Origin of the sequence: Streptomyces sp. Y20 (assembly GCF_043195475.1) — a bacterium.
In the GTDB taxonomy this organism is placed as follows: Bacteria; Actinomycetota; Actinomycetes; order Streptomycetales; family Streptomycetaceae; genus Streptomyces.
This window is the reverse complement of record NZ_JBIDDP010000008.1, coordinates 343,369-384,080: the sequence shown is the minus strand read 5'-3', so window position 1 is coordinate 384,080 and position 40,712 is coordinate 343,369. Positions and strand designations below refer to the sequence as shown.

39 protein-coding genes and 1 riboswitch (1 of these 40 running past the window's edge) are annotated in these 40,712 nt (G+C 73.3%); of the genes, 18 read left to right on the top strand and 21 right to left on the bottom strand.

Going from position 1 to position 40,712, the window contains the following annotated elements; all coding sequences use genetic code 11:
* Nucleotides 1-179: 179 nt before the first annotated feature.
* Nucleotides 180-755, bottom strand: a complete 576-nt coding sequence (locus ACGFT1_RS22675) for a TerD family protein (RefSeq protein WP_373910744.1) — start codon at nucleotides 753-755, stop codon at nucleotides 180-182.
* Nucleotides 756-920: 165 nt separating this feature from the next.
* Here ACGFT1_RS22675 and arfB point away from each other — a divergent pair, with 165 nt between their 5' ends.
* Nucleotides 921-1,358 carry an alternative ribosome rescue aminoacyl-tRNA hydrolase ArfB gene (gene arfB, locus ACGFT1_RS22670; protein WP_373910743.1) on the top strand — a complete coding sequence of 146 codons (438 nt, stop codon included), beginning with the start codon at nucleotides 921-923 and terminating at the stop codon, nucleotides 1,356-1,358.
* A 42-nt stretch (nucleotides 1,359-1,400) separates the two neighbouring features.
* On the opposite strand, the gene ACGFT1_RS22665 is transcribed toward arfB, so the two are convergent.
* Nucleotides 1,401-1,859, bottom strand: a complete 459-nt coding sequence (locus ACGFT1_RS22665) for a GNAT family N-acetyltransferase (RefSeq protein ID WP_373910742.1) — start codon at nucleotides 1,857-1,859, stop codon at nucleotides 1,401-1,403.
* 65 nt (nucleotides 1,860-1,924) lie between these two features.
* Complete coding sequence (locus ACGFT1_RS22660) at nucleotides 1,925-2,416, bottom strand: flavin reductase family protein (protein ID WP_373910768.1); 492 nt, start codon at nucleotides 2,414-2,416, stop codon at nucleotides 1,925-1,927.
* A 476-nt stretch (nucleotides 2,417-2,892) separates the two neighbouring features.
* On the opposite strand from ACGFT1_RS22660, the gene cdgB reads away from it, so the two are divergent.
* Complete coding sequence (gene cdgB / locus ACGFT1_RS22655) at nucleotides 2,893-4,548, top strand: diguanylate cyclase CdgB (protein ID WP_373910741.1); 1,656 nt, start codon at nucleotides 2,893-2,895, stop codon at nucleotides 4,546-4,548.
* A gap of 119 nt (nucleotides 4,549-4,667) precedes the next feature.
* Entirely contained in the window at nucleotides 4,668-5,618 is a 951-nt protein-coding gene (locus ACGFT1_RS22650; RefSeq protein ID WP_373910740.1) for a carbohydrate-binding protein, read from the top strand.
* A gap of 31 nt (nucleotides 5,619-5,649) precedes the next feature.
* On the opposite strand, the gene ACGFT1_RS22645 is transcribed toward ACGFT1_RS22650, so the two are convergent.
* From ACGFT1_RS22645 to ACGFT1_RS22635, 3 genes are all read right to left on the bottom strand, one after another.
* On the bottom strand, nucleotides 5,650-6,579 hold the full coding sequence (locus ACGFT1_RS22645) for a 1-phosphofructokinase family hexose kinase (protein ID WP_373910739.1): 930 nt from the start codon (nucleotides 6,577-6,579) through the stop codon (nucleotides 5,650-5,652).
* Between the two features lie 122 nt (nucleotides 6,580-6,701).
* Nucleotides 6,702-7,829: an N-acetylglucosamine-6-phosphate deacetylase gene (gene nagA, locus ACGFT1_RS22640; protein WP_373910767.1), complete on the bottom strand. Its 1,128-nt coding sequence runs from the start codon at nucleotides 7,827-7,829 to the stop codon at nucleotides 6,702-6,704.
* A gap of 110 nt (nucleotides 7,830-7,939) precedes the next feature.
* A complete protein-coding gene (locus ACGFT1_RS22635; protein WP_373910766.1) occupies nucleotides 7,940-8,887 on the bottom strand; it encodes an ROK family protein in 948 nt (315 codons plus the stop codon).
* 142 nt (nucleotides 8,888-9,029) lie between these two features.
* Between ACGFT1_RS22635 and ACGFT1_RS22630 the strand changes: the two genes are divergently transcribed.
* From ACGFT1_RS22630 to otsB, 3 genes are read left to right on the top strand one after another with little or no spacing between them, the layout of a single operon-like run.
* Nucleotides 9,030-10,274 carry an extracellular solute-binding protein gene (locus ACGFT1_RS22630; RefSeq protein WP_373910738.1) on the top strand — a complete coding sequence of 415 codons (1,245 nt, stop codon included), beginning with the start codon at nucleotides 9,030-9,032 and terminating at the stop codon, nucleotides 10,272-10,274.
* 35 nt (nucleotides 10,275-10,309) lie between these two features.
* Nucleotides 10,310-10,534, top strand: a complete 225-nt coding sequence (locus ACGFT1_RS22625) for a DUF3263 domain-containing protein (RefSeq protein WP_373910737.1) — start codon at nucleotides 10,310-10,312, stop codon at nucleotides 10,532-10,534.
* 35 nt (nucleotides 10,535-10,569) lie between these two features.
* Nucleotides 10,570-11,427, top strand: coding sequence for a trehalose-phosphatase (gene otsB / locus ACGFT1_RS22620; RefSeq protein ID WP_373910736.1), 858 nt, complete (start codon nucleotides 10,570-10,572; stop codon nucleotides 11,425-11,427).
* 480 nt (nucleotides 11,428-11,907) lie between these two features.
* Here otsB and ACGFT1_RS22615 read toward each other — a convergent pair whose 3' ends face one another.
* Nucleotides 11,908-13,353: a trehalose-6-phosphate synthase gene (locus tag ACGFT1_RS22615; RefSeq protein ID WP_373910734.1), complete on the bottom strand. Its 1,446-nt coding sequence runs from the start codon at nucleotides 13,351-13,353 to the stop codon at nucleotides 11,908-11,910.
* A 74-nt stretch (nucleotides 13,354-13,427) separates the two neighbouring features.
* A complete protein-coding gene (locus tag ACGFT1_RS22610) occupies nucleotides 13,428-14,372 on the bottom strand; it encodes a glucosyl-3-phosphoglycerate synthase (RefSeq protein WP_373910733.1) in 945 nt (314 codons plus the stop codon).
* Between the two features lie 156 nt (nucleotides 14,373-14,528).
* Nucleotides 14,529-14,685, top strand: a riboswitch (SAM riboswitch).
* 17 nt (nucleotides 14,686-14,702) lie between these two features.
* On the opposite strand from ACGFT1_RS22610, the gene thrC reads away from it, so the two are divergent.
* From thrC to ACGFT1_RS22585, 5 genes are all read left to right on the top strand, one after another.
* Nucleotides 14,703-15,986, top strand: coding sequence for a threonine synthase (thrC, locus tag ACGFT1_RS22605; RefSeq protein ID WP_373910732.1), 1,284 nt, complete (start codon nucleotides 14,703-14,705; stop codon nucleotides 15,984-15,986).
* A complete protein-coding gene (locus ACGFT1_RS22600) occupies nucleotides 15,983-16,258 on the top strand; it encodes a MoaD/ThiS family protein (RefSeq protein ID WP_356817924.1) in 276 nt (91 codons plus the stop codon). Before thrC ends, ACGFT1_RS22600 begins: the two co-directional genes overlap by 4 nt.
* A 440-nt stretch (nucleotides 16,259-16,698) precedes the next feature.
* Nucleotides 16,699-16,902 (top strand): cold-shock protein, encoded by a 204-nt coding sequence (locus ACGFT1_RS22595; RefSeq protein ID WP_121788175.1) that lies wholly within the window; start codon nucleotides 16,699-16,701, stop codon nucleotides 16,900-16,902.
* 366 nt (nucleotides 16,903-17,268) lie between these two features.
* Entirely contained in the window at nucleotides 17,269-18,891 is a 1,623-nt protein-coding gene (gene groL, locus ACGFT1_RS22590; RefSeq protein WP_121788176.1) for a chaperonin GroEL, read from the top strand.
* Nucleotides 18,892-19,126: 235 nt separating this feature from the next.
* Nucleotides 19,127-20,248 carry an NADH:flavin oxidoreductase gene (locus ACGFT1_RS22585; protein ID WP_373910731.1) on the top strand — a complete coding sequence of 374 codons (1,122 nt, stop codon included), beginning with the start codon at nucleotides 19,127-19,129 and terminating at the stop codon, nucleotides 20,246-20,248.
* Nucleotides 20,249-20,277: 29 nt separating this feature from the next.
* Here ACGFT1_RS22585 and ACGFT1_RS22580 read toward each other — a convergent pair whose 3' ends face one another.
* The 4 genes from ACGFT1_RS22580 to ACGFT1_RS22565 form a co-directional block, all read right to left on the bottom strand.
* Nucleotides 20,278-20,847, bottom strand: a complete 570-nt coding sequence (locus ACGFT1_RS22580; protein WP_373910730.1) for a hypothetical protein — start codon at nucleotides 20,845-20,847, stop codon at nucleotides 20,278-20,280.
* Nucleotides 20,848-21,388: 541 nt separating this feature from the next.
* Entirely contained in the window at nucleotides 21,389-22,915 is a 1,527-nt protein-coding gene (locus ACGFT1_RS22575; protein ID WP_373910729.1) for a PTS transporter subunit EIIC, read from the bottom strand.
* Nucleotides 22,916-22,930: 15 nt separating this feature from the next.
* A complete protein-coding gene (gene murQ / locus ACGFT1_RS22570) occupies nucleotides 22,931-23,854 on the bottom strand; it encodes an N-acetylmuramic acid 6-phosphate etherase (RefSeq protein WP_373910728.1) in 924 nt (307 codons plus the stop codon).
* 121 nt (nucleotides 23,855-23,975) lie between these two features.
* Nucleotides 23,976-24,881: a MurR/RpiR family transcriptional regulator gene (locus ACGFT1_RS22565; RefSeq protein ID WP_373910727.1), complete on the bottom strand. Its 906-nt coding sequence runs from the start codon at nucleotides 24,879-24,881 to the stop codon at nucleotides 23,976-23,978.
* Nucleotides 24,882-24,937: 56 nt separating this feature from the next.
* Here ACGFT1_RS22565 and ACGFT1_RS22560 point away from each other — a divergent pair, with 56 nt between their 5' ends.
* The gene (locus ACGFT1_RS22560; RefSeq protein ID WP_373910726.1) at nucleotides 24,938-25,321 is read left to right on the top strand and encodes a hypothetical protein; all 384 of its coding nucleotides are present in this window, start codon (nucleotides 24,938-24,940) and stop codon (nucleotides 25,319-25,321) included.
* A 7-nt stretch (nucleotides 25,322-25,328) separates the two neighbouring features.
* Nucleotides 25,329-25,604: a DUF4031 domain-containing protein gene (locus tag ACGFT1_RS22555; RefSeq protein WP_356945899.1), complete on the top strand. Its 276-nt coding sequence runs from the start codon at nucleotides 25,329-25,331 to the stop codon at nucleotides 25,602-25,604.
* Here ACGFT1_RS22555 and ACGFT1_RS22550 read toward each other — a convergent pair.
* Nucleotides 25,586-26,677, bottom strand: coding sequence for a GNAT family N-acetyltransferase (locus tag ACGFT1_RS22550; RefSeq protein WP_373910765.1), 1,092 nt, complete (start codon nucleotides 26,675-26,677; stop codon nucleotides 25,586-25,588). The genes ACGFT1_RS22555 and ACGFT1_RS22550 overlap by 19 nt on opposite strands.
* Nucleotides 26,678-26,712: 35 nt before the next feature.
* Nucleotides 26,713-27,357: a hypothetical protein gene (locus ACGFT1_RS22545; RefSeq protein WP_373910725.1), complete on the bottom strand. Its 645-nt coding sequence runs from the start codon at nucleotides 27,355-27,357 to the stop codon at nucleotides 26,713-26,715.
* Nucleotides 27,358-27,481: 124 nt separating this feature from the next.
* On the opposite strand from ACGFT1_RS22545, the gene ACGFT1_RS22540 reads away from it, so the two are divergent.
* Nucleotides 27,482-28,180, top strand: a complete 699-nt coding sequence (locus tag ACGFT1_RS22540; protein ID WP_373910724.1) for a copper homeostasis protein CutC — start codon at nucleotides 27,482-27,484, stop codon at nucleotides 28,178-28,180.
* Between the two features lie 12 nt (nucleotides 28,181-28,192).
* On the opposite strand, the gene ACGFT1_RS22535 is transcribed toward ACGFT1_RS22540, so the two are convergent.
* The gene (locus ACGFT1_RS22535) at nucleotides 28,193-30,226 is read right to left on the bottom strand and encodes a UvrD-helicase domain-containing protein (protein WP_373910723.1); all 2,034 of its coding nucleotides are present in this window, start codon (nucleotides 30,224-30,226) and stop codon (nucleotides 28,193-28,195) included.
* A gap of 221 nt (nucleotides 30,227-30,447) precedes the next feature.
* Between ACGFT1_RS22535 and ACGFT1_RS22530 the strand changes: the two genes are divergently transcribed.
* Nucleotides 30,448-31,647, top strand: coding sequence for a glycosyltransferase 87 family protein (locus ACGFT1_RS22530; protein ID WP_373910722.1), 1,200 nt, complete (start codon nucleotides 30,448-30,450; stop codon nucleotides 31,645-31,647).
* Here the strand turns inward: ACGFT1_RS22530 and ACGFT1_RS22525 are convergent.
* Both ACGFT1_RS22525 and ACGFT1_RS22520 read right to left on the bottom strand, forming a co-directional pair.
* Nucleotides 31,613-33,256, bottom strand: coding sequence for a DNA repair helicase XPB (locus ACGFT1_RS22525; protein ID WP_373910721.1), 1,644 nt, complete (start codon nucleotides 33,254-33,256; stop codon nucleotides 31,613-31,615). The two genes, ACGFT1_RS22530 and ACGFT1_RS22525, sit on opposite strands and share 35 nt — an antisense overlap.
* Before the next feature lie 99 nt (nucleotides 33,257-33,355).
* Entirely contained in the window at nucleotides 33,356-36,037 is a 2,682-nt protein-coding gene (locus ACGFT1_RS22520) for a helicase-associated domain-containing protein (protein ID WP_373910720.1), read from the bottom strand.
* Between the two features lie 98 nt (nucleotides 36,038-36,135).
* Between ACGFT1_RS22520 and ACGFT1_RS22515 the strand changes: the two genes are divergently transcribed.
* Both ACGFT1_RS22515 and ACGFT1_RS22510 read left to right on the top strand, forming a co-directional pair.
* Nucleotides 36,136-37,164 (top strand): hypothetical protein, encoded by a 1,029-nt coding sequence (locus tag ACGFT1_RS22515; RefSeq protein ID WP_373910719.1) that lies wholly within the window; start codon nucleotides 36,136-36,138, stop codon nucleotides 37,162-37,164.
* A gap of 107 nt (nucleotides 37,165-37,271) precedes the next feature.
* On the top strand, nucleotides 37,272-37,904 hold the full coding sequence (locus tag ACGFT1_RS22510; RefSeq protein WP_373910718.1) for an HAD family hydrolase: 633 nt from the start codon (nucleotides 37,272-37,274) through the stop codon (nucleotides 37,902-37,904).
* On the opposite strand, the gene ACGFT1_RS22505 is transcribed toward ACGFT1_RS22510, so the two are convergent.
* The gene (locus ACGFT1_RS22505) at nucleotides 37,880-38,131 is read right to left on the bottom strand and encodes a hypothetical protein (RefSeq protein WP_373910717.1); all 252 of its coding nucleotides are present in this window, start codon (nucleotides 38,129-38,131) and stop codon (nucleotides 37,880-37,882) included. The two genes, ACGFT1_RS22510 and ACGFT1_RS22505, sit on opposite strands and share 25 nt — an antisense overlap.
* A 163-nt stretch (nucleotides 38,132-38,294) precedes the next feature.
* Here ACGFT1_RS22505 and ACGFT1_RS22500 point away from each other — a divergent pair, with 163 nt between their 5' ends.
* Entirely contained in the window at nucleotides 38,295-38,678 is a 384-nt protein-coding gene (locus ACGFT1_RS22500; protein ID WP_356817891.1) for a cold-shock protein, read from the top strand.
* 13 nt (nucleotides 38,679-38,691) lie between these two features.
* On the opposite strand, the gene ACGFT1_RS22495 is transcribed toward ACGFT1_RS22500, so the two are convergent.
* The 3 genes from ACGFT1_RS22495 to ACGFT1_RS22485 form a co-directional block, all read right to left on the bottom strand.
* The gene (locus tag ACGFT1_RS22495) at nucleotides 38,692-39,519 is read right to left on the bottom strand and encodes a 1,4-dihydroxy-6-naphthoate synthase (protein ID WP_373910764.1); all 828 of its coding nucleotides are present in this window, start codon (nucleotides 39,517-39,519) and stop codon (nucleotides 38,692-38,694) included.
* A 70-nt stretch (nucleotides 39,520-39,589) separates the two neighbouring features.
* Entirely contained in the window at nucleotides 39,590-40,333 is a 744-nt protein-coding gene (locus ACGFT1_RS22490; protein WP_373910763.1) for a futalosine hydrolase, read from the bottom strand.
* Nucleotides 40,306-40,712: the 3' portion of a DUF2771 domain-containing protein gene (locus ACGFT1_RS22485; RefSeq protein WP_373910716.1), read on the bottom strand. Its footprint extends 67 nt past the window's final position; the window shows 407 of its 474 coding nt (coding positions 68-474); its start codon lies off the right edge, out of view; it ends in the stop codon at nucleotides 40,306-40,308. Before ACGFT1_RS22485 ends, ACGFT1_RS22490 begins: the two co-directional genes overlap by 28 nt.

Below are 40,712 nucleotides of genomic sequence, written 5' to 3'. Positions count from 1 at the left end.
CGAGCACCGCGGAGTTCACCGCGTACGTGGAGAAGAAGGCCCCGGACAAGGACTTCGGCGAGATCTGGAAGGACTGGCTGTACGGCGACGGCAAGCCGCGCCACCCCTGAGAGCACGGCACCGGCGGCGCCCGCCCGGCAAGGGCGGCGCCACCGGTCCCGGCGGACGCGCGGAGGGCGTCAGACGTTCACGCCGAAGTCCTGGGCGATGCCCACCAGGCCCGAGGCGTAACCCTGGCCCACCGCGCGGAACTTCCACTCCGCGCCGTTGCGGTACAGCTCGCCGAAGACCATGGCCGTCTCGGTGGCCGCGTCCTCCGAGAGGTCGTAGCGCGCGATCTCGGCGCCGCCGGCCTGGTTGACGATGCGGATGTAGGCGTTGCGGACCTGGCCGAAGTTCTGGCCGCGGTTCTCCGCGTCGTAGATGGAGACCGGGAAGACGATCTTGTCGATGTCGGCCGGGAGCGCGGCCAGGTTGACGTTGATCGCCTCGTCGTCGCCGGCGCCCTCGCCCGTGCGGTTGTCGCCCGTGTGGACGATGGAGCTGTCCGGGGTCTGCTTGTTGTTGAAGAAGACGAAGTGGGCGTCCGAGTAGACCTTGCCCTCTCCGTTGACCGCGATCGCGGAGGCGTCCAGGTCGAAGTCCGTGCCGGTGGTGGTGCGGACGTCCCAGCCGAGGCCCACGGTGACGGCCGTCAGGCCCGGAGCCTCCTTGGTGAGCGAGACGTTGCCACCCTTGGACAGGCTTACAGCCATGTTGGGAGTCCCTTCCCTAGTTACCCGTGCATACCTGCACATCTGTGCCGACGAAGCTACCGTCACCCGGAACAACGTCGAGGGGTGTCCCGGTGGTTCCGGATCGCTTTACCTTTTTTACCGAACCGGAAATCCAGGTGACGTGCACCCTGCGGGACCGGGAACATGGCATACATGTCCGGGCCCTACCTCATCCGCGGCTCGGTCTCGCTTCCCGAGGCCGAGCTGACGTGGCGTTTCTCCAGGTCCTCCGGGCCCGGCGGGCAGCACGTCAACACCACCGACTCGCAAGTGGAGCTGCGCTTCGACCTCGCCGGCACCGAGGCGCTGCCGGACGTGTGGAAGGAGCGGGCACTCGAGCGGCTCGCCGGCCGCCTCGTCGACGGGGTGCTGTCCGTACGGGCGTCCGAGCACCGCTCGCAGTGGCGCAACCGCGAGACCGCCGCCGTACGCCTGGCCGCCCTCCTCGCCGAGGCCACCGCGCCGCCGCCGAAGCCCCGCAGGGCGACGCGCATACCGCGCGGCATCAACGAACGCCGGCTGCGGGAGAAGAAGCAGCGCGCTCAGACCAAGCGCGGACGCACGGGCCGGGACTGGGGTTGACCGGGCGGGCCCCCTCCTGCCGTCCCGACGCCACCGCTGGCGTCACAGTGCCAGGACGCCCACCGTCTGGTCTCCGCTCGTCTCGCCGGTCTTCGCGAAACCCAGGCGGAGATAGAAGTCCTCGGGACCCGTCGGGCCGGGGTGCCAGGTGACGTGGAGTTCCCTGCCGCCGCGGCGGCGGATCTCCGCGGCCACCGCGTCGACGGCGAAACGGCCGTACCCGCGGCCCTGGGCGTCCGCCGCGATGTTCAGCCGCCACAGCCCGGAGCGGTGCACGCTGCCGTCGCCGTGCCAGTCGATGCCGAAGAAGGCCATCAGGAAGCCGACCGCGCGGTCGCCGTCGACGATCAGGCGGGGCCAGGCGACACCGGCGGGATGGACGTACGCCTCGGCGAGGGAGGTGACGACGGGGCGGACGGCGTGTTCCTGCCCGGGGTGGACGCGGATACCCACGGCGGTGTCGAAGTTCTCCGGTGTCACTTCCTCAAGACGCGGTGTCATCTCCGCATCCTAGGCATTCCCTTTTCCCCGGGGCCACGGAATTCGGCGGCGGCGGAATACCCGGCTCAATCCAGTTGCCGGTACCGGCCGCGGAAGTACAGCAGCGGGCCGCCCTCCGCGCTGGGCACCCGGGCGGTGAGGACCCGGCCGACGACCAGCGTGTGGTCCCCGGCGGCCACCCGCTGCTCGGTACGGCACTCCAGGGTGGCCAGCGCGCCCCCGGCCAGCGGGGCGCCGGTGACCTCGCCGCGGACGTACGGGATGTCCTCGAAGAGCAGCCGGTCGCTGATGCGGCCCTTCATGGCGAAGCGGCCCGCGATGTGCCGCTGGCTCTCGGTGAGGACCGACACCGCCCACAGCGGCTGCTCGGCGAGCAGGTCGTCCATGCGGGAGCCCTCGCGCAGGCTGACCAGGACCAGTGGCGGGTCGAGGGAGACCGACATGAAGGCGGTGGCGGTCATGCCGACGTCCTCCATGCCCGGCGCGTCGGGGTCGTCGGGGTCGAGCGGCGGTTCCTGCGCGGTGACCAGCACTACGCCTGCGGCCAGCCGGGACATCGCGGCCCGGAACTCGTCGTTGCTCACCCCCTCAGCATGCCCGGGAGGCAGGGGGGTGATGGGGGAGGGAGTCTTCAGCACGCCGGAAACGCTAATGGCCCCGCCGCGCCGGGCGCATCGGCCCTCCGCCCTAGCCGGGTCCTAGGACCAGCGGCGCATGCGGGCGTACACCGGCCGTGTACCGGCCGTGCACGCCGCGTGCACGGGTCGTGCATGATGGGAGCGCGACCGCACACTCCGTGTTCGGGATACGCACGGGAGAAACGCAGAAACTCCACCTCAATTGTTCACGTTCTTCTGTGACTTGAGTCACAGGAGGCAGTAATTGTTGACCCTGTGTACCGAGTGGGCAGCGCGCTGTGATTCAGTGGCGGAGAGCCGTACGAGTACACGTCGGAGACAACGCGAAAGCCATCGTAAGGAAGCGCCGAAGACAAACCCTTGATTCGCTGCGAGGTCTCGGGGGGAGGGCGAGCATGGAGGCCGAGTCGGAGCCGTACGTCCGTCTTGCGTCCCTGCGGCAGCTGCACCAGGTCATGGCCGACATGAACACGGCACGCAGCCTGGCGGACACGTTGCAGACCGTCGCGGACGGTGTCGTGGACGCCCTGGGATACGAGATGGCGGCCGTCAACCTGGTGCGCCCCGACGGGGATCTCGTCGTCGCCGCCTTCGCCGGGAACTCCGCCGCCGAGGCCCTGATCACCGGCCGGGCCGGCTCGCGGGACTCCTGGGACCGGCGGCTGGGCATGGGCGAACGCTGGGGCGACCTCGTGTTCATACCGCACACCGAGGGCTGGGTCCTCGACGACGACGACGTCCCCCAGTGGTACACCGACGGACCCGCGCCGCGCTTCGAGGACGAGTGGCACCCCTCCGACCGGCTCTTCGCGCCCATGTACACCCCGGGCGTGCAGGGCGGCTCCTGCGGCGACCTGCTCGGGGTCATATCCGTCGACCGCCCGCGCAACGGCCGCCGTCCCGGCGCCTGGGGCCGCGAGGCGTTGCAGATGTACGCCTTCCAGGCCGCCATCGCGATCAGCAACGCGCGCCTGCGGGCCAACATGCAGCGCGCCCTGGTCCGCCTGGAGCGCGATCAGCAGGCCCTGCGCGCCAGCGAGGAATCCTTCCGTCAGGCCTTCGAGTACGCCCCCTCGGGCATGGCCATCGCCGAGATGGGCGGCGATCAGCACGGCCGCATCCTGCGCACCAACGACGCCCTGTGCCGGCTGCTGGGCCGGCCCGCCTCCGCGATGCGCCGCTACTCCTTCGCCGACCTCGTCCACCCCGAGGACATCGGCACCCTGCTGCGCACCTCCGCCGAGGGCGGGCGGGCGGAGCTGCGGCTCGGCCGGCGGGACGGCACGTACGTGTGGGTGTCCCTGCGCAACAGCGTCGTCGCGGACGCCGCCGACGGCCCCCGCTTCCTGCTCAGCCACGTCGAGGACATAGAGGAACGCAAGCGGCGCGAGCTCCAGCTCGCCCACCGCGCCTCCCACGACTCGCTGACCGGCCTGCCGAACTCCGCCGAGCTGCGCTCGCGCCTGGCGGCCCGGCTCTGCCGGCGGCCCGCGCAGCCCGGCGCCCTGGAGTCCCTGGACGCGGCCTACGGCCACCCCGCCTTCGACGCGCCGGCCGGGCACGGCTTCGACTTCGCGCCGGGTACGGAGGCGTACGACGCCTACGACCACCATGTGCACACCGCCGCCCCCGAGGAGGGCCGCGACGACGGCACCAAGGGCCTCGCGGTCCTGTTCTGCGACCTCGACGGCTTCAAATCGATCAACGACCGCTTCGGGCACAACGCGGGTGACGCGGTCCTCATCGAGGTGGCCCGGCGGCTGAGCAACGGCGTCCGGGACGGTGACACGGTCGCCCGGCTCGGCGGCGACGAGTTCGTGATCCTCGCCGACGGCCTCGGCCGGGCCGACGCCCAGGACCTCGCCGTACGGCTGCGCAACGAGATCATCCAGCCGATCCGCGCCGAGGGCCGGGCGGTCCGGGTGGGCGCGAGCTTCGGCATCGGCTGGGCGCACTGCGGCATGACGGCGGACGAGGTGCTGAAATCCGCTGACGAGCGGATGTACGTAGAGAAACGATCTCGTCCCAAACAGCATCGCCGCGCCGGATGACCCGCAGGTCAGCGGCTTGACGCGGTCCGGGTCACCTGTTTGGGCGAGTGAGAGCGGGTAGGCTCGCCATTCCGAACCCTTACCGCATACGCCCGCACCTGTTGAGGAGTACCCAAGGGATGACGCCCGGCGACAACGGCGCGAGCCCGCCCGAGGACGACGACCCGTTCGGCTACCTGTACGCAGACGGCCAGGCCCGGGGAGCCCAGCCGCCCTCCGGCGGCGGTTACGGCTATCCGAACTCGGTCAGCAGGGTCCGCGCGGTCGGCGAGCGTACCTACGGCCAGCAGGTGTCGTACGGCCAGCCGCCGCAGGCCGCGTACGGCCAGGGCGCACCGCAGCAGGGTCCCCACGGTCAGCCGAGCGCCCACTACCAGGCCCCCGAGACGCTGCCCGGCGGCGTGCCGGCCGGCCGCCCGCAGGCGCCCACGTCCGGCCGGCGCGGTCCGAACACCAAGGGTCTGCTGATCGGCGCGGTCGCGGTGGTCGCCGCGGTCGTCATCGGCATCGGCATCGCGATGATCAACGGCCACACGGACGACGACAAGTCCGGCAACCAGGCGGGAACCTCCCCGACCCAGCCGCAGACGCACTCCCCGAGCCCGACGGGCAGCGGCAAGCCGACGGCGGGCGAGCTGCCGAAGGTGGACGGCGCCGACAAGAGCCTCCAGCTGGCCGGCGGCGCCGCCGGAGCCTCGGACGTCTCCGGGGCACGGTCTTCGGACGGCAGCTACGTGGGCGGGCTCAACCAGGTCGGCGCCTCGGTGACCTGGACGGTCAGCGGCATTCCCGAGGACGGTCCGTACACCCTCTTCGTGAACTACAGCGCCACCGGCGAGGACCAGGCCATGACGGTCACCGTCAACGGCAAGCCCTTCGGCGGCAAACTGGGCCTGAAGAACTGGCGCGGGGCCGCCGACGGTGCCTTCGACAAGGGCTGGACCAAGTCCTACGTGTGGCCGACCCTCCAGAAGGGGTCCAACACCATCGCCGTCTCCTGCCAGCCGGGTGACAAGTGCAACGTCCTGATCGACCAGATGTGGATCAAGAAGGGCCGGGTCACGAGCTGATCCGGCCCCGCCGGGCGCCGCGCCGCTCCGCTCAGGCCGCGCTGAACTCTCCTGTCACCGCCACCCGTCGCAGCAGTTCCGCGTAGAGCGTGGGGTCGTGGTCGCCCGCTGTCGGTGCTTGGACCGTCGCCGTCGCGAGGGCTACCGCCCGGGTCAGGCGGGCCGGCCAGGGGAGGCCCTCCACCAGGCCCGAGAGCAGGCCGGCCACCGCCGCGTCGCCCGCGCCGGTGGGGTTGCCGGGGACGCGGGCCGGCGGGGCGGCGCGCCAGCGGCCCTCGGGGGTGACGGCGAGCAGGCCGTCCGCGCCGAGGGAGGCCACGACCGCGCCGGCCCCCCGTCTGCGGGCGTCCTGGGTGGCGCGGGACGGCTCGTGGGAGCCGGTGAGTTCCGCCAGTTCGTCGGCGTTGGGCTTGATGAGGTCCGGGCGCGCGGCGACCCCGCGGCGCAGCGGTTCGCCGCTCGTGTCCAGCAGGACGGGCACGCCCGCGGCGCGCGCCGCCCGTACGAGCGTCGCGTACGCCCCCACCGGCACCCCCGGCGGCAGGCTGCCGCACAGTGCCACCGCCGCCGCGCCGGCCAGCAGCTCCTCGTAGCGGTCCAGGAAGGTGCCCCACTCGGCCGGGGCGATCTGCGGGCCGGGTTCGTTGAGCTGCGTGGTGTCGCCGGACCGCTCGTCCACGACCGCGACGGTGCGCCGGGTCGCCCCGGCGACCGGGACCAGCGCGTCCACCGGCCCGGGCGTGCCCGCCAGCCGCTCGCGCAGCACCTGTCCGGTGGGGCCGCCCGCGAACCCGGTGACCGTCACCTCGTGCCCGAGCGCGGCCAGGACCCGGGCCACGTTCACGCCCTTGCCGCCGGGCCGCTCGACGACCTCCGAGACCCGGTGCGAGGTGTGCGGGCGCAGCGACGGCACGCGGTAGGTGAGGTCGAGTGCGGTGTTGAGTGTGACCGTGAGGATCACCCGGGCCGACCTCCCTCGAAGTCCCTGTGCCTGCCATCGGTTTCCGGGGTCACGATCATGCCAAAGAGACGGCGTCCGGCCCAGTGCGCGGGCGCCGGCCGTCTTCCCGACGGGGTTGCGGATCAGGGCAGTTGGGGAGCTACCACCCATTCGCCGCGGCGCATGACGCCCTTCACGCGGAAGTCGGCGTCCAGCAGGACCAGGTCGGCGTCCTTGCCGGGCTCCAGGGAACCGATGCGGTCGGAGAGGCCGAGCAGTCGGGCCGGGTTGGCCGACAGGGCGGTGACGGCGTCCTCCACCGGCAGCCGGTCGACGGTGACCGCCCGCCGGAACGCGCGGTCCAGGGTGAGGGTGGAGCCGGCGATCGAGCCGCCGTGCACGAGCCGGGCCACGCCGTCGCTGACCTCGACCTCCATGGGGCCGAGCATGTAGCGGCCGTCGCCGATGCCGGCCGCGTCCATGGCGTCGGTGATGAACGCGACCCGGTCGGCGCCGGCGTGCCGGAAGGCCAGCTCCAGCGCGGCGGGGTGCAGGTGCGTCCCGTCGTTGATCAGCTCCACCGTGACCCGCTCGTCCTCCAGCAGGGCGGCGATGGGGCCGGGGGTGCGGTGGTTCAGGCCGGGCATGGCGTTGAAGAGGTGGGTGGCGACCGTGGCCCCCGCGTCGATGGCCTCGACCGTCTGCTCGTAGCTGGCGTCCGTGTGGCCGATCGCCGCGATCACCCCGTGCTCGGCGAGCAGCCGTACGGAGTCGATGCCGCCCGGCAGCTCGGTGGCCAGGGTGACCATCTTGGCCCTGCCGCGCGCCGCGTCGATCAGTTTGCGGACGTCCGCCGGGTCCGGGTCGCGCAGCAGGTCCTCGGCGTGCGCGCCCTTGCGGCACGGCGCGATGAAGGGTCCCTCGAAGTGGATGCCGGCGATCTCGCCCTGTTCGGCCAGTTCGCTGAGCAGGCCGGCCTGGCGGGCGAGCAGGTCCATCTCGTCGGTGACCATGGAGGCGACGAGGGTGGTGGTGCCGTGCCGCCGGTGGGTGCGGACGGCGGTGAGGATCTCCTCGGCGGTGCCGGAGAAGGCGGCGCCGCCGCCGCCGTGGTTGTGGATGTCGACGAAGCCGGGCACCAGCCAGTGGCCGCTGACGTCGATGACCCGCGCGCCGGCCGGGGCGGTGGCGGTGATGCGGGTGCCGTCCACGGCCAGTCGGCCGTCGCGCACGACTCCGGTGGGGAGCACCACGTGCGCGCCGGTGAGCACCTGCGGGTCCGCCGTGGCTGAGCGCGTCCCGCGGCCGGGCCGCGGATCCCCGCCGTCCCGCGTCCCTCGCGGGGCGCGGTCCGGGGCCGGAGTTTCCCGCTCGGTTGCCATCAGGTGCTTACCTCCGGAGTCGTGGGAGTGGTCGTCCTCAGCAGGTCCCGGGCGAGCAGGCCGGCGCCCAGGCAGCCGGCGCTGTCGCCGAGGGCGGCGGGGACGATGGTGGGCAGTTTTTGGAAGGTGACCCGTTGCCGGACGGCGTCCCGCAGCGGCTGGAACAACACTTCCCCCGCTTCGGCGAGCCCGCCACCGACGATCATGGTGCGGGGGTTCAGCAGGGTGAGCGCGGTGACCAGGCCGTCGGCGAGCGCGTCCACCGCCTCCTGCCAGACCCGGACGGCGTTCGGGTCGCCGGACACGACGGCCCGGGCGCAGTCCGCGGCGTCCGCGTCCGGGTTCCCGCAGGCGGCGGCCCATGCCGCGCTGACGGCGGACGCGGAGGCGTACCGCTCCAGGCAGCCGTACTGCCCGCAGGGGCAGGCGGCGCCCTGGGGCCGTACCCGGATGTGGCCGATCTCGCCGGCGAAACCGTCCGCGCCGGCCTCCACCCGGCCGTCGATGCCGATGGCGCCGGCGATCCCGGTGCCGAGCGGCACGAAGAGGAACCGGTCCGCGCCCCGGCCCGCACCGATGCGGCCCTCGGCGAGTCCGCCGGTGCGCACGTCGTGGCCGAGGGCGACGGGCATCCCGAGCCGCTCGGTGAGCAGGTGCCGCAGGGGTACGTCCTTCCAGCCGAGGTTGGCGGAGTAGACGGCGGTGCCCCGCGCGTCGTCGACGATGCCGGGGACGGCGATGCCGGCCGCGGCGGCCGGTGCGCCGTAGCGCTCGACGCCGTGGGCGCGCAGGTCGGCGGCGAAGGCGAGGATGCCCTCGATCACCGCCTCGGCACCGCGCTCGCGGCCGGTGGCGCGGCGGGCGCGGTGCAGCAGGGCGCCGTCGTCGCCGATGAGGGCGGCCTTCATCCCGGTACCGCCCACGTCGAGGGCGATGACATGTCTCACCACGGGCCCTAGTGTGACCCTCCCACCCGAGAAAGGTCTAGTCCACTCACGTGGTGTAGACCTTACGTGTCCATATATCGAACGGTCAGACAGCAGGAATGGGGCTCTGAGGGTGCGTCGGCGTACGGCAGGAACGATCGCGGTGGTGTCCGCACTGGGCATGACGGCGGTTCTCGGTGGCTGCGGGAGCACGGGCTCCTCCGACGTGACGCTCAGACTCGTCGCCGCCGACTACGGCGACTCCGCCGCCAACAGCTCCAAGAAGTACTGGGACGACCTGGCCCAGGAGTACGAGGCGCACCACTCCGGCGTGAAGGTCGAGGTCAGCGTCTACTCGTGGAACGACGTCGACCGCAAGGTCAAGGAGATGGTCGACGCCGGCCACGCCCCCGACCTCGCCCAGATCGGCGCCTACGCCGACTACGCCGCGGCCGGCAAGCTCTACCAGGTCTCCGACCTGCTCTCCATCCGCACCCAGGCCGACCTGCTCTCCCAGCTCTCCGACGCCGGCGAGTGGAAGCACACCCAGTACGGCATACCGTTCGCCGCCTCCACCCGGGTCCTCTTCTACAACAAGACCCTGTTCGCCCAGGCCGGCATCACCCCGCCCACCACCTGGGACCAGCTGGCCGCCGACGCCCGCGCGCTGAAGGCCAAGGGCGTGAAGTATCCCTACGCCCTGCCGCTCGGCCCCGAGGAGGCCCAGGCCGAGACCATGCAGTGGCTGCTCAGCGGCGGCAGCGGCTACACCGACGACGTCGGCACCTACACCCTCGACTCCGCGCAGAACATGCAGACGTTCGCCTGGCTCAAGGACGAGCTGGTCGGCAAGGACCTGACCGGCCCCGTCGCTCCGGGCAAGCTCAACCGCGCCGACGCCTTCGCCGCGTTCGCCGACGGCCAGGTCGGCATGCTCAACGGGCACCCCACGCTGATCCAGCAGGCCGGCCGCAAGGGCGTGAAGTTCGGCACGGTGCCGATGCCGGGCCGCACCGGCAAGGCCCGGGCCTCCATGGGCGTCGCCGACTGGATGATGGGCTTCCGGCAGAACGGGCACGCCGACCAGATCGGCGACTTCCTCGACTTCGTGTACAGCGAGAAGAACGTGCTCGCCTTCTCCCGCATGTACGGGCTGCTGCCGGTCACCGGCTCCGCCTCCACCGCCATGACCACGTCCGGCAAGGCCTCCGACAAGGTGCTGCGCCCCTTCCTGGACCAGTTGCCCACGTCCGAGCTGTACCCCGTCGGCAAGACCTCCTGGGCTTCGGTCAGCGCGGCCGTGAAGCAGAACATCGGGCAGGCCGTCGCCCCCGGCGGCAGCCCCTCCGGTGTCCTGACCCGCCTCCAGTCCGCGGCCACCGCGGCCGACAGCGGCACCGCCGGCTAGCCCGGCTGTCGGTGCCCGGCGCTACGGTGGCTCCCATGGAACTGGGCAGCCGCGAGAAGGCCATCCTCGCGCTGGAGCGCCGGGCGTTCCCCGGGCCCGGCGCGAAGGAACGGGTGATCCGCGAGGAGCTGGATCTGTCCCCCGTCCGCTACTACCAGCTCCTCAACGCCCTCCTGGACGACGCCCGGGCCCTGGCCCACGACCCGGTCACCGTCAACCGGCTGCGCCGGATCCGGCAGACGCGGCGCGCCGAACGCTGAGGAGTGGACGGGCCTTGCGCGGATAGGGTCGCCGTATGGGCACCCATACGACGGACTCCCTGCACCCGCTGCCGCTCCCGGCCACCCAGGCCGGCCGGGACGGACTCGCCGCGCTGCTCGCCCGGCCCCGTGACGCCGTGATCGGGCTGGACTTCGACGGCACACTCGCCCCGATCGTCGCCGACCCCGAACAGGCCCGCGCCCACCCCGGGGCCGTGCCCGCGCTGGCGGCGCTCGCCCCCGAGGTGGCCTCCATCGCCGTGATCACCGGCCGGCCGCCCGAGGTGGCGGTCCGCTACGGCGGTTTCGCGGACGTCCCCGGCTTGGAGCACCTCACCGTCCTCGGCCACTACGGCGCCGAACGCTGGGAGGCGGCCACCGGCAAGGTCACCGCGCCGCCCCCGCACCCGGGCGTGGCCGCCGCCCGCGCCGAGCTGCCCGGCCTGCTGGAGCGCGCCGGCGCCGGGCAGGGCACATGGATCGAGGAGAAGGGCCGGGCGCTCGCGGTCCACACCCGGCGCGCCGCCGACCCGCAGGCCGCGTTCGAGGCCCTGCGCGGCCCCCTCGCCGGCCTCGCCACCCGGCACGGCCTGATCGTCGAACCCGGCCGCCTGGTCCTGGAGCTGCGCCCGCCGGGCATGGACAAGGGCGTGGCCCTCCTGGACCACGCCCGCGCCACCCGGGCCGGCTGCGTCGTCTACGCCGGCGACGACCTGGGCGACCTGCCCGCCTTCGCCGCGGTCGACGAACTCCGCGCCGCCGGCACGCCCGGCCTGCTGGTGTGCAGCGGCAGCACGGAGGTCACCGAACTGGCGGACCGCGCCGACCTGGTGGTGGCCGGCCCGGAAGGCGTCGTGGAACTCCTGCGGGCACTGGCGACCCAACTGCCCTGAAGCGCCGCCCGACCGAACAGCTCCCCAGGGCCCTCGGCTCCGCGGGGCCCTGGCTCTCCGGGGTCTTGGCTCCGCAGAGTCCTGGCCCTTCGGGGTCCTGGCTCCGCAGGGTCCTCGGCTCCGCGGGGTCCTGGCTCTCCGGGGTGCTGGCTCTTCCGGGTCCTGGCTCCGCAGGGTCCCGGTCCCCCCGGGGTCTTGGCTCCGAAGTCCCAGCTCCGCAGGACCCAGGTTCCCCGGCTCCCTGGGTTTCTGGCTCCCCGGAGCCCGGCTCCGCCGGGTCCCAGCTCCGCAGGGTCGGGTTCCGCTCCGCAGGACCCCGGCACCCCGGCACCCCCGGCTTTCCGGTGCCCCGGGGTGTCAGGTGCCGGATGGCCGGCTCCCGTACGACGGCTCCCCGGCCCCGCCGGGCCCGGGGTGCCGGATGTCGGGCGGGGGCCGGGGAGCCGGCGCCGGGAGGTGTCGAGGGGCCGGGGCGGCGGGTCAGCCGCGCAGGGCGTCCAGCTGGTCCAGGAACCAGCGCGCCGGCGGCAGCGCGGTCGCCGCCGCGGCCAGCCGCTTGGACCGCTCCGCCCGCTCGGCCACGGGCAGACTCAGGGCCGCGTGCAGCGCCTCTGCCGTCCCCCCGATGTCGTACGGGTTCACCACGATCGCGTCCTCGCCCAGCTCCTCGTACGCCCCGGCCTCCCGGGACAGCACCAGCGCGCAGCCCTCGTCGGAGACCACCGGGACCTCCTTGGCGACCAGGTTCATGCCGTCGCGGATGGGGTTCACCAGGGCCACGTCGGCCAGCCTGTAGGCGGCGAGGGAGCGGGCGAAGTCGTCCTTCACGTGCAGGACGACCGGGGTCCAGCCCGCCGTGCCGTACCGCTCGTTGATGTCGTCCGCGACCCGCCGCACCTCGGCGGTGTACTCGCGGTACACGGCCAGATCCTGCCGGGACGGGTACGCGAACGCCACGTGGACGACCTTCTCCCGCCATTCGGGGTGGTCGTCGAGCAGCTGCCGGTAGGCCAGCATCCCGCGCACGATGTTCTTGGACAGTTCGGTGCGGTCCACCCGGACGATCGTCCTGCGCGCCGTACCGCCGGGGCCCCGGCCGATCTCCTCGCGCAGTGCCGTCATCCGTCCGGCCACGTCGTCCTGGTGGGCGCGCCCGCGCAGGAAGTCCGCGTCCGCGCCCAGACCGTGCACCCCGATCCGGGTGCCGGCGGCGGCGTCGGGCCCGAGGACCACCTGGCAGCAGGCGGTGAAGGCGTCCGCCCACCGCTGGGTGAGGAACGCCGCGCGGTCCGCGCCCAGGATGCCGCCGAGCAGCTCGGCGGCGATGTCGTCGGGCAGCAGGCGGAAGTAGTCCGGCGGCGCCCACGGGGTGTGCGAGAAGTGGCCGATGCGCAGGTCGGGGCGGAGTTCGCGGAGCATGCGCGGGGCGAGGGCCAGGTGGTAGTCCTGGATCAGCACCGCCGCGCCCTCGGCGGCCTCCTCGGCCAGCGCCTCGGCGAACGCCTGGTTGTAGGCCCGGTAGGACGCCCACTGCCGCCGGAACTCCGCGTCGAAGACCGGCTCCATCGGAGTCTGGTACAGCATGTGGTGGACGAACCAGAGCACCGAGTTGGCGATGTCGTTGTAGGCCTCGGCGTGCACGGCCGGGTCGATGTCGAGCATCCGCACCCGCTGCCCGCCGGTGTCCGCGGCCGGCAGCAGTCCGCCGTCCGCGCGCCGCACGGCCTCGCGGTCGCCGTCGCCGAGCGCGGCGCACACCCACACGGAGTCCGCGTCGGACCCGATGGCCGACAGCCCGGAGACGAGTCCGCCGCCGCCCCGCCTGGCGTGCAGCGATCCCTCCTCGCCGATCTGATACGAAACCGGGCCGCGATTGGACGCGACCAGCACCTGAGCCTGTTCAGCAGCGCCGTGCGTGGAAGCCATACGCCTCAACCTAGCCCGGCCCACAAACGCTCAAACGTACGGTCCGCCCACGAAGGGGGCCGTATACGGACTGTTCACGCCACCTTGCGCTCGGCGTACTCGGCGATCTCCACCATGGGCGGCCGTTCCTCGGTGTCCACCGAGTAGGTGCGCGGCTCGAACCCGCTCTCGCCCCGCTCGAACTGGGTCAGCGCGGGCCGGAGCAGATGGCCGCGGGCCAGCCGGAGCTGGGCGGTGCGGTAGATCGCGGCGGCCATCCGGCCCAGGGCCTGCCCGTCCTGGTGGCGGTGCAGGCGCACGCCCACGTCGACCTGGGCCAGCGCGTCCAGACCGGCCAGGTGCAGCGCGTCCACCAGCATCCCCAGCTCCACGCCGTAGCCGACGGGGAACGGGAGCTGTTCCAGCAGGGAGCGGCGGGCCGCGTACTCGCCGCCCAGCGGCTGCACGAACCCGGCCAGCTGCGGCCAGTGCATGTTCAGCAGCGGCCGGGCCATGAGTTCGGTGACCCGGCCGCCCTGCCCGGCCGCGCCGCCGAGCGGGCGGTCGTACATCGCCTTGACCAGGTCGACGCAGGGGTCGGTGAGCAGCGGCCCGACGATCCCGGTGACGAAGTCGGAGGAGAACTCGCGCAGGTCCGCGTCGATGAAGCAGACGATGTCCCCGCCGGTCACCAGCAGCGAGCGCCACAGCACCTCGCCCTTGCCGGGGACGGCGGGGATCCGGGGCAGGATGGCGTCGCGGTGGACGACCCGGGCGCCGGCGCGCGCGGCGACCTGCGCGGTGCGGTCGGTGGAGCCGGAGTCGACGACGACGATCTCGTCGACCAGCGGTATCTGCTCGACGAGGTCATGGCGGATGACCGCGACGATGTCGCCGACGGTCTCCTCCTCGTTGAGCGCGGGCAGCACGACGCTGATCGTCTGGCCCGTGCGCTGCTTGGCGGCCAGGATCCGGTGGGGCGGGCGGTCGGTCACGGACCAGGAGCGGTCGGCCAGCCAGCGCTCGACTTCTTCCAGCACGGTCTGTGGTTCCTCACTGTCACGACCACACGCACACGGTGTGATCCATCTCGCGGTACGGACGACTATCTCAACTGTCCTGGCCTTCGGTTACAGTCTTGAACAACGCCGGTGACCATCGCATGTCGGGGGCCGCCCGCGTCCACAACCACATATTGCTCATCCAGAGGGGCAGAGGGACACGGCCCGATGAAGCCCCGGCAACCCTCCAGTCGGTTCTCGTAGATCAGTTCTGATCGTTTTCGCGAGGCTCCCGGCTAGGGAAGGTGCCAAATCCGTCTCACGGCGAAGTGCGCCGTGAGGAAGATGAGGAGAAAGGGCCTCGCCTCCATGGCTGTGCAGACAGTTGCAAGCACCGGCAGTTCCACCGTCGACCTCGGTCCCGCCACGGCCCTGAGCTGTCGCGAGTGCGGTCACCGGGTGCCGCTCGGCCCGGTCTTCGCCTGCGAGGAGTGTTTCGGTCCGCTGGAGATCGCCTACGACTTCTCCGCCCACGACACCGAAGAGCTGCGCCGCCGTATCGAGGCGGGCCCCGCGAACATCTGGCGGTACGCGCCGCTGCTACCGGTCCCCGCGGACGTCGCCGGCAAGCCCAACCTGAACCCGGGCTGGACCGAGCTGGTCAGGGCGGACAACCTGGCGCGCGAGCTGGGCGTGACCGGCGGGCTGTACGTGAAGGACGACTCCGGCAACCCGACGCACTCCTTCAAGGACCGGGTCGTCGCCCAGGCCCTGGAGGCCGCCCGCGCCTTCGGTTTCACCACCCTGTCCTGCTCCTCCACGGGCAACCTGGCCGGCGCCGTCGGCGCCGCCGCCGCCCGGGCCGGCCTGCGCTCCTGCGTGTTCATCCCGCACGACCTGGAGCAGGCCAAGGTCGTCATGGCGGCCGTCTACGGCGGTGAGCTGGTCGGCATCGAGGGCAACTACGACGACGTGAACCGCTTCTGCTCCGAGCTGATCGGCGACGCGGCCGGCGAGGGCTGGGGCTTCGTCAACGTCAACCTGCGGCCGTACTACGCGGAGGGCTCCAAGACCCTGGCGTACGAGATCTGCGAGCAGCTCGGCTGGCGGCTGCCCGACCAGATCGTGGTCCCGATCGCCTCCGGCTCCCAGCTCACGAAGATCGACAAGGGCCTCCGGGAGCTGATCGAACTCGGTCTCGTCGAGGACCGGCCGTACCGGATCTTCGGCGCGCAGGCCGAGGGCTGCTCGCCGGTGTCCACCGCCTTCAAGGCCGGGCACGACGTCGTACGGCCGCAGAAGCCGAACACGATCGCCAAGTCGCTCGCCATCGGCAACCCGGCCGACGGCCCGTACGTGCTGGACATCGCGCGCCGCACCGGTGGTGCCGTGGAGGACGTCACCGACCAGCAGGTGGTGGACGCGATCAAGCTGCTCGCGCGGACCGAGGGCATCTTCGCGGAGACCGCCGGCGGTGTCACCGTGGGCGTCACCCGCAAGCTGATCGAGAACGGTGTGCTGGACCCGGCGAAGACCACGGTCGTCCTGAACACCGGTGACGGCCTGAAGACCCTGGACGCGGTGGCCGGGACCGGCCTCACCGCCACCATCCGCCCGACCCTGGACTCCTTCCGAGAGGCTGGCCTCGCATGAGCGTGACCGTTCGCATCCCCACCATCCTGCGCACCTACACCGGCGGGTCGGCCGAGGTCGCCGCCGAGGGCGCGACGCTCGCCGAGGTCATCGCCGACCTGGAGAAGAACCACGCCGGGATCGCCGCCCGGGTGCTGGACGACCAGGGCAAGCTGCGCCGGTTCGTCAACGTGTACGTGAACGACGACGACGTCCGCTTCGAGCAGGGCCTGGAGACCGCCACGCCGGACGGGGCGGGGGTCTCGATCATTCCGGCGGTCGCCGGCGGCTGATCCGCCCCATCATTACCTTCGGTAACGCCAGTGACATATCGTTCATGTGATTGCCCCCTCCGTAAGAGAAGCGGAGGGGGCAATTCTGTGTGATTGAGCGCGGTAGAGTTGGGGAACGCGGTCGCGGTCCACGGGTCGGCGGCCCTTCAATTCATGCCGCGCACCCGACAAGAAACGGCCAAAGTGCTGGGGTGTTCCGCGGCATTTGTTCCTTTTGCGGGGCCCGACTTGCCCTGAAGTCGGATGAATTCTCGCCACATTCCGGACCGCCCGAGTCCAGATTTCTCGTCCGATTGACCTGTTGCAGACGGCAGTTGGACAGATACATTCAGCCGCGGTCGACGCGTTCCGGCGCACGCCCCCGGCCAGTGGGGGGTGAGGTCTGACCCGGGTCCGCGAAGTGCGGATCTGTGCAAGGGCCAGTAATAGGGGAGTTAGGCATGGCTCAGGGCACCGTCAAGTGGTTCAACGCGGAGAAGGGGTACGGCTTCATCGCGGTCGACGGTGGTGCGGACGTCTTCGTCCATTACAGCGCCATTCAGATGGACGGCTACCGCACCCTGGAAGAGGGCCAGCGGGTGGAGTTCGAGATCTCGCAGGGCCAGAAGGGCCCGCAGGCCGACATGGTTCGCCTCGGCGCCTGAACGTTTCTCGTTGGCGAAGGGCCCGCACCGGCACAGGGTGCGGGCCCTTCGCCGTGCCCGGCTCCGCGCCGTTCCGCGCCGGTCCGTGGCGGGGTCCGCGTCCCGTTCGCGCCCGCGTCCGCACCCCGGGCGGGTGTTCGCGGGGGGCTGACGGAGGGCTCGTACCCCCCTGGGCGCTTGCACTCGACCATGCCGAGTGCTAATCATTGGCGTTAGCACTCTGAAGGTGAGAGTGACAACGAAGGACCGGGTCGGTGAGGCCCGCAGGCCAAGTGGGGCAAGGAACCACACGGCCGGCGAGCCGTCCGTCGCGGGCGCGGGCGCGGTCCGAAGGAATCACCCCCAGTCCTGGAGGGACCACTTCACATGGCCAAGATCATCGCGTTCGACGAGGAGGCGCGGCGCGGCCTCGAGCGCGGCATGAACCAGCTCGCGGACGCCGTGAAGGTGACGCTCGGCCCCAAGGGCCGCAACGTCGTCCTCGAGAAGAAGTGGGGCGCCCCCACGATCACCAACGATGGTGTCTCCATCGCCAAGGAGATCGAGCTCGAGGACCCGTACGAGAAGATCGGCGCCGAGCTGGTCAAGGAAGTCGCCAAGAAGACGGACGACGTCGCCGGTGACGGTACGACCACCGCGACCGTTCTCGCCCAGGCCCTGGTCAAGGAAGGCCTGCGCAACGTCGCCGCCGGCGCCAACCCCATGGCTCTGAAGCGCGGTATCGAGAAGGCCGTCGAGGCCGTCTCCGCCGCCCTGCTGGAGCAGGCGAAGGACGTCGAGACCAAGGAGCAGATCGCCTCCACCGCGTCCATCTCCGCCGCCGACACCCAGATCGGCGAGCTCATCGCCGAGGCGATGGACAAGGTCGGCAAGGAAGGCGTCATCACCGTCGAGGAGAGCAACACCTTCGGTCTGGAGCTCGAGCTCACCGAGGGCATGCGCTTCGACAAGGGTTACATCTCCGCCTACTTCGCGACCGACATGGAGCGCATGGAGTCGGTGCTCGAGGACCCCTACATCCTCATCGCCAACTCCAAGATCTCCTCGGTCAAGGACCTGCTCCCGCTCCTGGAGAAGGTCATGCAGTCGGGCAAGCCGCTGCTGATCATCGCCGAGGACGTCGAGGGCGAGGCCCTGTCGACCCTGGTCGTCAACAAGATCCGCGGCACCTTCAAGTCCGTCGCCGTCAAGGCCCCGGGCTTCGGTGACCGCCGCAAGGCCATGCTCGGCGACATCGCCATCCTCACGGGCGGCGAGGTGATCTCCGAGGAGGTCGGCCTCAAGCTGGAGAACGCGACCCTGGACCTCCTGGGCCGCGCCCGCAAGGTCGTCATCACCAAGGACGAGACCACCATCGTCGACGGTTCGGGCTCCTCCGAGCAGGTCAACGGCCGGGTCAACCAGATCCGCGCCGAGATCGAGAACAGCGACTCGGACTACGACCGCGAGAAGCTCCAGGAGCGCCTGGCGAAGCTCGCCGGCGGTGTCGCGGTCATCAAGGCCGGTGCCGCCACCGAGGTGGAGCTCAAGGAGCGCAAGCACCGCATCGAGGACGCCGTCCGCAACGCCAAGGCGGCCGTCGAGGAGGGCATCGTCGCCGGTGGTGGCGTGGCCCTGCTGCAGGCCTCCCAGGTCTTCGAGAAGCTGGAGCTCGAGGGTGACGAGGCGACCGGCGCCAACGCCGTGCGCATCGCGCTCGAGGCCCCGCTGAAGCAGATCGCCGTCAACGCCGGCCTCGAGGGCGGTGTCGTGGTGGAGAAGGTGCGCAACCTCACCCCGGGCCACGGCCTGAACGCCGCGACCGGTGAGTACGTCGACCTGGTCGCCGAGGGCATCATCGACCCGGCGAAGGTGACGCGTTCCGCGCTCCAGAACGCCGCGTCGATCGCCGCGCTGTTCCTCACCACCGAGGCCGTCATCGCCGACAAGCCGGAGAAGAACGCCGCCCCGGCCGGTGGCGGCATGCCGGGCGGTGACATGGACTTCTGATCGGCCTTCCGGCTGATCGCCTGTCCTTCCGACCGAGGGCGGTACCCCCTGCTGCGGCAGGAGGTACCGCCCTCGGGCGTTTCCCGCCGCGGTGCGCGGTGTGTGACCGGGGTCACGGAGGCGGTGCGGTGCAGGTGGAATGCGGGGACGCGGGCCCGGAGTTCATTCAGTAGGTGCAACATTGCGTGCGCACATACCGTCTGGTCTACCGAGAGAACTGCCGAGGAGCCCCCACGTGACCGCCACGACCCCCGCCTCCCGCACGGCCCGGATCCTGTCCCGGCCGATCGCCCTCAACGGCCTCACCGTCCCCAACCGGATCGTGATGGCGCCGATGACCCGCATGTTCTCCCCGGGCGGCGTTCCCGGCGAGGACGTGCGCTCGTACTACGCACGCCGCGCCGCCGCCGGCGTGGGTCTCATCGTCACCGAGGGCACCTACGTGGGCCACGCGTCGGCCGGCCAGAGCGACCGCGTCCCGCGCTTCCACGGCGAGGAGCAGCTGGCGGGCTGGGCGAAGGTCGCCGAGGACGTGCACGCGGCGGGCGGCACGATCGTCCCGCAGCTGTGGCACATCGGCACCGTCCGCAACCAGGGCGACGCGCCCTTCCCGGACGCCCCCTCCCACGGGCCCTCCGGCCTGCGCATCGACGGCACCGCGGACGCCACCCCCATGACCCAGGCCGACATCGACGCCGTCATCGGCGCGTTCGCCCGGGCCGCGGCGGACGCCGAGCGCATCGGCTTCGACGGCGTGGAGATCCACGGCGCCCACGGCTACCTCCTCGACCAGTTCTTCTGGGCGCACACCAACCGCCGTACCGACGGCTACGGCGGCGACCCGGCGTCCCGGGCGCGGTTCTCGGCGGAGATCGTCGCCGCCGTCCGCGACGCCGTCTCCCCGGAGTTCCCCGTCATCTTCCGCTACTCGCAGTGGAAGCAGGAGGCGTACGACGCCCGGCTCGCCCAGACCCCCGAGGAGCTGGAGGCCATCCTCACCCCGCTCGCGGAGGCCGGTGTCGACGCCTTCCACGCCTCCACCCGCCGCTACTGGCTCCCCGAGTTCGACGGCTCGGACCTGAACCTGGCCGGCTGGACCAAGAAGCTCACCGGCAAGCCGGTCATCACCGTCGGCTCGGTCGGCCTGGACGGCGACTTCGTGCACGCCTTCCAGGGCGAGGGCTCCCCGGTCCGGGGCCTCGACAACCTCCTGGACCGCCTGGAGGCCGACGAGTTCGACATGGTCGCCGTCGGCCGCGCGCTGCTCCAGGACCCGGAGTGGGCCGCGAAGGTGCTCGCCGACCGCTTCGACGAGCTGGCGCCCTACGACGCGGCGGCGATCAAGACCCTGAGCTGACCCGGGCGCCGGGCCGGTCGCCGGCCCGGCTACAGATTGCCCATGGGCTCGATGTCGACCCGTAGCGGGGTTCCCCACACCCGCAGCACCTCGTAGTCGGTGAACTCGTGCACGAGCCGGTACGCCATGGCCGGCCGGGAGCCGCGCCGCTGGGCCGCGAGGTACGCCTCGGCCTCGCGAAGATCCCGCCGGGGTGTGCCGCACAGCTGCCACTCCTGGCCGTTCCACAGCTCCGGCAGCCACCGCTGCTGGGGCTGTGGACGGTCGCCGCGGACGCCGTAGCGGGAGGGGGCCGACGGCGCCGGCTCGCCGGGCCGGGGCCTGCCCTGGAACTCCGAGCGGCGGGCGGCCCGGCGCCGGGTCTCGCACAGCAGACACAGGTCCGGGGCGCTCTCGTCGACCGGTCCCTGCGGATGCTCGGGGCACCGGGTGGCGGGCGCGCCGGCCGTGACGCTGTCGTCCAGCAGGTCGAGGGCGCGCCGCAGGTCGCTCCTGATCTCGTGCAGCCGGGCGTCGGGCGTGTCGCCGGTCAGGGCATCTCCGTGCTCCCCGAGCAGCCGCAGGGCCCGTCCGAGGGCGGTGAGCTGGGCATGGTTCATGTCGATCGGTCGCCTCCTCCCCACCATGGTGCCCTGCCCCACGCAACGACGGCCCGCGCGGGCACTTTCCACCGCTCGGGCGCCGCGGGACGCGCGTGACAACCGGCGACCGCGCGCCGCCGCTCCTCCGCGCCCCTGGAGGCGCACGGCGCCGGCTCGGACGCGCGCGCCACCCCGCCGCACCGTTCCGCCGCGTCTCGTGCCTGCGTACGGGGTGCCGGGCGGCGCGGAGCCGCACTGCCCTCGTCGGTTGTTCGTCGGATTCAGGGGTCTCGGACGCGCGCGGCGACAGCCGTCCGCGCCCCTGGAGGCGCACGGCGCCGGCTCGGACGCGCGCACACGGATCCGCCGTGCCGTCCCGCCGAGTCTCGCCGTCCGCGTACCGGATGCCGGGCGGCGTGGCAGCGTCCGGACGGGGGAGACGAGCGGTCGTTGCCGGGAGGCCTGCGACGGCCCGCCGGGGTGGCGCCCGGTGGGCGGCCGCGGTGCCGGCCGCCGGGCGCGGTCTCTCCTGGATCGGCCCGCGCCTCCGGCGGGTGTGTCAGGTGCCGGGGGCCGGGGCGGCGGCGGTCGTGCCGGTGGCCGCGGAGGTGCCGGTGCCGGCGGTGGGGCGGAAGGTGGCGTAGGTCGCCAGGAAGCCCACCAGGTAGCCGGTGAGGAGACCGCCCGCGTAGACCGCGGCCAGCAGGGCCGGGCCGCGGTTCCCGGCCAGCAGCGGGAACAGGGCCCAGCCCGACGGGCCGATCGCCGTGGCGCCCACCCGGGTGCCCAGCATGGCGAAGAAGCCGATGAACGCCCCGCCCGCCGCCCCGCCCGCGCAGGCGGTCAGGAACGGGCGGCCGAGCGGCAGGGAGACGCCGTAGATGAGGGGTTCGCCGACCCCCAGCAGCCCCGCCGGGAGCGCCGACCTGATGGTCGTCCGCAGCGGGACGTCGTGGCGGAGGCGGACGTAGACCGCGAGGGCCGCGCCCACCTGGCCGGCTCCCGCCATCGCCAGCAGCGGCAGCAGGGCCGTGTAGCCCTGCTGTTCGATGAGGGTGGCGTGCAGCGGGATCAGGGCCTGGTGCAGGCCCAGCATGACCAGCGGGAGGAACAGGCCGCCCAGGAGCAGCCCGGCGAGGGCCCCGGTGGTGGCGAGCAGCCAGGTCGCGGCCGTGCCGATCGCCGTCGCCACCGTGCCGGCCACGTACATCAGCCCGTACAGCGTCACCAGGCCCGCGACGAGGACCGTCACGGCCGGGGTCAGCAGCACGTCCAGCGCGCCCGGGACCCGGCCCCGGCACCACTTCTCCACCCGTGTGGCCAGGAACGCCGCCGCGAGCGCGCCGAGCACGCCGCCCTGCCCGGGCGCCAGGTGCACACCGAACGCCGTCACCTTCGCCACGCCCGGGTACACCACGACCGCCGCGACCGCCCCGCCCAGCACGGGCGTGCCGCCGAACTCCTTCGCCGTGTTGTAGCCGACGAACACCGGGATCAGCGCCATGAACGCGGAGGCGATCGCGGTCAGGGCGGGGGTGAGCGCGGGCAGCAGGCCGGCGTTGAGCAGCAGGCCGTTGAGCCCGGCCAGGATGCCGCAGCCGATGAGGGCGGGGATCAGCGGGACGAAGACGTGGGCGACGCGGCGCAGGCCGGTGCGGACGGGGCCGGCGTCGCGGCGCCGCACGTCCCCGGAGGCCCGGACGTCCCGGCCGGCAGCGGCCTCGGGGCCGGTGTCGAGGTGCCGGAGGAGGTCCGCGGGAGCCCGGACGCCTCCCGGGGCCCGGGTGTCCCGGCCGGCCGGGGCCCCGGGGGCGGCGCCGTCGGCGGCCGGTCCGGCCAGCAGTGTCCGCACCTCGGCCGTGACCGCGTCGACCACCCCGGGCCCGAGCACGATCTGCCACACGTCCCCGCCGCCCACCACCCCGAGCACGCCGGGCAGGGCCCGCAGGGCCTCCTCGTCCCCGGCCGACGGGTCGGCGAGGGTCAGCCGCAGGCGGGTCATGCAGTGGGTCACGGAGACGACGTTGGCCGGGCCGCCCACCCGGGCGAGGACGGCGGTCGCGGTGGAGGCGGGGTCGTTGCGCACGCCTCGAGCGTGCGGTCAGCGGGGGGCGTGCGCCAGCGCGGCGCGCAGATGGCCGTCACACTCCTGCAGAAGACGGGCGGCCGTCGGGCCGTCGACTCCGGCGAGCAGGGCCAGGATCGCGTGCTTGACCTCGCCGCCGGTCTGGGCGAGGGCCTTCTCGATCTCCTCGTCGCCCGCTCCGGTGGCGAGCGCGACGATCCGGCGGGAGCGGGCCCGCAGCTTGTCGTTCGAGGCGCGCACGTCGACCATCAGGTTCCCGTACGTCTTGCCCAGCCGGATCATCGTGATGGTCGACAGCATGTTGAGCACGAGCTTCTGGGCCGTGCCCGCCTTCAGCCGCGTGGAGCCGGTGACGAGCTCCGGGCCCACGACGACCTCGATGCCGTGCTCGGCGGCGGCGGCCAGTGCGCTGTGTTCGTTGCAGGCCAGGCCGACGGTCAGGGCGCCCAGTGCGCGGGCGTGCTCGACGGCGCCGACCGCGTAGGGGGTGCGGCCGGAGGCGGAGACGCCGACCACGCTGTCCTCGGCGTTCAGCTTCAGCGCGTCGAGGTCCCTGCGGGCCAGTTCCCCGGAGTCCTCGGCGCCCTCCACGGAGGTCACCATGGCGTCGGGGCCGCCGGCGATGAGGCCGACGACCTGGGCGGGATCGGTGTTGAAGGTGGGCGGGCACTCGGAGGCGTCCAGCACGCCCAGCCGGCCGGCGGTCCCGGCTCCGGCGTAGACGAGCCGCCCGCCGCGGGCCATGCGGGCGGCGACGGCGTCGACGGCGGCGGCGATCCGCGGCAGCTGGGTGGCGACGGCGGCGGGCACGCCCGCGTCCTCGCCGTTCATCAGCCGGGCGATCTCGAGGGTGGGCAGCCGGTCGATGTCGGCCAGTTCGGGCCGGAAGGCCTCGGTGGTCAGGGAAGCCAGTTCGGTGCGCAGGTCATGAGAGGTCATGGGGGGTGGCTCTCTCCGGGGGCTCTTTCGACAGGGGGCCAGTGAACCGCTCCGGGGCGCGGGGAGCTGCGCGACAAGCCCAGTGAGCCCGCGGATCCCCGCGAACGGTCCGTCCTACGTTCTAGCGCGAGGCACTGCGGTGGCGGTGGGCCAGTGCCTCGTACGACGCGGCGAGCGCGGGCGCCGCCGTCTCGTACGTCCGCTGGGCGACTCCCACGAACAGGCAGTCCACGACGAGCAGTTGACTCGTCCGGGAGGACATCGCGGCGGGCCGCAGCTCCGACTCCCGCGAGGTGGACGTGGTCAGCACCAGGTCGGCGTACTGGGTGACGGGGGAGTCGGGCCGGCCGGTGATGGCGACGGTCGTCGCCCCGTGCTCGAAGGCGGCCCGGAGCGGTTCGATGACGTCCCCGGTGGACCCGGAGTGCGTGATGGCGATGGCCACGTCTTGGGGGCGGAGTTGCACCGCGTTGGTCACGGCGAGGTGCGGGTCGTTGTGCGCGTGGGCTATGAGTCCTATCCGCAGCAGCTTCTGGGTGAGGTCCTGGGCGACGAGCCCGGAGGCTCCTATGCCGTACACGTCGGTGCGCCGTGCACCGGTGAGCGCGGTGACGGCCGCCCCCAGCTGGCCGGTGTCGAGTCCGGCGGCGGTGTCGGCGAGGGTCTGCTGTTCCTCGTAGGCCAGCTTGGCGACGACGTCGGCCAGGGGATCGTCCACCGCGATGTCGGTGGTGATGGCGGGCGCGCGGCCGGACTGCTGCTGGGCGGCGAGCCCGGCGAGGGCGAGGCGCAGGTCGCGGTAGCCGGGGTAGCCGAGCAGCCGGGCGGTGCGCACGACGGTGGCCTCGCTGGTGCCGGTGAGCCCGGCGAGGCCGGTGACCGTGAGGGCGGCGCAGCCGGCCGGGTCGCTCGCGACGGCCTCGGCGACGCGCTGCATGGAGCGGGTCATGGAGGGGGCGAGGGTGCGCACCTTGGCGGCGAGGGAGCCGCCCGGACTGCCGAAACTTTCCTTCAGGTCCTGGGTCACCCCTGAAAGATATTTTCGGTTCCGTGCCGGGGTCAAGAGTGCGCACAATGGGGTGCATGGATCCCATCAGCCCCCTGGAACAGGCATTGCACGCGGCCCGCGCCCTGGTGCTCGCGGACCTCGTCGCGGGCGGGGCCGCGGAGCCGGACGTGGTCTCGCTGGTGGAGGACTCCGTCGTGCAGCGCCGCTGGTGGGTCGAGCAGTGGCCGGAGGGCGCCGGCTATGTCGCCGGGCTGGTCGCGCAGGACGTGCAGGACGCGCTGCTGGACCGGTACGGCCGATGGCCGCTGTGCCCGGTGTGCGGGGGCGGCGACCCCCACGCCCTGGAGGTGGAACCGGAACTGGGCTCCGATCCGCACTGGGTGTGCCACAAGGCGGGCGTGAAGGTCGCCCCGGTGGGCTCGCTCGGTTCGGCGACGGGCGGGACGGCGTCCTCGTGAGGCGCCGATGACCGTCTACATCGACCCGCCGGCCTGGCCCGGACACGGGCGCATGTGGTCGCATCTGGTGAGCGATGTGTCCTACGACGAACTGCACCGGTTCGCCGAGGCGCTGGGCGTCCCGCGGCGGGCCTTCGAGCGCGATCACTACGACCTGCCGTCGCACCGGTACGCGGACGCGGTGGCCGCCGGGGCGGTGGAGGTGCGCAGCCGCGAGGTGGTACGTCTGCTGCGGGCGTCCGGGCTGCGCCGGCCGAAGGGGCGTCAGGCGCGGCGCACGTAGAGCCGCAGGCCGCTGTCCATGTCGTACTCCTCGTGGGCGGTCCGCTCCTCGTCCACGGTCGCCCGGACGAACCCGGCCCGGGTCGCCACCCGTTGCGAGGGGACGTTGTCCGGCTCGATCGTCGCGATGACCGTGTCGACGTCGTCCCGGGCCAGCGCCCACTCGGTCAGGGCGCGCACCGCCTCGGTCGCGTAGCCGTCGCCGCGGGCGCCCTCGACCAGGTCGTAGCCGATCTCCACCCGGCGCTCGTCGTCCGGGGCGCCGTGGAAGCAGACGCCGCCGATCGCCCGGCCGTCCTCCTGTCCGACAAGGGCGAAGACACCGAACTCCGGGCGGTGGACGCCGGTTTCGTAGGCCTTCATCAAAGAGGAGCAGGCCTGCCGGGTGCCCTCGTGCGGGCCGTCCCCGAGCCAGTCCAGGCCGCCCCTGCCGCCGAGGCGCACGTCGTCGGCGACGGCGGGGCGGATGCCGGTGAGGAGGAGGCGCTCGGTGGGGAGGACCAGGTTGTTGTACAAGGTCCAGTCGGTGACGCGGGCGCGGCCGGGCAGTTCGCCGCGGCCGGTCGCCCACAGCAGGGTCGGCCAGGGCTCGGGGCCGGGCTGGACGTGGGGGAACAGCCAGGCGAGGACGGCCGCGGCGAGGTCCGGGTCGGGGTCGTGGGCGAGGCCGAGGCCCTCGGCGATGTCGTGCGTGTGCAGCAGCGTCTCGTTGACGGCCATCGCCGCGAAACCCTCGCGGTCGGCGGTGCCGAAGGGCTGGGGGTGGTACGCGCGGGCCCCGGGCGGCGCGGTGCGGACGGCCGCGGCCACCAGGGCGCCGGTCGCCTCGATCACCTGGAGCAGTCCGGCGTTGTCGGTGCCCTCGGGAAGGGTGATGGCCAGGGGGAAGCGGTCCTGGGCGCGGCTGGCGAGACGGCTCGCGTAATGGGTGAAGGCCTGGGCGATGTGGAAGGCCGTCGTACGGCAGCTCCACTCCATGCCGGCCGCGTGGACCGCGTCCCAGTCCCGGTCCAGCCCCGCGCGCAGTGTCGCCGTGCAGTGCGCGACGGCCGCCTCCACCTGGTCCCCGCTCATCATCCGCATGCGCGCACAGTACGGCGGGGCCGTTCTCAGGGCGACAGCATTTCCAGCTCGCCGGCGAGGTTGTGGCGGGCGCTGGCCTCCCAGTGCTCCTGGCCGTACGGCGTGCGGAACAGGCTTGGCAAATCCAGGAGTTGACGCAGGACCGCGGAACGGCCCGTGCGGAAGGCGGCGTCGGGGACGAAGTGGTACTCCTCGCGGATCCGGGCGGTGTAGGCGGCGTACGCCGACGGGGGCGCGGCCAGGACGGCCAGGTCGGCGTCGCACAGCACCCGGCCGTCGCGGTCGGAGGCGGCCGGGTCGTGCGTGACGGTGAGCCGGACCAGCCGGGCCACCTCGGCGGTCTTCGCGCCGGACAGGCCGGCTTCGGACAGGGCGCGCTCGGCCAGCCGTGCGGACCGCTCCTCGTTCTCGGACCGTTCGGGCTGGTAGACGGCGTCGTGGAACCAGGCGGCCAGGCGGACCACGTCCGGGTCGGCGGCGCAGGACGCCAGGGTGTCGACGTGGTCGAGCACCTCGGTGAGGTGGGTCACCGTGTGGTAGCGGCGCTGCGGCTCCTGCCAGCGGATGAGCAGGTTGTCGGCGTACGGCGTGGGGTCGGGGCCACCGCCGGGGGCGCGGGCGGCTTCCAGGGCGCGGGCGAAACGGAGGCGCAGGGCGTCGAGATCGGCCATGGACGGCATTCTGCCGCGCCGCCCGCCCGTCGGCGTCCGGGTTCCGTTTCGGGTGAGGCAGGTCCCCGTTCCGGCGTACGCTTTGATTGGACTAGACCTGTAGCGGCGGACGGAATGGGGTGCCATGAGCAAGCGTGCAGTCCTGGAGGTGATCGCCCTCGACACCGAGGACGCGGTCGCCGCCCAGGCCGGAGGCGCGGACCGGCTGGAGCTGGTCACCGAGATGGCGGCCGACGGGCTCACCCCCTCGCCCGCCACCGTCGCCGCGATCCGCGCCGCCGTCGACATCGACCTGCGCGTGATGCTCCGCCTCGCGGACGGCTTCGCCGCCGGTGACGTGACACGGCTGGCCGGGGTCGCCGGCGAGCTGCGGGCGGCCGGCGCCGACCAGTTCGTGCTCGGCTTCCTGGACACGGCCGGCGGTGTCGACCTGGCCGCGGTGGAGCGGGTCGTGGACGCGCTCGACGGCTGCCCGTGGACGTTCCACCGGGCCATCGACCGGGCCGCCGACCGCGACGCCCTGCGCAAACACCTCGCCGACCTGCCCGGCCTGGACACCTACCTCACCGCCGGCTCCGCCACCGGCGTGGACGACGGCCTGCCCACCCTGCTCGCCGAGGCGGGACGCGGCGGCGAACCCGGGTACACGCAGCAGATCCTGGTGGGCGGCGGCCTCCGGCTCGACCACGTGCCCCGGCTCCGCGCCGGCGGCCTCGCGGCGTTCCACATCGGCGGCGCGGCCCGCCCCGACGGCTGGCGGGGCCCGGTCTCGCCGGACGCGGTCACCCGCTGGCGCACGACCCTGGACGCCGACGCCGACTAGCCGTATCGCGCGCTACCCGGCGAGCTGGGCGGGCAGCGGGTCCGCGTGGGTGACGATCAGGCCCGACACGGCGCGGGTCAGCGCCACGTACAGCCGGCGCAGGCCCGTGCGTTCGTCCGGTTCGCCGTCCACCACGGCGCGCGGCTCGTCCAGGACCACGTAGTCGTACTCCAGGCCCTTGGCGAGGGAGGCCGGGACAAGGGTCAGCCGGGTCTCCCGGGTCGTCTCCTGGCCCGGCCCGAGGTATCCGATGCCGGCCGCGGTCAGCGCCTGCGCCAGCTCCGGGATCCGGGCGTCGGCCGCGATCAGGCCCGTCGAGCCCTCGTTGCGCAGCAACTGGGCGCAGGCGGCGACGACACCGGCCGGCTCCGCGACCGTACGGATCTCGAAGAAGCCCGGGTTCTCCCGGACGGAGGCGACCGGGGTGAGGCCGGGTGCGATGTGGGGCAGCAGCCGGGAGGCGTACGTGATCACGTCCGTCGGCACGCGGAAACCGGCCGTCAGCTCCTCCACGACCCCGTCCGGCTTGCCGAGGTGGCCCAGCGCCTCCGCCCAGCTCCGGGTCGCCCACGGGGTCGTGCCCTGCGCGAGGTCGCCCAGCACGGTCGCGCTGCCGGTGGTGCAGCGGCGGCCGACGGCGCGGTACTGCATCGGGGACAGGTCCTGCGCCTCGTCCAGGACGACATGGCCGAGCGAGGACGTGCGCTGGATCAGGTCGGCCGCCTCGTCGATCAGCACCGCGTCCGCCGCCGACCACCTGGCCGCCTTCACACCCCGTACCGGCCTGGCCCACAGGATCGTCCGCTGCTCGTCCTCGTCGAGGAGCCCGGCGGCGTGTTCGGCGAGGAACCCGGCGTCGGTCAGCAGTCGCAGCACCAGCTTCGCCGGGTCCACGGCCGGCCAGAGGGTCTTCACGGCCGCCTTCACCGCGGCGTTGCGGGCGACCGCGTCCTGCACCCGGTCGTCCGGGGCCTCCCCGGCCCGCTCCATCTGCACGAGCACCGCGTGCGCGATGCGCTGCGGCAGGGCCTCGCGGGCGGCTCCGTAGCGGATGCCCCGCGCCAGCAGCTCGCGGACGAGGTCCTCCACTTCGTACGCGGGAACCCGCCAGCGGCGTGAGCCGCGCACCACCACGACCGGCTCGGCCGGCATGGTCACGTGGGAGTACAGGGCCCGGCGCAGCACCTCGGCCATCCGGGCGTCGCCCTTGACGACGGCGGCGGGCGCGCCGTCCGTGCCGCGCACCTCCACATGGGCCACGAGGTCGTCCACGGTGGCCTGCTGCACGGCCAGCTCGCCCAGGGCGGGCAGGACCTGTTCGATGTAGTGCAGGAAGGACCGGTTCGGGCCGATGACGAGGGTGCCGGTGCGGGCCAGCCGCTCGCGATGGGCGTAGAGCAGGTAGGCCACCCGGTGCAGGCCGACGGCCGTCTTGCCGGTCCCCGGCCCTCCCTGCACGCAGACGGTGCCGCCGAGCCCGCTGCGCACGATCTCGTCCTGCTCGGGCTGGATGGTGGCGACGATGTCCCGCATCGGGCCGACGCGCGGCCGTTCGATCTCCTGCTGGAGCAGCTTGCTGGTGGGGCCGTCCTCCATCGGGCCGGCCGGGTCATCGAGGTGCTCGTCCTCGTACGCCGTGAGGTTCCCGCCCGTGTAGCCGAAGCGGCGGCGCAGACCGACGTCCATGGGGTCCTTGCGGGAAGCCCGGTAGAACGGCTGCGAGACCGGTGCCCGCCAGTCGATGACCATGGGGTCGCCGTGGGCGTCGTGCACGTGCCGCCGCCCGATGTAGAAGCGTCCGCCCGTCTCCCACCGCTGCTCCCGGTAGTCGAGGCGGCCGAAGAACAGCGGGGTGTCGCTGAGGTCGGCCAGTGCCTTGACGCGCGCCTCCAGCTGCCGGGCGAGCACTTCGGCGTTGACCCAGTTGGCGGTGACGTCCCGGATGTCCAGGGCCTCCGCGTCCTCCCGCATGGCGCGCAGGGCGGCACGGGACGCGGCGAGGTGGGCGCGTTCGCGGGCGAGGGGGTCGTCGGTGGGTGCGGACAAGGGGGTGCCTCCGGTGGGCGTGCTGCGTGGGCTGCGACGATGCCGTCCGGTTTCCGGCCGGGCGGCGGCACTCCGTGGCGGAGGCGGGCAAGAGCGGCGATTGTAGAGGGGCCGACGGACGGGGGCCACCGAATATCGGTGCCGCACCTCGGTGCCGCGGGACTCACGGCGCGCGCGGCGCCACGGACCGGCATAAGGTCGCATCCGTGCGGAAACGGACGGTGACGCCTCTCCTCCCGGCCCTCCCCCCGGCGCCTGCCCCTCCCGCGTCCGTGCTGCCCGTCCTGCCCGTGCTCCTCCTGGTCCTCTCCTTCGGCTGCTTCACCGCCCTGTGCGTGGCGCAGCGAGCCCCGATGGCCGACCTGCTGGTGTACCGGGCCGAGGGCACCGCCGCGGCCCACGGCGGCGACCTGTACGGCTTCACGGTCACCGAGTGGCGGCTCCCGGCGACCTACCCGCCCTTCGCGGCCCTCCTCTTCGTCCCCGCCGCCTGGCTCCCCCCGCCCGTCCTGAAGGCGGCCTCCCTGGCGGGCAACGCGGCGCTGCTCGCCGGCCTGGTCGCCCTCTCCGGCCGCCTGGCCTCCCGCCCGCTGTCCCCGGCCCGGTTGTGCACGGCCACCGCCGCCGCGCTCTGGCTGGAACCGGTGTTCCAGACGGTCCTGTTCGGCCAGGTCAACCTGGCCGTCGCCTGCCTGACCCTGTGGGACCTGACCAGGCCGCCCGGCGCCCGCGCCCGGGGCCTGGCCCTCGGTCTGGCGGCCGGCGTCAAACTCACCCCGGTCCTCTTCCTGGTCTACCTGCTGCTGCGCGGACGCCGGCGGCAGGCGGCCACGGCGGCGGCCGGTCTCGCCGCCACCGTCCTGCTCGGCTTCCTGCTGCTCCCCACCGAGAGCGCCGACTTCTGGACCCGGCGGCTGTACGAGACCGACCGGGTCGGCAAGGCGTGGATCGTGGACAACCAGTCCCTGCGGGGGCTGATCGCGCGGGCCCTGCACGACCCCGCACCGGGCCTCGCCTGGGCGCTGCCGGCGGCGGCGGTCGCGGTGGCGGGCCTCGCGCTGGCCCGCCGTGCCCGCCGGGAGAGCCACGGCGTCCTGCTCACCGCGTTCACGGCCCTGCTGGTCTGCCCGGTCAGCTGGACCCACCACTGGGTATGGTGCGTGCCGCTGCTCGCGGTGCTGACGGCGGAGGGCCGCACCCGTACGGCGGTGCTGGTGACCCTCGTCTTCACCGCCCGCACGATGTGGCTGCTCCCCCACGAGGGCGCCCTGGACCTTGAACTGCCGTGGTGGCAGCAGCCGTTGGCATCCCCGTACGCCCTGCTGCCGCTCCTCTGGCCGTTCCTGTTGCCGCCGGGTGCCGCGCGGGCGGCCTGCCCGGCAGCGCCTAGCCCTCCGCCAGGATCTCGTCCGCGTCCATGATCCGGTACGCGTACCCCTGCTCCGCCAGGAACCGCTGGCGGTGGGCGGCGAAGTCCTGGTCGAGGGTGTCGCGGGCGACGACCGAGTAGAAGTGCGCCTGGTGGCCGTCGGCCTTGGGGCGCAGCACCCGGCCGAGCCGCTGGGCCTCCTCCTGCCGGGAGCCGAACGTCCCCGACACCTGGACGGCGACCGTGGCCTCCGGCAGGTCGATGGAGAAGTTGGCGACCTTCGACACCACCAGCACGCTGATCTCGCCCTGGCGGAAGGCGTCGAAGAGCTTCTCCCGCTGCGCGTTGGAGGTCTCGCCCTTGATGACGGGTGCGTCCAGGTGCTCGCCCAGCTCGTCCAGCTGGTCGATGTACTGGCCGATGACGAGGATCTGCTGCCCCGCGAACCGGCGGACGATCGCCTCCGTGACCTTCCGCTTGGTGGCGGTGGTCGCGCAGAAGCGGTACTTCTCCTCCGCCTCGGCGGTGGCGTACGCCAGCCGCTCGGTGTCGGTGAGGTTGACGCGGACCTCGACGCAGTCGGCGGGCGCGATGTAGCCCTGCGCCTCGATCTCCTTCCAGGGCGCGTCGAACCGCTTCGGCCCGATCAGCGAGAACACGTCCGACTCGCGGCCGTCCTCGCGGACCAGGGTCGCGGTCAGACCCAGGCGCCGTCGCGCCTGGAGGTCGGCGGTGAACTTGAAGACGGGCGCGGGCAGCAGGTGCACCTCGTCGTAGACGATCAGCCCCCAGTCCCGGGAGTCGAACAGCTCCAGGTGCGGGTAGACGCCCTTGCGCCGGGTCGTGAGGACCTGGTAGGTGGCGATGGTGACGGGTCGGATCTCCTTGCGCGTCCCGCTGTACTCGCCGATCTCCTCCTCGGTCAGCGACGTCCGCTTCACCAGCTCGTGCTTCCACTGCCGGGCCGAGACGGTGTTGGTGACGAGGATCAGGGTGGTGGACCGGGCCTGGGCCATCGCCCCGGCCCCGACCAGCGTCTTCCCGGCGCCGCAGGGCAGCACCACGACACCGCTGCCGCCGTGCCAGAAGTTCTCCACGGCCTGCTTCTGGTACGGCCGCAGCGCCCAGCCGTCCTCCAGCAGGTCGATGGGGTGCGCCTCACCGTCGACGTACCCGGCGAGGTCCTCGGCCGGCCAGCCCAGCTTCAGCAGCGTCTGCTTGATCTGCCCCCGCTCCGAGGGGTGCACGGCCACGGTGTCCGCGTCGATGCGGGTGCCGACCAGCGGGGCGATCCGCTTGGACTTCAGCACCTCCTCCAGCACCGGGCGGTCGGTGGTGGTCAGGACGAGGCCGTGCGCGGGGTGCTTGCTCAGGGTGAGGCGGCCGTAGCGGTCCATCGTCTCGGCGATGTCGACGAGCAGCGCGTGCGGCACCGGGTACCGGCTGTACTCCACCAGGGCGTCCACGACCTGCTCGGCGTCGTGCCCCGCGGCGCGCGCGTTCCACAGGCCGAGCGGGGTCACCCGGTAGGTGTGGATGTGCTCGGGTGCCCGCTCCAGCTCGGCGAAGGGCGCGATGGCGCGCCGGCACTCACCGGCCCGCTCGTGGTCGACCTCCAGGAGCAGGGTCTTGTCGGACTGGACGATCAGTGGACCGTTCACGCGCGGCACACCCTTTCCGCAATAGCCAAACGTCCAGTGTGCCTCATCCGGCGGGGTTCCCCCAGGTTCCCCGGGGCCGGTGGCGTCACCGGGGCGGACTCACTCCTCCGCCAGCTCGGCGACCCCCGTGATCCGGTGCAGCGGATACGTCCGCACCTCGTCCGCCGTGTGGTCGTACGCCGTCACGAAGCCGCCCTCCACCCGGATCGGCGCGATGACCCGCTGGCTGGCCGCGCCCTCGGCGTTGACGTAGCCGACCCACACGGAGTCACCGGTCAGGACGGCGGCCTGCATGGTGGCCAGGGTGTCGGCGGAGGACGTGCGGGGCAGCTCGCCGCCCGGCGCGGAGCCGTCGACGGCCTTGCGCGGGGCGGTGGCGGCCAGGTCACCGGCCCGGATCGCGCGGACCGCCGCCGCGAGGAGCGTGGCGTCCGGCGGCGGCGGCCCCTCCGGCACCGGCTCGGGCGCGGCGCGCGGCGGGGTGCGGTGGGCGTGGACGCGGGCGATCAGCACGTCACCCTCGGCGGACTCGGCGGCGGGCGCGTAACCCATGCCGCGCAGCCCCTCCAGCAGCGTCACCGGATCGTTCTGCGAGGCCAGCACGGTCGGGGCGAGGCGGCGCAGGCGCAGACCGGCGGCACGCCTGTCGGCGAGGATCTCGTTCAGCAGGGCGTCGTCGTCGCAGCGGACGTACGCGGAGGCCGCGCCGACCCGCAGGTGGCCGTGTCTGCGGGCCACGTCGTCGATGAGGTAGGCGAGCGGCTGCGGGACCGGGGTGCGGGAGTGCTCGGCGAGGAAGGCGTGCAGGTCGGCGGCGGCCCGGCCGGCGTCCAGGGCGCGGCGCACGGACGCCGGGGTGAACCGGTACACGGTCGCGCCGCCCTTGGACTCCACGTCCGCGAGCACACCCAGCATGTCCGCGAGCGGACGGCGCAGCGGGCCGGGGGCGACCGCGGTCAGGTCCGCCTGGAGCAGCACGTGGTCCAGGGGCTCCGGCAGCAGCGGGGCGAGCAGCCGGGTCGCGGCGGCGGTCGCGACGGCCTGGTCGGTGCCGGAGAGGGGCGCGAGCCGGCCGGCCGGCCGGTGATGGTGCACGGGCAGCTTGTCACCGGGTCCGGCCGGTTCCGCGGCCGCGGCAGCGGACGCGCCGGAAGCGGACGCACCACCGGATGCGGAGGAGCCGGTCACCGGCGGAGCGGCCTCGGGCGCGGCGGGCCGGGCGGCACCGGAGCGGGCGCCGGAACCGGAACCGGCGGGGGGTGCGCCGAGCAGCGCGCGTCCGTGCGCCGACAGGGCGCCCCGCCCGGTCACGCCCAGCAGTTCGGCCTCCGTCAGGGTCCAGCGGGCGAGCCGGGAACGCAGGTCCTCCTCGCCGCCGTCCTTCCCCCACGCGCCGCCGCGCTCGCGCGGGGCGGTGCCCACGGGGCCGCGCAACGGGTGCTCCCAGCGCAGCCGGGACAGCACCGAATCGGCGTCCGGGGCCGCGCCCTGCGGCAGCGCCGCCAGCAGGGCCAGCACGCGGTGCCGCACCTCGGGCGCGGCGGACCGGTCCAGACCCGGGCCGAGCGCCGACAGGGTGCGGTCCTTGGCGTCCCGGCCGCCGATAAGCCCCGGGGTGCGGGTGGCCGTCAGCCAGGCCTGGGCGAGCCGGCCCCAGCGCTCGGCGGGGGGCGCCTGAAGCCACTCGTCGTAGGCGGGCGTGGCCGCGTACCGCTCGTCGGCCTCGCCGTCGGAGGCGATCAGACCGGCCGCGTGGGCCAGCTCGACCCAGAACGCGGCGACCGGCTCCGACACGTCCAGGGCGACGGCGGTCCGCTTCAGGTCGCGGACGCTCAGGCCGCCCGCCCTGAGCACCGCCGGCCCGCCCTCCTCCCAGTCCTTCAGCAGCTCCTCCACGGTGGCCAGGGCGGTGTACGCCTGCCCGGCGGCCGTCGCGTCGACCACCTGCGGGCTGTGCGTCGCGGCCGGTGCCACCGCGGGCGGCAGCGGCTCGGGCGTGCGGTGGGCGCGGCCCTCCCGCAGATGCAGCGCCACCTCGCGGGGCAGGACGACCGTGCCGGGAGCCGTCGGCAGCAGCAGACCGCGGTCCAGCAGCCAGCGCAGGTGCGCGGCCGGATCCGCGGTGACCTGCCCGTACGGCGGCCCCCAGACCAGCCGGGACAGCACCTCGCGGGCGGTCTCCGGCGCCCCGGCGAGCAGCTTCGCCATCTTCTTGCGATGGGTGAACAGCCCGGTCAGCGCGGTCACCGCGGACACCGAGTCATGCGTCGACGCCAGCCCCGCCGTCGTCACGATCTCCTGGATCCGGCCCGGCGACATGCCCGAGGTGGCCTCCTGCACGGTGGGGCCCAGCCCGGTCGGCGAGGGATGCTGCGGGGACGGCGCGAGCAGCTCGCGGGCGGTCCGCACCAGCCGCAGCCGGACGTCGTCGCCCCACACCAGGGCCTGCTCGCGCAGGGTGCCGAGGGCCCGCGGCAGCGCGGCGGCCACCGCCTCGTCCACGGCGTCCCCCGCCATCAGCCCCAGCAGCGTGTCGTACGACGCCGGGTCCGGGGCCACCGCGAGCGCCTCCGCCGTCTGCAACGCGAACCGGTCCAGCCGCTCCAGCGCGCGCAGCACCGAGGCACGCGTACCGGCACGGGTGGCGAGCTGGGTCAGGTCGGTGGGGACGGGGGTGATGAGGTCCGGGCGGCTGCGCAGCAGCGCGGCCAGGGAGGCGTCGTCCCTGGCGCGGAGCGCTTCCGCGAGGGACCGAGGGACTGAGTGGGCCTCGGGGCTCATCCGGCCAACGGTAGCGGACTTCCCCGTGCCGGGGGCGCTGGGAAAGAAGCGGTACGGTCCTCACGGGGTTTCAGTCGGCGTCACCCCGGAGGGGTTTCGTGGGGATCGAGAGCGACCAGGTCGTCTACGAGTATCTGAGCCGCGTCGGGGACGTCGCGCAGCGACGGCAGCTGCCGTCGGCCACCCGCATGCGGCTCGTGTCGGAGCTGCGCAACGAGATCGACCGGTCGCGGGCCAGGGCGACGGTGGACTCGCCCGCCGCCGTCCGCCGCATCCTGGAGCGGCTGGGCACTCCCGACGAGGTCGTCTCGGCGGCGGACGGCACCACCGCCGGGGGGCCGCAGCCGCCGGGCACCGCCGTGCCGGCGCAGCCGTCGGCCCGGGAGGGGGCGCCCGGGCCGGGGCCGCTGGAGAAGGGCGCCCGCGGGCGGTGGGGGCGGGCCGTGCCGCGTCCGCGTGCCGCCGAACCGGCCCCGCCCGCCGCGTCCTCCCCGCCGCATCTCGCGCCCGCGCACGAGCTGGGGGACGGGGCGGCGGCGCCCGACTGGTGGCGGATGAGCGCCGGTGGCCCGTCGGCGGACCTCGACGCGGTGCCGGGGTTCGTCGGCGGGGTGGAGATCCCGGAGCTGCTCAGACGGCCGCCGGAGGCCGCCGGGGCGGACGTCCGGAAGGCCGACGGGGCCGGTGCTCGCAAGGCCGAGGCGGTGGGGGAGAGCGGCGGGGACGGGGAGGGGACCGGAGCCGGCGTCGTGGCCGGGACCGGCCGGCGCCGCCGGCTTCCCCGGCCCGCGGCCGGCTGGTCCAACCCGCTGTTGCTGGTGGGAGCCGCCGCGCTGGTCGCCGGTGCCGTGTTCGGCAACTGGATCCCGCTGCTGCTGGGCTGGCTGATCGCCTACGGCTCCCGGCGGCTGACGCCCGCGGAGACGAAGTGGGCGGTGCTGGTGCTGCCCGGTACGGCGGTCGCCGCCGGGGTGGTGTGGCTGTGGGGGCGCAACGAGGGCCGGTGGGGGGAGCCGATCGCCCAGGGCCACATGAACGACGCCGTCGGGCAGACGTGGCCGTGGGTGGTCAGGGGAGCGGCGGTGGCCACGGCGCTGTACCTGGCGTGGCGCTCGCAGCGGAAGTGACGCCGCCGGGCCGGCGGTGCGATACGGGTGCGTCGCGGTTGCTCGCGCGGTTCCCCGCGTCCCTGTCGGAGCGCGGGGATGCCTGCGGTCTTTCGGCGACCGGCACAATGTGGGGCATGGCTTCCTCATGGACCGTCGGGTTCGACCTGGACATGACCCTCATCGACTCGCGGCCGGGCATCCGTGCCTGTTATCTGGCGCTGGCGGAGCGGACGGGGACGTTCATCGACGCCGATCTGGCGGTGACCCGGCTGGGGCCGCCCCTCGCCGAGGAGCTGATCCACTGGTTCCCGGCCGATCAGGTGCCGGTGGTGGCCGATCTGTACCGGGAGATGTACCCGTCGAAGGCCATCACCGCCACGCCGGCCATGGACGGGGCCCGGGAGGCGATCGACGCGGTCCGCGAGGCCGGTGGCAGGACGATGGTGGTGACGGCGAAGTACGAGCCGAACGCCAAACTGCACCTGGCCCACCTGGGCATCGAGCCGGACGTGGTCGTCGGTGACCTGTGGGCCGAGCAGAAGGCGGTGGCGCTGCGCGAGCACGGCGCGGGCGTGTACGTCGGCGACCACGTCGGCGACGTGCGCGGGGCCCGCACGGCGGGGGCGTTGTCGGTGGCCGTGGCGACCGGCCCGTGCCCGGCCGAGGAGCTGCGCGCGGCCGGGGCGGACGTCGTCCTGGACGACCTGTCGGCGTTTCCGGCGTGGCTCTCCGGCTACCGGGAGGCGTCCTTCGCCTGACGCCGTCCCGCGGCGACGGAGCGCAGGACACCGGCGCCGGCGATGAGGAAGCCGACGGCCATGAGCATGCTCAGGCCGAACATGTAGGTCGGGAAAGGCGTCGCACCGAGCAGCATCGGCGCCACCGTGACCAGGGTGGCCACCGCTCCGACGAAGAAGACGACGGCACCGGCGCGGATCAGTCCGTCACCGGGCGCGGTGGGATTCGGTTGGGTTTTGTCACGCACCGGACCAGGGTAGTTCCTGGCGCGAGAGAACAGCCGAGGGCCGTCTTGTCACCGGCCCGAAGACCATTAGCCTTGGTAGCGGCGGGTCACGGTCGACCCGCTCTGTGCTATCAAGAGCCGTTCCCGAAGCATTCCCCCAACGAGTACGAGGACGAGGACAGACGTGCCTACCGGCAAGGTCAAGTGGTTCAACAGCGAGAAGGGCTTCGGCTTCCTCTCCCGCGACGACGGCGGTGACGTCTTCGTTCATTCCTCTGTTCTCCCCGCCGGAGTCGATGTGCTCAAGCCGGGCCAGCGCGTGGAGTTCGGGGTGGTCGCCGGCCAGCGCGGCGACCAGGCGCTCTCGGTCATCGTGCTCGACCCGACCCCGTCGGTCGCCGCCGCCCAGCGCAAGAAGCCGGACGAGCTGGCCTCGATCGTGCAGGACCTGACGACTCTCCTGGAGAACATCACCCCGCAGCTGGAGAAGGGCCGTTACCCCGACAAGGTCTCCGGCAAGAAGATCGCCGGCCTGCTCCGCGCGGTCGCCGACCAGCTGGACGTCTAGAGAGCCGCCGCCGTCAGGGAAACGCGAGCGCGTCCGGACCGAGGGGCGGTACGAGTCCCTCGGCCGCCGCGCGCGTGAGCAGTCCGCGGACCGCGGCGTAACCGTCCTCGCCGAGGGCGGCGGTGAACTCGTTGACGTACAGCCCGATGTGCTGGTCGGCGACGGCCGGGTCCATCTCCTGGGCGTGTGCCAGGACGTACGGACGGGAGGCCTCCGGGTCGTCCCAGGCGGCCCGCACCGAGGCGCGGACGGACTCGGCGAGCCGGCCGAGCGTCTCGGCGCCCAGCGCGCGCCGGGCGATGATCGCGCCGAGCGGGATCGGCAGCCCGGTGGTCAGCTCCCAGTGCTCGCCCATGTCGGCGAGCTTGTGCAGCCCGTAGTTCTGATAGGTGAAGCGGGCCTCGTGGATGACCAGTCCGGCGTCCACCTTGCCGTCCCGTACGGCCGGCATGATCTCGTGGAACGGCAGGACGACGATCTCGCCGACCCCGCCGGGCAGCGTGTCCGCGGCCCACAGGCGGAACAGCAGGTAGGCGGTGGACTTCTCGCTGGGCACCGCGACCGTGCGTCCGGTGAGGTCGGCGCCCGGCGAGCGGGTGAGGACCAGCGGTCCGCAGCCCCGGCCCAGCGCGCCGCCGCACGGCAGCAGCGCGTACGTGTCGAGGACGTACGGCAGGACGGCGTACGACACCTTCAGCACGTCCGACTCGCCGCGCTCGGCCATGCCGTTGGTGATGTCGATGTCGGCGAAGGTCACGTCCAGCGCGGGGGCGCCGGGGACGCGCCCGTGGGCGAGCGCGTCGAAGACGAAGGTGTCGTTGGGGCAGGGCGAGTACGCGATCTTCAGCGACTCGGGGCTCGGCGACTCGGTGCTCGGCGACGCGGTGCTCGGCGACGCGCTGCTCAGCGGCTCAGTGCTCATGCGGGTTCCAACTCTCCAGTGCGGGCGCCAGCTTCCCGAAGCCCTCGGTGAGGGCGGCGAGGGCGTCGCCGATGCGCCAGGCGGCACGGTCGCGGGGCCCGACGGGGTTGGAGACGGCGCGGATCTCCAGCACGGGCACCCGGTGCGCGGCGGCGGCCTCGGCCACCCCGAACCCCTCCATGCCCTCGGCGAGCGCGCCGGGGTGCCGGGCGCGCAGGGCGGCGGCGCGGGCGGCGGTGCCGGTCACGGTGGAGACGGTCAGAATGGTGCCGGTACGGGCACCGGTGGCCTCCGACACGACTCGTACGAGTGATTCCGGCGGGCGGTGGGTGACGGTTCCGAACCCGAGTTCGGTGACCGGCAGGAAGCCGTCGGCGGTCTCGGCGCCGAGGTCGGCCACGGTGACGGCGTCGGCGACGACGAGGGAGCCGACGGGCGCGCCGGGCGGGAAGCCGCCGCCGATCCCCGCCGAGACCACCAGGCCGTAGGGCCGGCCGGCCAGCGCGGCGGCGGTGAGGGCACCGGCGGTGGACGCGGCGGCGAGCGCCGGGCCGACCCCGGCGGCCAGCAGGTCCCAGCCGGCGGCCGTATGCCACAGCACCGCACCCGGCAGCCGTGTCTCCTCGGCCGCGGGCAGCGCCCGGGCCACCGCGTCCCGCTCGGCGGGGACCGCGGTGGCGACCAGGACCCGTACCGCCGTCGTGATCAGGCCTTCTTCAGCTTGAAGGACCAGACGCCGTCGTTCGACTTGCCGCCCATGCGGATGGACACCGTGTTGGTGTCGCCCTGGGTGCCGTACTGCGTGTTGAAGAAGGCGCTGCTCGGGATCGTCCGGTACGTCTCCTTGCTGGTGTCGGTGAACTGGCGGCCGTTCACCAGGAGGACCCAGCCGGCGTCCGCGATCTTCGGGTCGACGCCGACGCGGACGGTCTCGTCCTGGCCGACCTTGATCGACTCGACGTCGCCGGCCTTCTTGACGCACTTCGCCAGCGACTTGTCGTCGAGGGCCTTGCCGTCGTTGTAGCAGAGAGCCTCGGCGTTGACCGAGCTCCTGCCGACGGTGATCGTCGCGACGGGCGTCGGCTTGTCGCAGGCCGACAGGGCGAGCAGTC

Excerpts from the sequence above, each read along its gene's own strand:
- ACGFT1_RS22675 (WP_373910744.1), bottom strand. The coding sequence starts at position 755 with ATGGCTGTAAGCCTGTCCAAGGGTGGCAACGTCTCGCTCACCAAGGAG.
- arfB (WP_373910743.1), top strand. The coding sequence starts at position 921 with ATGGCATACATGTCCGGGCCCTACCTCATCCGCGGCTCGGTCTCGCTT.
- ACGFT1_RS22665 (WP_373910742.1), bottom strand. The coding sequence starts at position 1,859 with ATGACACCGCGTCTTGAGGAAGTGACACCGGAGAACTTCGACACCGCC.
- ACGFT1_RS22660 (WP_373910768.1), bottom strand. The coding sequence starts at position 2,416 with ATGTCCCGGCTGGCCGCAGGCGTAGTGCTGGTCACCGCGCAGGAACCG.
- cdgB (WP_373910741.1), top strand. The coding sequence starts at position 2,893 with ATGGAGGCCGAGTCGGAGCCGTACGTCCGTCTTGCGTCCCTGCGGCAG.
- ACGFT1_RS22650 (WP_373910740.1), top strand. The coding sequence starts at position 4,668 with ATGACGCCCGGCGACAACGGCGCGAGCCCGCCCGAGGACGACGACCCG.
- ACGFT1_RS22625 (WP_373910737.1), top strand. The coding sequence starts at position 10,310 with ATGGAACTGGGCAGCCGCGAGAAGGCCATCCTCGCGCTGGAGCGCCGG.
- otsB (WP_373910736.1), top strand. The coding sequence starts at position 10,570 with ATGGGCACCCATACGACGGACTCCCTGCACCCGCTGCCGCTCCCGGCC.
- ACGFT1_RS22615 (WP_373910734.1), bottom strand. The coding sequence starts at position 13,353 with ATGGCTTCCACGCACGGCGCTGCTGAACAGGCTCAGGTGCTGGTCGCG.
- thrC (WP_373910732.1), top strand. The coding sequence starts at position 14,703 with ATGGCTGTGCAGACAGTTGCAAGCACCGGCAGTTCCACCGTCGACCTC.
- ACGFT1_RS22600 (WP_356817924.1), top strand. The coding sequence starts at position 15,983 with ATGAGCGTGACCGTTCGCATCCCCACCATCCTGCGCACCTACACCGGC.
- ACGFT1_RS22595 (WP_121788175.1), top strand. The coding sequence starts at position 16,699 with ATGGCTCAGGGCACCGTCAAGTGGTTCAACGCGGAGAAGGGGTACGGC.
- groL (WP_121788176.1), top strand. The coding sequence starts at position 17,269 with ATGGCCAAGATCATCGCGTTCGACGAGGAGGCGCGGCGCGGCCTCGAG.
- ACGFT1_RS22580 (WP_373910730.1), bottom strand. The coding sequence starts at position 20,847 with ATGAACCATGCCCAGCTCACCGCCCTCGGACGGGCCCTGCGGCTGCTC.
- murQ (WP_373910728.1), bottom strand. The coding sequence starts at position 23,854 with ATGACCTCTCATGACCTGCGCACCGAACTGGCTTCCCTGACCACCGAG.
- ACGFT1_RS22560 (WP_373910726.1), top strand. The coding sequence starts at position 24,938 with ATGGATCCCATCAGCCCCCTGGAACAGGCATTGCACGCGGCCCGCGCC.
- ACGFT1_RS22555 (WP_356945899.1), top strand. The coding sequence starts at position 25,329 with ATGACCGTCTACATCGACCCGCCGGCCTGGCCCGGACACGGGCGCATG.
- ACGFT1_RS22550 (WP_373910765.1), bottom strand. The coding sequence starts at position 26,677 with ATGAGCGGGGACCAGGTGGAGGCGGCCGTCGCGCACTGCACGGCGACA.
- ACGFT1_RS22545 (WP_373910725.1), bottom strand. The coding sequence starts at position 27,357 with ATGGCCGATCTCGACGCCCTGCGCCTCCGTTTCGCCCGCGCCCTGGAA.
- ACGFT1_RS22540 (WP_373910724.1), top strand. The coding sequence starts at position 27,482 with ATGAGCAAGCGTGCAGTCCTGGAGGTGATCGCCCTCGACACCGAGGAC.
- ACGFT1_RS22520 (WP_373910720.1), bottom strand. The coding sequence starts at position 36,037 with ATGAGCCCCGAGGCCCACTCAGTCCCTCGGTCCCTCGCGGAAGCGCTC.
- ACGFT1_RS22510 (WP_373910718.1), top strand. The coding sequence starts at position 37,272 with ATGTGGGGCATGGCTTCCTCATGGACCGTCGGGTTCGACCTGGACATG.